The sequence below is a fragment of the Streptomyces sp. NPDC091289 genome (assembly GCF_044757365.1).
Classification (GTDB): domain Bacteria; phylum Actinomycetota; class Actinomycetes; order Streptomycetales; family Streptomycetaceae; genus Streptomyces.
In genome coordinates this window covers 1-53719 of sequence record NZ_JBIVUT010000006.1, presented here as the reverse complement: position 1 = coordinate 53719, position 53719 = coordinate 1, and the positions used below count along the sequence as shown (strand labels likewise).

The 53719-nt window shown below is 73.1% G+C and carries 56 protein-coding genes and 1 tRNA gene (1 of these 57 cut by a window edge); 24 read left to right on the top strand and 33 right to left on the bottom strand.

Translation table 11 applies throughout. The annotated features are described in order from the left end of the window. Nucleotides 1-73, top strand: the 3' portion of a protein-coding gene (locus ACIQPT_RS09230; RefSeq protein ID WP_401154294.1) for a hypothetical protein. Its footprint begins 107 nt before the window's first position; 73 of the gene's 180 nt are visible here — the last part of the coding sequence; its start codon lies beyond the left edge, outside the window; its stop codon occupies nt 71-73. Nucleotides 74-208: 135 nt separating this feature from the next. Here the strand turns inward: ACIQPT_RS09230 and ACIQPT_RS09225 are convergent, their stop codons facing one another. The 3 genes from ACIQPT_RS09225 to ACIQPT_RS09215 all read right to left on the bottom strand — a co-directional run bounded on the left by ACIQPT_RS09225 (nt 209) and on the right by ACIQPT_RS09215 (nt 2515). Beyond that, a complete protein-coding gene (locus ACIQPT_RS09225) occupies nt 209-604 on the bottom strand; it encodes a hypothetical protein (protein WP_401154292.1) in 396 nt (131 codons plus the stop codon). After that, a complete protein-coding gene (locus tag ACIQPT_RS09220; protein WP_401154290.1) occupies nt 604-882 on the bottom strand; it encodes a hypothetical protein in 279 nt (92 codons plus the stop codon). The genes ACIQPT_RS09225 and ACIQPT_RS09220 overlap by 1 nt, the downstream gene beginning before the upstream one ends. Before the next feature lie 76 nt (nt 883-958). Next, on the bottom strand, nt 959-2515 hold the full coding sequence (locus ACIQPT_RS09215; protein WP_401154289.1) for a FadD3 family acyl-CoA ligase: 1557 nt from the start codon (nt 2513-2515) through the stop codon (nt 959-961). A 98-nt stretch (nt 2516-2613) separates the two neighbouring features. Here ACIQPT_RS09215 and ACIQPT_RS09210 point away from each other — a divergent pair, with 98 nt between their 5' ends. The 3 genes from ACIQPT_RS09210 to ACIQPT_RS09200 are packed head-to-tail and all read left to right on the top strand — an operon-like array spanning nt 2614 to nt 5007. Continuing rightward, on the top strand, nt 2614-3762 hold the full coding sequence (locus ACIQPT_RS09210) for a lipid-transfer protein (RefSeq protein WP_401154287.1): 1149 nt from the start codon (nt 2614-2616) through the stop codon (nt 3760-3762). A 12-nt stretch (nt 3763-3774) separates the two neighbouring features. Continuing rightward, nucleotides 3775-4227, top strand: coding sequence for a Zn-ribbon domain-containing OB-fold protein (locus ACIQPT_RS09205; protein ID WP_401154285.1), 453 nt, complete (start codon nt 3775-3777; stop codon nt 4225-4227). A gap of 3 nt (nt 4228-4230) precedes the next feature. After that, a complete protein-coding gene (locus ACIQPT_RS09200; RefSeq protein WP_401154284.1) occupies nt 4231-5007 on the top strand; it encodes an enoyl-CoA hydratase/isomerase family protein in 777 nt (258 codons plus the stop codon). 55 nt (nt 5008-5062) lie between these two features. Here the strand turns inward: ACIQPT_RS09200 and ACIQPT_RS09195 are convergent, their stop codons facing one another. Continuing rightward, nucleotides 5063-5599, bottom strand: coding sequence for a hypothetical protein (locus ACIQPT_RS09195; RefSeq protein WP_401154283.1), 537 nt, complete (start codon nt 5597-5599; stop codon nt 5063-5065). Between the two features lie 213 nt (nt 5600-5812). Between ACIQPT_RS09195 and ACIQPT_RS09190 the strand changes: the two genes are divergently transcribed. Further along, complete coding sequence (locus ACIQPT_RS09190; RefSeq protein WP_401154281.1) at nt 5813-6508, top strand: hypothetical protein; 696 nt, start codon at nt 5813-5815, stop codon at nt 6506-6508. 149 nt (nt 6509-6657) lie between these two features. On the opposite strand, the gene ACIQPT_RS09185 is transcribed toward ACIQPT_RS09190, so the two are convergent. Together ACIQPT_RS09185 and ACIQPT_RS09180 are read right to left on the bottom strand one after the other, a co-directional pair. Further along, the gene (locus tag ACIQPT_RS09185) at nt 6658-9099 is read right to left on the bottom strand and encodes a PQQ-binding-like beta-propeller repeat protein (protein WP_401154280.1); all 2442 of its coding nucleotides are present in this window, start codon (nt 9097-9099) and stop codon (nt 6658-6660) included. Nucleotides 9100-9333: 234 nt separating this feature from the next. Beyond that, a complete protein-coding gene (locus ACIQPT_RS09180) occupies nt 9334-10143 on the bottom strand; it encodes a VOC family protein (protein ID WP_401154278.1) in 810 nt (269 codons plus the stop codon). A gap of 335 nt (nt 10144-10478) precedes the next feature. Between ACIQPT_RS09180 and ACIQPT_RS09175 the strand changes: the two genes are divergently transcribed. Further along, the gene (locus tag ACIQPT_RS09175; protein ID WP_030579228.1) at nt 10479-11126 is read left to right on the top strand and encodes a TetR family transcriptional regulator; all 648 of its coding nucleotides are present in this window, start codon (nt 10479-10481) and stop codon (nt 11124-11126) included. Nucleotides 11127-11332: 206 nt separating this feature from the next. On the opposite strand, the gene ACIQPT_RS09170 is transcribed toward ACIQPT_RS09175, so the two are convergent. Next, a complete protein-coding gene (locus ACIQPT_RS09170) occupies nt 11333-11812 on the bottom strand; it encodes a nitroreductase/quinone reductase family protein (protein WP_401154276.1) in 480 nt (159 codons plus the stop codon). Next, nucleotides 11809-13140, bottom strand: coding sequence for an acyl-CoA dehydrogenase family protein (locus ACIQPT_RS09165; protein WP_401154274.1), 1332 nt, complete (start codon nt 13138-13140; stop codon nt 11809-11811). Before ACIQPT_RS09165 ends, ACIQPT_RS09170 begins: the two co-directional genes overlap by 4 nt. 162 nt (nt 13141-13302) lie before the next feature. Here ACIQPT_RS09165 and ACIQPT_RS09160 point away from each other — a divergent pair, with 162 nt between their 5' ends. Beyond that, on the top strand, nt 13303-14505 hold the full coding sequence (locus tag ACIQPT_RS09160; RefSeq protein WP_401154272.1) for a thiolase C-terminal domain-containing protein: 1203 nt from the start codon (nt 13303-13305) through the stop codon (nt 14503-14505). Nucleotides 14506-14526: 21 nt separating this feature from the next. Here the strand turns inward: ACIQPT_RS09160 and ACIQPT_RS09155 are convergent, their stop codons facing one another. Both ACIQPT_RS09155 and ACIQPT_RS09150 read right to left on the bottom strand, forming a co-directional pair. Next, nucleotides 14527-14931, bottom strand: coding sequence for a type II toxin-antitoxin system VapC family toxin (locus tag ACIQPT_RS09155; protein ID WP_401154270.1), 405 nt, complete (start codon nt 14929-14931; stop codon nt 14527-14529). Next, a complete protein-coding gene (locus ACIQPT_RS09150) occupies nt 14924-15202 on the bottom strand; it encodes a type II toxin-antitoxin system Phd/YefM family antitoxin (protein ID WP_205085975.1) in 279 nt (92 codons plus the stop codon). The genes ACIQPT_RS09155 and ACIQPT_RS09150 overlap by 8 nt, the downstream gene beginning before the upstream one ends. A gap of 66 nt (nt 15203-15268) precedes the next feature. Between ACIQPT_RS09150 and ACIQPT_RS09145 the strand changes: the two genes are divergently transcribed. From ACIQPT_RS09145 to ACIQPT_RS09135, 3 genes are all read left to right on the top strand, one after another. Further along, entirely contained in the window at nt 15269-15949 is a 681-nt protein-coding gene (locus ACIQPT_RS09145) for a pyridoxal 5'-phosphate synthase (protein WP_401154268.1), read from the top strand. A 107-nt stretch (nt 15950-16056) separates the two neighbouring features. Then, nucleotides 16057-16965, top strand: a complete 909-nt coding sequence (gene htpX / locus ACIQPT_RS09140; protein WP_018510731.1) for a zinc metalloprotease HtpX — start codon at nt 16057-16059, stop codon at nt 16963-16965. 12 nt (nt 16966-16977) lie between these two features. After that, nucleotides 16978-17571 carry a hypothetical protein gene (locus ACIQPT_RS09135; protein WP_401154266.1) on the top strand — a complete coding sequence of 198 codons (594 nt, stop codon included), beginning with the start codon at nt 16978-16980 and terminating at the stop codon, nt 17569-17571. A gap of 25 nt (nt 17572-17596) precedes the next feature. On the opposite strand, the gene ACIQPT_RS09130 is transcribed toward ACIQPT_RS09135, so the two are convergent. Further along, nucleotides 17597-18814 (bottom strand): cytochrome P450, encoded by a 1218-nt coding sequence (locus ACIQPT_RS09130; RefSeq protein ID WP_401154265.1) that lies wholly within the window; start codon nt 18812-18814, stop codon nt 17597-17599. A 345-nt stretch (nt 18815-19159) separates the two neighbouring features. Here ACIQPT_RS09130 and ACIQPT_RS09125 point away from each other — a divergent pair, with 345 nt between their 5' ends. Then, entirely contained in the window at nt 19160-20413 is a 1254-nt protein-coding gene (locus ACIQPT_RS09125) for a cytochrome P450 (protein WP_401154263.1), read from the top strand. On the opposite strand, the gene ACIQPT_RS09120 is transcribed toward ACIQPT_RS09125, so the two are convergent. Beyond that, nucleotides 20388-20654, bottom strand: coding sequence for a DUF397 domain-containing protein (locus tag ACIQPT_RS09120; protein ID WP_401154261.1), 267 nt, complete (start codon nt 20652-20654; stop codon nt 20388-20390). The genes ACIQPT_RS09125 and ACIQPT_RS09120 overlap by 26 nt on opposite strands. Beyond that, the gene (locus ACIQPT_RS09115; protein WP_401154259.1) at nt 20651-21472 is read right to left on the bottom strand and encodes a Scr1 family TA system antitoxin-like transcriptional regulator; all 822 of its coding nucleotides are present in this window, start codon (nt 21470-21472) and stop codon (nt 20651-20653) included. The genes ACIQPT_RS09120 and ACIQPT_RS09115 overlap by 4 nt, the downstream gene beginning before the upstream one ends. Nucleotides 21473-21550: 78 nt before the next feature. Here ACIQPT_RS09115 and ACIQPT_RS09110 point away from each other — a divergent pair, with 78 nt between their 5' ends. After that, nucleotides 21551-21964, top strand: a complete 414-nt coding sequence (locus ACIQPT_RS09110; RefSeq protein ID WP_401154257.1) for a hypothetical protein — start codon at nt 21551-21553, stop codon at nt 21962-21964. Nucleotides 21965-22019: 55 nt separating this feature from the next. Here the strand turns inward: ACIQPT_RS09110 and ACIQPT_RS09105 are convergent, their stop codons facing one another. The 7 genes from ACIQPT_RS09105 to fepB form a co-directional block, all read right to left on the bottom strand. After that, nucleotides 22020-22691 carry a hypothetical protein gene (locus ACIQPT_RS09105; protein ID WP_401154255.1) on the bottom strand — a complete coding sequence of 224 codons (672 nt, stop codon included), beginning with the start codon at nt 22689-22691 and terminating at the stop codon, nt 22020-22022. Further along, nucleotides 22688-26185 (bottom strand): CHAT domain-containing protein, encoded by a 3498-nt coding sequence (locus tag ACIQPT_RS09100; RefSeq protein ID WP_401154254.1) that lies wholly within the window; start codon nt 26183-26185, stop codon nt 22688-22690. Before ACIQPT_RS09100 ends, ACIQPT_RS09105 begins: the two co-directional genes overlap by 4 nt. A gap of 126 nt (nt 26186-26311) precedes the next feature. Then, a complete protein-coding gene (locus ACIQPT_RS09095; protein ID WP_401154252.1) occupies nt 26312-26767 on the bottom strand; it encodes a Zn-ribbon domain-containing OB-fold protein in 456 nt (151 codons plus the stop codon). Continuing rightward, a complete protein-coding gene (locus tag ACIQPT_RS09090; RefSeq protein WP_401154250.1) occupies nt 26764-27216 on the bottom strand; it encodes a DoxX family protein in 453 nt (150 codons plus the stop codon). Before ACIQPT_RS09090 ends, ACIQPT_RS09095 begins: the two co-directional genes overlap by 4 nt. Nucleotides 27217-27295: 79 nt before the next feature. After that, nucleotides 27296-28357 (bottom strand): FecCD family ABC transporter permease, encoded by a 1062-nt coding sequence (locus tag ACIQPT_RS09085; RefSeq protein ID WP_401154248.1) that lies wholly within the window; start codon nt 28355-28357, stop codon nt 27296-27298. Beyond that, complete coding sequence (locus ACIQPT_RS09080) at nt 28354-29433, bottom strand: FecCD family ABC transporter permease (protein WP_401154246.1); 1080 nt, start codon at nt 29431-29433, stop codon at nt 28354-28356. Before ACIQPT_RS09080 ends, ACIQPT_RS09085 begins: the two co-directional genes overlap by 4 nt. 2 nt (nt 29434-29435) lie before the next feature. Then, nucleotides 29436-30482: a Fe2+-enterobactin ABC transporter substrate-binding protein gene (fepB, locus tag ACIQPT_RS09075; protein ID WP_401154245.1), complete on the bottom strand. Its 1047-nt coding sequence runs from the start codon at nt 30480-30482 to the stop codon at nt 29436-29438. Nucleotides 30483-30709: 227 nt separating this feature from the next. Here fepB and ACIQPT_RS09070 point away from each other — a divergent pair, with 227 nt between their 5' ends. Next, the gene (locus ACIQPT_RS09070; RefSeq protein ID WP_401154244.1) at nt 30710-31930 is read left to right on the top strand and encodes a flavin-containing monooxygenase; all 1221 of its coding nucleotides are present in this window, start codon (nt 30710-30712) and stop codon (nt 31928-31930) included. A 23-nt stretch (nt 31931-31953) separates the two neighbouring features. On the opposite strand, the gene ACIQPT_RS09065 is transcribed toward ACIQPT_RS09070, so the two are convergent. Then, nucleotides 31954-32547, bottom strand: a complete 594-nt coding sequence (locus ACIQPT_RS09065) for a TetR/AcrR family transcriptional regulator (RefSeq protein ID WP_401154242.1) — start codon at nt 32545-32547, stop codon at nt 31954-31956. Nucleotides 32548-32633: 86 nt separating this feature from the next. Between ACIQPT_RS09065 and ACIQPT_RS09060 the strand changes: the two genes are divergently transcribed. The 4 genes from ACIQPT_RS09060 to ACIQPT_RS09045 all read left to right on the top strand — a co-directional run bounded on the left by ACIQPT_RS09060 (nt 32634) and on the right by ACIQPT_RS09045 (nt 35233). Next, nucleotides 32634-33716 (top strand): DUF2867 domain-containing protein, encoded by a 1083-nt coding sequence (locus tag ACIQPT_RS09060; RefSeq protein WP_401154240.1) that lies wholly within the window; start codon nt 32634-32636, stop codon nt 33714-33716. Nucleotides 33717-33767: 51 nt separating this feature from the next. Continuing rightward, nucleotides 33768-34265: a hypothetical protein gene (locus ACIQPT_RS09055; protein WP_401154238.1), complete on the top strand. Its 498-nt coding sequence runs from the start codon at nt 33768-33770 to the stop codon at nt 34263-34265. Continuing rightward, nucleotides 34265-34612 carry a VOC family protein gene (locus ACIQPT_RS09050; protein ID WP_401154237.1) on the top strand — a complete coding sequence of 116 codons (348 nt, stop codon included), beginning with the start codon at nt 34265-34267 and terminating at the stop codon, nt 34610-34612. The genes ACIQPT_RS09055 and ACIQPT_RS09050 overlap by 1 nt, the downstream gene beginning before the upstream one ends. A gap of 147 nt (nt 34613-34759) precedes the next feature. Next, nucleotides 34760-35233 (top strand): carboxymuconolactone decarboxylase family protein, encoded by a 474-nt coding sequence (locus ACIQPT_RS09045; RefSeq protein ID WP_401154235.1) that lies wholly within the window; start codon nt 34760-34762, stop codon nt 35231-35233. On the opposite strand, the gene ACIQPT_RS09040 is transcribed toward ACIQPT_RS09045, so the two are convergent. Further along, on the bottom strand, nt 35230-36090 hold the full coding sequence (locus tag ACIQPT_RS09040; protein ID WP_401154233.1) for an NAD(P)H-binding protein: 861 nt from the start codon (nt 36088-36090) through the stop codon (nt 35230-35232). The two genes, ACIQPT_RS09045 and ACIQPT_RS09040, sit on opposite strands and share 4 nt — an antisense overlap. A 102-nt stretch (nt 36091-36192) precedes the next feature. Here ACIQPT_RS09040 and ACIQPT_RS09035 point away from each other — a divergent pair, with 102 nt between their 5' ends. After that, nucleotides 36193-37158 (top strand): AraC family transcriptional regulator, encoded by a 966-nt coding sequence (locus ACIQPT_RS09035; protein WP_401154232.1) that lies wholly within the window; start codon nt 36193-36195, stop codon nt 37156-37158. A gap of 182 nt (nt 37159-37340) precedes the next feature. Here the strand turns inward: ACIQPT_RS09035 and ACIQPT_RS09030 are convergent, their stop codons facing one another. Continuing rightward, on the bottom strand, nt 37341-38210 hold the full coding sequence (locus ACIQPT_RS09030; RefSeq protein ID WP_401154230.1) for an NAD(P)H-binding protein: 870 nt from the start codon (nt 38208-38210) through the stop codon (nt 37341-37343). A gap of 144 nt (nt 38211-38354) precedes the next feature. Next, nucleotides 38355-38428 (bottom strand) — tRNA-Met (locus ACIQPT_RS09025). A 258-nt stretch (nt 38429-38686) separates the two neighbouring features. Here ACIQPT_RS09025 and ACIQPT_RS09020 point away from each other — a divergent pair. Together ACIQPT_RS09020 and ACIQPT_RS09015 are read left to right on the top strand one after the other, a co-directional pair. Beyond that, nucleotides 38687-40915 carry an acetate--CoA ligase family protein gene (locus ACIQPT_RS09020; RefSeq protein ID WP_401154228.1) on the top strand — a complete coding sequence of 743 codons (2229 nt, stop codon included), beginning with the start codon at nt 38687-38689 and terminating at the stop codon, nt 40913-40915. Further along, nucleotides 40906-41850: an enoyl-CoA hydratase/isomerase family protein gene (locus ACIQPT_RS09015; protein ID WP_401154226.1), complete on the top strand. Its 945-nt coding sequence runs from the start codon at nt 40906-40908 to the stop codon at nt 41848-41850. Before ACIQPT_RS09020 ends, ACIQPT_RS09015 begins: the two co-directional genes overlap by 10 nt. Nucleotides 41851-41912: 62 nt before the next feature. Here the strand turns inward: ACIQPT_RS09015 and ACIQPT_RS09010 are convergent, their stop codons facing one another. Then, entirely contained in the window at nt 41913-42848 is a 936-nt protein-coding gene (locus tag ACIQPT_RS09010; protein WP_401154225.1) for a pyridoxamine 5'-phosphate oxidase family protein, read from the bottom strand. Nucleotides 42849-42875: 27 nt separating this feature from the next. Next, nucleotides 42876-43331, bottom strand: coding sequence for a VOC family protein (locus ACIQPT_RS09005; protein ID WP_401154223.1), 456 nt, complete (start codon nt 43329-43331; stop codon nt 42876-42878). Nucleotides 43332-43502: 171 nt separating this feature from the next. Here ACIQPT_RS09005 and ACIQPT_RS09000 point away from each other — a divergent pair, with 171 nt between their 5' ends. Then, nucleotides 43503-44102 carry a CGNR zinc finger domain-containing protein gene (locus tag ACIQPT_RS09000; protein ID WP_401154221.1) on the top strand — a complete coding sequence of 200 codons (600 nt, stop codon included), beginning with the start codon at nt 43503-43505 and terminating at the stop codon, nt 44100-44102. Between the two features lie 66 nt (nt 44103-44168). After that, nucleotides 44169-44777: a flavin reductase family protein gene (locus ACIQPT_RS08995; protein WP_401154653.1), complete on the top strand. Its 609-nt coding sequence runs from the start codon at nt 44169-44171 to the stop codon at nt 44775-44777. Nucleotides 44778-44864: 87 nt separating this feature from the next. On the opposite strand, the gene ACIQPT_RS08990 is transcribed toward ACIQPT_RS08995, so the two are convergent. Further along, entirely contained in the window at nt 44865-45692 is an 828-nt protein-coding gene (locus tag ACIQPT_RS08990; RefSeq protein ID WP_401154219.1) for a helix-turn-helix domain-containing protein, read from the bottom strand. A gap of 111 nt (nt 45693-45803) precedes the next feature. Here ACIQPT_RS08990 and ACIQPT_RS08985 point away from each other — a divergent pair, with 111 nt between their 5' ends. Further along, nucleotides 45804-46175 carry a cupin domain-containing protein gene (locus ACIQPT_RS08985; RefSeq protein WP_401154217.1) on the top strand — a complete coding sequence of 124 codons (372 nt, stop codon included), beginning with the start codon at nt 45804-45806 and terminating at the stop codon, nt 46173-46175. Here the strand turns inward: ACIQPT_RS08985 and ACIQPT_RS08980 are convergent. The 3 genes from ACIQPT_RS08980 to ACIQPT_RS08970 form a co-directional block, all read right to left on the bottom strand. After that, complete coding sequence (locus tag ACIQPT_RS08980) at nt 46168-47475, bottom strand: MFS transporter (RefSeq protein ID WP_401154215.1); 1308 nt, start codon at nt 47473-47475, stop codon at nt 46168-46170. The genes ACIQPT_RS08985 and ACIQPT_RS08980 overlap by 8 nt on opposite strands. A gap of 198 nt (nt 47476-47673) precedes the next feature. Continuing rightward, nucleotides 47674-48114, bottom strand: coding sequence for a DUF2809 domain-containing protein (locus tag ACIQPT_RS08975; protein WP_401154213.1), 441 nt, complete (start codon nt 48112-48114; stop codon nt 47674-47676). After that, entirely contained in the window at nt 48111-49433 is a 1323-nt protein-coding gene (locus ACIQPT_RS08970; protein ID WP_401154212.1) for an MFS transporter, read from the bottom strand. Before ACIQPT_RS08970 ends, ACIQPT_RS08975 begins: the two co-directional genes overlap by 4 nt. A gap of 73 nt (nt 49434-49506) precedes the next feature. Here ACIQPT_RS08970 and ACIQPT_RS08965 point away from each other — a divergent pair, with 73 nt between their 5' ends. After that, nucleotides 49507-50502, top strand: coding sequence for a GlxA family transcriptional regulator (locus ACIQPT_RS08965; RefSeq protein ID WP_401154652.1), 996 nt, complete (start codon nt 49507-49509; stop codon nt 50500-50502). A gap of 18 nt (nt 50503-50520) precedes the next feature. Here ACIQPT_RS08965 and ACIQPT_RS08960 read toward each other — a convergent pair whose 3' ends face one another. From ACIQPT_RS08960 to ACIQPT_RS08950, 3 genes are all read right to left on the bottom strand, one after another. Next, entirely contained in the window at nt 50521-51186 is a 666-nt protein-coding gene (locus ACIQPT_RS08960) for a TetR/AcrR family transcriptional regulator (RefSeq protein ID WP_401154210.1), read from the bottom strand. Between the two features lie 143 nt (nt 51187-51329). Then, nucleotides 51330-52379: a Zn-dependent alcohol dehydrogenase gene (locus ACIQPT_RS08955; protein ID WP_401154209.1), complete on the bottom strand. Its 1050-nt coding sequence runs from the start codon at nt 52377-52379 to the stop codon at nt 51330-51332. Further along, nucleotides 52376-53500, bottom strand: coding sequence for an acyl-CoA dehydrogenase family protein (locus ACIQPT_RS08950; protein WP_401154207.1), 1125 nt, complete (start codon nt 53498-53500; stop codon nt 52376-52378). The genes ACIQPT_RS08955 and ACIQPT_RS08950 overlap by 4 nt, the downstream gene beginning before the upstream one ends. Nucleotides 53501-53719 lie beyond the last annotated feature (219 nt).

Below are 53719 nucleotides of genomic sequence, written 5' to 3'. Positions count from 1 at the left end.
GGACAGCCACATGACGGGCGAGCCCACGATCAAGCCCACGGACAGCCACATGACGGGGCCTGACCCGCGCTGAGCGGGGCCCCAAGGGGGAAGCGACCGCGGCGACGCCGAGGGGGAGTCGCCGCGGTCGCGGTACGGGGGAATGTGTGAGGGGCCCGGGACGGGGGAAACGCTCGGGCCCCTTCCGCATGTCCAGGGCCGCCGACGGCTACAGGCCTCGCAGCTGGACCCTCGTCCCGCACAGCCTCCCCATGTCGTCCACGTCGGACGTGAAGAGCGCCGTCCGGCCCGGCTGCCGGTTCGCGATCGCGGCGAGCGCGGCGTCGATGGCGTACTTGTGGCCGTGCAGTCCGGCCTCTCGCAGGAGGCGGATCGCCTCGTCGGCGACGTCCTTGGTGACGGGTTCGACGACCACCCGTGCCATCGCCCAGTTCCATACCGGCATGCGGATCTTGCTGTGATAAGCCTCCACGAGCGTCATGGAGCTGGTCACCACTCGGATGCCGGACTGGTGCGCCTTCGTGAGGACACCCGTCAGCATGCGGTCACGCAGAGCGACCCTGGACAGCGCTTCGCAGTCCAGGACGAAACAGATGTCTTTCATCAGGCCGCAGCCGCCCCGTGGTCGCGCCCGCCGGACTCCCTCTCCTCGAACCAGCGCTCGATGTCACGCAGCTCGGCATCCGCCGCAGTCTGCTCTTCCTCGGTGAGCGGGCCGTCCTTCTCCTGCATCCATGCCACCAGCTCCCCCAGCCGGTCATGCTCACGCTGGCGCTCTATGGCCCGCGTGACATACGCACTGAACGCGCCGGGGCCGACCTCCGCCCGGATCTCCTCCGCCAGCTCCTCCGGCAGGGTGACCGTGTACTTCTTAGTTGCCATACCTACGACCATACCGCCGGAAGCGGGCAAGCCCCACTCCTCTTCACCCCATCCGGTGAACCCGGCCGAAAGCCCGCTACCCCCGCCCCCGCAGCTCCCCCTTCACCACCTTGCCGCTCGCATTGCGCGGGAGCTCCGGGAGGAACTCCACCGCCCTCGGGACCTTGAAGTTCGCCATCTCGCGGCGGGACCAGGCGATCAGGTCGTCCGCGGTGAGCGTCGCGCCCCGGCGGCGGACCGCGTAGGCCTTGCCGACCTCGCCCAGCCTCGGGTCCGGGACGCCGATGACCGCGACGTCGGCCACGTCCGGGTGGAGGCCGAGGAGCTGCTCTATCTCGGCCGGGTAGGCGTTGAAGCCGCCCACGATGAACATGTCCTTGATCCGGTCCGTGATCCGCAGGTTGCCCGCCGCGTCCAGGACGCCCACGTCGCCGGTGCGGAGCCAGCCGTCCTCCGTCATCGTGGCGGCCGTCGTGTCCGGGTCCTCGAAGTAGCCGCTCATCACGTTGAAGCCGCGGACCTGCACTTCGCCCGGAGCGCCCGGTTCGGCCAGGACCCGGATCTCGGTGCCGGGGATCGCCCGGCCGGACGTGGTGGCCACGACCTCCGGAGCGTCGCCCCGGCGGCACATCGTGACGATGCCGCTCGCCTCGGAGAGGCCGTACGCCGTGAGGACCGTCGCGATGTGGAGTTCGCTGCGCAGGCGCTCCACCAGCTGGAGGGGGACCACCGCCGCACCGGTCACCACCAGGCGGAGGGCCGAGAGGTCGTGCGCGTCCCGGGCCGGGTGGTCCAGCAGGGACTGGTGGAGCGTGGGCGGGCCGGGCAGGACCGAGATCCGTTCCGCCGCGATGTTCGCCAGCACCGTGTCCACGTTGAACACCGGCTGCGGCACCATCGTGGCCCCCCGCATCAGGCAGGCGATGATCCCCGCCTTGTAGCCGAAGGTGTGGAAGAACGGGTTCACGATCAGATAGCGGTCACCCTCGCGCAGGCCCGCCAGGTCGCTCCAGATCGCGTACGCGCGCAGCGTCTGGGCGTGGGTGATCACCGCACCCTTGGGAGCACCCGTGGTGCCCGAGGTGTAGATGATGTCGGAGGGGTCCGAGGGGGCGACGGCCGCCGCCCGTTCCCGTACGGCGGACGCCGGGACGCTCTCCCCCGACGCCAGGAAGTCCGGCCAGCTCGTGTAGTCCTCCGGGGCCGTGTCCGCGAGCACCACCACCCGTTCCAGGTCCGGCAGCTTCACCTCCGCCCGCCGCAGCGACGCCACGTACGAGGTGCCCAGGAACGTACCGGTGACGAAGAGCAGTCTGACCCGGCTGCGGCGCAGGATGTACGCCGCCTCCGTGCCCTTGAAGCGGGTGTTCAGCGGGACCAGCACCCCGCCGGCCGTCACCGCCCCGAGCGCGGAGACGATCCAGTCCAGGGTGTTCGGGGCCCAGATCGCGACCCGGTCCCCCGGCTCGACCCCGGAGGCGATGCACGCGGCCGCCGCCCGCTCCACCCGGTCGCCGAGCTCGGCGTACGAGATCCGGGACCGGCCGTCCGCCACCGCCTCGGCGGAGCCGCGGCGCCGCGCCGCCGTCCGCACCAGCTCCGGGATGCTGCACCATTCCTCGTCGCCTCGCATCACGCGCCCTCCTGCCGTGCCGCACTAGCTGACTATCCGTCAGATTAGCGGTAGCCTCTGCCGCTGTCAGCAGGCGCGACGGTGCGGGAGGTCAGCGGATGGCAACGCTCAAGGACGCGACGGCGATAGCCGGGATCGGGCAGACGGCGTTCGCGAAACGGCTCCCGGAGTCCGAGAAGACGCTCGCCTGCCGGGCGATCCTGGCCGCCCTCGACGACGCGGGCATCGCACCCTCGGAAGTCGACGGCTTCGCCTCGTACACCATGGAGGAGACCGACGAGGTCGAGGTCGCCAAGGCGGTCGGGGCCGGGGACGTCACCTTCTTCAGCAAGGTGGGGTACGGGGGCGGAGGCTCCTGCGCCACCCTCGCCCATCTCGCCTCCGCCGTCGCCACCGGGCAGGCGAGCGTCGGCGTCGCCTGGCGGTCCCGCAAACGCGGATCCGGACCCCGGCCGTGGAAGAACACCGCCGTTCAACTCCCCACGCCCGCCCAGTGGACCCGGCCCTACGGACTGCTGCGGCCCGCCGACGAGATCGGCATGCTCGCCCGGCGCTACATGCACGAGTACGGGGCCACCCGCGACCATCTCTTCAACGTGGCGCTCGCCTGCCGCAACCGGGCCAACCAGAACCCGGACGCGATCATGTACGAACGCCCGCTGACCCGCGAGATGTACATGGACTCCCGCTGGATCAGCGAACCCCTCTGCCTCTTCGACAACTGCCTGGAGACGGACGGCGCGTTGGCCTGTGTCATCGTCTCCGCCGAACGCGCCCGCGACTGCCGGCGGAAGCCCGTCTACCTCCACTCCGTCGCCCAGGGCCTGCCCGCCCAGCACCATGGGATGGTCAACTACTGGAACGACGACCCGCTCACCGGACCCGCCTGGACGGCCGCCCGACACCTGTGGAAACAGGCCGACTTCGGACCGGACGACGTCGATGTGGCGCAGATCTACGACGCGTTCACCCCGCTCGTCCCGCTCTCCCTGGAGGGGTACGGCTTCTGCGGGCGCGGCGAGGGCGGCGCGTTCACCGAGGGCGGGGCGCTGGAGAGCGGTGGGCGGCTGCCGATCAACACCGGCGGCGGCGGGCTGAGCGAGGCGTACGTCCATGGCTTCAACCTCATCACCGAGGGTGTGAAGCAACTGCGCGGCACCTCCACCGCCCAGGTGCCCGACGCCGCCACCTGCCTGGTCACCGCCGGCGAGGGCGTACCGACGTCGGCCGTACTGCTGCGGAACTGAGGAGTTGAGGAGATGGCCGTGAACGATTCCCTGCTGCTTCCCGTCGTCGACGAGGACGGCGCGCCCTTCTGGGAGTACGCCGCCCGCGGCGAACTGCGCGTCCAGGCCTGCGCCTCCCCCGCCTGCGGCGAACTGCGCTTCCCGCCCCGGCCCTGCTGCCCGCGCTGCGGGTCCTTCGCGAGCGACTGGCGGGAGATGAGCGGGCGCGGCCGGCTCTGGTCGTACGTCGTCCCGCACCCGCCCCTGCTCCCCGCCTACGCCGAACAGGCTCCGTACAACGCGGTGTTGGTGGAGCTGGCGGAGGCCCCGCAGATCCGGCTGGCCGGGAACGTCGTGGCCTCCCCGGACGCGCCGCTGAACTCGGTGGACCCGGCGCGGCTGCGGATCGGGGCTCCGGTGCGGGTGGCCTTCTGCCCTGTGGGACCTGACGGTTTCCCGCTCGTCCGCTGGCTCCTGGAGCGGTGAGCGATGGCCCTGCGCACCGAGCGGGACACGGAGACCGGGGTCGCGCTCGTCACCCTGGACCGGCCGGCGAAGCTCAACGCGATCGACCTGGAGACGGCCGAGGAACTGGCGTCGCTGTGGCGGGAGTTACGGTTCGACGCGTCGGTGCGGGCCGTCGTCCTCACCGGGGCAGGGACGCGTGCCTTCTGTACGGGGATCGACCGGGGGGTCGAGGTCCCGCAGCCTCCCTCCCCGTACGCCATCGACGACCCCCTCCTGCGGATCGGGCCCAAGGCGAACGACCTGTGGAAGCCGGTGGTCGCGGCCGTGGAGGGGATGGCCTGCGGCGGGGCGTTCTATCTGCTGGGCGAGGCGGAGTTCGTCGTGGCGTCCCGGGAGGCGACGTTCTTCGACCCGCACACGACGTACGGGATGGTCTCGGCGTACGAGGCCATCGCGATGGCCCAGCGCATGCCGTTCGGGGAGGTCGCCCGGATGTCCCTGATGGGCACGGCGGAGCGGGTGAGTGCCGAGCGGGCGTACGCGGTGGGGCTGGTCAGCGAGGTGACGGAGCCGGGCGGCGCGGTGGCGGCGGCGCTGCGGTCGGCGGCGGTGATCGCCGGGTACCCGACGGAGGCGGTGCAGGGCACGGTCCGGGCGGTGTGGTCCGCGAAGGAGGCGGCCAGGACCCAGGCGATGGCCCAGGCCCCGGCGCTGATCGCCCTGGGCAATCTGCCGCCGGAACGGCAGGCGGAGCTGTTCGAGGGGCGGGGTGGGGGCGGGAAGCCCCGGGTGCGGTGAACCGGTACCGGTGCGGTGAACGGGTACCGGTTCTGCGGCCGGTGCGGTGAACCGGTCAGATCGCCTCGGCGGTCACTTCGCAGCGCTTGACCCGGGACACCTTGCCGGGGCTCTCCATCCGCACGGTGAGGGTGCGGGCCTCGCCGCCGTCGAGGTTCACGGTGGTTTCGGCGGTGTCCACGGTGTTGCCCAGGCCGTCGACGAACCGCACGTCGATCTCGTACGCCTGCGAGCCCGGCTCCTTCGCCCGCAGCTCGACCAGCGACGAGGTGACCGCCTTGCGCTTGCCCTTGCGCGGCACGGCACAGCGGATCACCCGGACGGCGGGGGCGTCGGACGCGGTGGGCGTCGGGGTTCCGTAGGAGCCGGACGAGCCGGAGGACGAGGAGTTGTCGCCGTAGTCGTCGTCGTAGTCGTGGTCCCGGTAGCCGTTGTTGCTCTTCTTCGAGCTGGAGCAGCCGCCGCCCGAGCTGCTGCTCTTGCCGCTCTTGCTCTTGCCGCTCTTGCCGCCGCTGGTGGAGGTGGAGAATCCGGTGAGCGCGAGCACCACCACGACCAGGACCGCCGCGAGCTTCATCTGTCGCCGCATCATGGATGCAGCCCCCCTTGAGTTTCGTTGCCGGTACGTCGCGCCGATGGCGTGCGTCGCGTTGTCACTCTCAGCATGCCGTGCGCGACCCCATGTCCAAGTCATGACCCTGTCACGGTCCCGTCATGGTCTGCGTGGCGGGGGTGATCGTCCCGGCGTAGCGTCGGCAGCGGGGGATGCCCGCGTATGCGCCGCACGACGCCCTGGAGGCCGACGATGATCCGCAACCTCCTCGGCTCCCTCGTCGCCCTGGCCGGGGCGGCCTCCGCCGTGCTGAGCCCGTTCCGTGAGTGGTACGACGGGCGGGTCGGGCGCGACTACCGGGTGCGGGACCTCTTCGAGGGGATCACCGCCACGGAGTCGGGGGTGCTGGTCTCGATCCTGCTGCCGTTCCTGGCCGCGACGCTGCTGGTGGTCGTGGGCGTGGTGCTCCGCTCACGGCTCGTGGTCGCCCTCGCGGGTCTGGTGGTGCTGGCCTTCACGATCCTGTGGATGGTCCGCCAGGGGCAGGCGTCGGGCTCGCTGGTGGTGGGCGGGGACGGGGCGGGGCTGCAGGTGGGGGTGGCGAACGCGCTGGCGGGCGGGTTGCTGATCCTGATCGGGGCGTTGCTGATGAGGGGCCGGCGGAGCCGGCGGGAGGAGTGGAAGCGGGGGCGGGGGCGTGAGCGGGAGCCTGTGGAGCCGTATGCCGCGCCGGCGGCGGATCAGGTGGACACGTGGCCGCCTACGCAGGAGCCGGGGATGTCGGTGCAGCAGTCGCCGTGGCCGGAGCCGGAGGTGGACCCGTACACGGGGCCCGACCCCCGTGACCCTCGTACGCGGTCCTATCCGCAGGCCCCGCATCCGGAGGACGACCCCCGGGACCCGGTACATCCGCCGCACCGGCCGCCGCCACCGCCTCCGCAGGGTTGACGGCCACCGCGTCGAGGGTTCCGTCCTCAAGCGCCGGACGGGCTGGGATTCCGCCGGGCGGGCCGGCACATCCAGCCTGCCCGGCGATTGAGGGCATCTTTTGAGACCGTCCGGCGATTGAGGACATCTTTTCGGGCCGGGACCAGGGCTCAGGCCCTCGCCCTGTTCCCCGTGCCCGTGCCCTTCAGCGCGTCCAGGGCGTATACGCAGCGGTCCTTGCTGCAGGCGTACACCACGCCCGCCTGCGCCACCGGCGACCCCGTGATCTCGCCGCCCGTCGCGAGCTTCCAGCGGAGCTGGCCCCCCGCCGCGTCCAGCGTGTAGAGCACATGGTCCGCCGAGCCGAAGTGGACCCGGCCGTCCGCGACGACCGGGGAGCCCACCACGTCGCCGCCCGCCGCGAAGCGCCACTTCGGGGTGCCGGTGACCGCGTCCAGGGTGTACAGCGCACTGCCGCTGCCCACGTGGACGTTGCCCACCGCGACCAGCACCGGTTCGATCGAGGAGCGGGCCTCCGTGGCGATCCGCCAGCGGTCCTTGCCGGTCGTCGCGTCCAGCGCGTACACCGTGCCGAGGTAGTCCGCGAGATACACCCCGCCTCCGGTCACCGCCGGGCCCGGCGCGAACGCGGGCGGGGAGAGGAAGACCGCCGGGGACTCGAAGTGCCAGCGCACCCGGCCGGAGCCGGTCTCCACCGCCAGCACCCTCGTGCCCGCCGCGATGTAGACGTAGCCGTCGGGGGCGGGTGTCACACGGACCGGGACGCCGCCGCAGGAGGCCGCGTCGCCGATGGGGTACGACCAGCGCTCGAGGCCCGTACGGGCGTCCAGTGCGCGCAGCCGGGCGTCCTGCCAGACGTACACCGTGCCGTCGTGGATGACCGGACCGGCCTCCGCCGTCTCGAAGTCGCTCTGCGCACCGGTGATTTCCCACAGCTTCTCGCCGTTGGAGGCCTCCCAGCCCTGGACGCCGCCGCCCCGGGTCGCGGTCAGGACCGTGCCCCGGTCGGCCTTGAGGGCGTACACCCAGGCGTCGGTCGACAGCCGCCACTGCTCGGCGCCGGTCGTGGCGTCCAGCGCGTACAGCGAGGGGCCGTCCGAGGCGTGGATCCTGCCGCCCTCGACGGCCATCGCCCAGGCCACGTCCCGGGTCTTGAACTGGCGCCGCCCGTTGCCCACGTCCAGCGCGTGGACCTCGAAGGACGTCACGTACAGCAGATCGCCGGAGACGACGGGCGTGCCCCACACATCGTTGGACATGCGGAAGCGCCAGGGCCGCCAGCGGTCGGGGGCCGGGGCCGCGCCGTCCGGGGCGGCGGCCGGGGCCGGGACGGGGGCGGTGGGAGCCGTGGCCGCCGGCGAACCGTTCACGCCGGCGGGCGGGCGGACCCAGCCGGTCGCGGCGGCCGGGTGCGCGGCGGCCGCCCCGCGCCCCTCCCCCGCACGCGGTCCGGGACCGATCGGCACCTTGGCGCCGGGGAGATGGACGGGCCCGCTGTCGGGAGCCGCCGAAGGGCCCGCCGAGGGGGCGGGCGAGGGGGCGGGGGCGGAACCGCCGGACATCGGTGAGGGCGAGGCCAGCGGGGAGGGCGAGCGCAGATCCGCCCCGCTGCGCCAGGCGGTGTCCCGCTCCGGGGACCTCGGGGGCTGCCGCGGGGGCGGCGGAGGCACCGCGGGGGCGGGCGGGGCGGTGCGCCCGCCGCCTCTGCGCCGCTCGATCATCGCGGTGGCCGCGGACGGCAGCCAGGCCGAGGCCGTACCGCTGTCGTCGCTGCCGGAGGCGAAAAGGTGCGGGGCGAGCTGCGCCTGGAGGTCGGCGGGGCTGGGCCGCCGGGTGGCGTCCATCTGCATGCAGGACTCGATCAGCGGCCGCAGGTCGTCCGGCAGACCCTCGGTGTCGGGGCCCTCGCGCAGCAGCATGAACACCGTCTCGACCGGGTTGGCCCCGTGGAAGGGGGCATGCCCGGTGGCGGCGAAGACGAGCGTGGAGCCGAGCGAGAAGATGTCGCTGGCCCCGGTGACGCTGCGGGAGTCCCGGGCCTGCTCGGGCGACATGTACGCGGGCGTGCCGACGGCGACGTTCGTCATGGTCAGCCGGGTGTTGGAGACGCCGGACGCGATGCCGAAGTCGATCACCCGGGGGCCGTCCTCGACGACGAGGACGTTGGAGGGTTTCAGGTCGCGGTGGACGAGACCCGCGCCGTGGATGGACTGGAGGGCCTCGGCGATACCGGCGGCCAGCCAGCGCACGGCCTGGGTCGGCATGGGACCGCACTCGTTCACTATCTCTTCGAGCGAGGGCGCCGGTACGTACGCGGTGGCGAGCCAGGGCACGGCGGCGCGCGGGTCGGCGTCGACCACGGCGGCGGTGTAGAACCCGCTGACCGCGCGGGCGGCCTCGACCTCGCGCGTGAAACGGACCCGGAAGAGCTGGTCCTCGGCGAGCTCGGTCCGCACCGTCTTGATCGCCACCCGCCGGCCGGACGCCGAGCGCGCGAGATAGACCAGCCCCATGCCGCCGGCCCCGAGCCGTCCCAGCACCTCGAACGGGCCGATCCGTCTCGGGTCGTGCTGCGTCAGCTGCTCCACCACTTGCCTGCCACCTCCCCGTAAACGGACCTCGGCGACGAAGTCCGCGAATTTCCGCCCGGTCGTATCCAGCTCTGCCGTATCCAGCTCCGCGCAGGGCACCCTGTGCAGGGTCTCACCACTGGGCATCACCTGGCGGTACGCACCCCGATTCTTCCTGGCCCGGGCGTCGGTTGCGAACCCGGGGGCGGATGGGGGTGTCTCACCCCACTTCGGGCGGTATCCGCCCACACCGGGTTACGGAAGCAGCTCGCTGGGCTGCAGTACGGCGAAGGCGGCCCCCTGGTCGTCGTGCAGGACGGCCATCCGGCCGGAGGGGATGTCGAAGGGCGGCTGGGCCACCCGGCCGCCGAGCTGTACGGCGAGTTCGGCGGCGGCGTCGCAGTCGGCGACGGCGAAGTAGACGAGGAAGTAGCTCGGCATCTCGGCGGGGAACGCGTCCGTGATGACGCTGCGGCCGCCGACGGCGGTGTCCGGGCCCGGTTCGGCGCCCTCGGGGGACCACATCCGGAAATCGACGAGCGCCTCGGCATCGCCGGAGACATCGTGGCCCGCCTCCTCCAGGTCGGTGCCGTGGAAGCCGAAGACCTTCTCGTAGAAGGGATCCACCCGGTCCGGCTGCCGGGTGTAGACCTCGGTCCAGCAGAAGGAGGCGGGGTCGTTCTGCTTCTCGAAGCCCGTGCGCTCCTCCGCCTGCCAGAGCCCGAAGACCGCACCCCCGGGGTCGGCCGCCTCGGCCACGATCCCGGCGCGCCCCGCCCGTACCGGGTCGGTGATGATCTGGCCGCCGTGCTCGCGGATCGCGGCGACGGTGGCCCGGATGTCGTCGGTGGCGAAGTAGACGCCCCAGGCCGTGGGCATCCGGCCGTCCTTCTTGGCGGCGAGCGCGGCGACCAGCCGGCCGTCGCTGAGCGCGTCCGCGAAGGGCATGCCGTCGCCCGCCCGGAAGGTCCAGCCGAAGAGCCCGCCGTAGAAGCGCTTGCCCGCTTCGAGGTCGGAGAGCTGCACGTCCGCCCAGCACGGCGCGGAATGCGCGAATGCGGCCATGGGACCGGGTCCTTCCGTAGCAGTGACGCCCGTCACAGTCAACGTAACGTCGCCCCCGGCCCCGCGCGCCCCGAAGCGCGGCAGGTGTGCACCTAAAGAGAACCTTTGACCGATTGATGAAGGGTGCGCCCACCATGTGGACGAAAGTTGTCCACCGAAGTTGTCCACAGGCTGTTGATAACATTTACGCCGGGCGACGCCCCCAGCTCAGAAGGCCTCGCGCACTGCGGCCGAAAACCGCCGCTCCCGGCCCCGCGCACCCCGCAGGTCCTGCGGCGTTCCCCATTTGCAGTCGGCCGAATCGCGCTCCCATCACCCCTCGGTAAGCTGACGGCATGACAGGACAAGTACGCACCGTCGACGGCCGCGTGGCCGGCCGACGCGGTCAGGCGACGCGGCAGAAGCTGCTCGACTGCCTCAGCGAGATGCTCAGCTCCTCGCCGTACCGGGACGTCAAAGTCATCGACGTCGCCCGGAAGGCCGGGACTTCACCCGCGACTTTCTACCAGTACTTCCCCGATGTGGAGGGCGCCGTCCTCGAAATCGCCGAGGAAGTCGCCAAGGAGGGCGCCGGACTGACCGAACTGGTCGCCGGGCGCTCCTGGGTCGGCAAGGCCGGCTGGGCGACCTCCGAGCAACTCGTCGAGGGATTCCTCGACTTCTGGCGGCACAACGACGCGATCCTCCGCGTGATCGACCTCGGCGCGGCCGAGGGGGACAAGCGGTTCTACAAGATCCGCATGAAGATCCTGAACTCGGTCACCAACTCCCTCACGGATTCCGTGAAGGAGCTCCAGAGCAAGGGCAAGGTCGACAAGGACGTCAGCCCTGCGGCGATGGCGGGCTCCCTGGTGGCGATGCTGGCGGCGGTCGCCTCGCACCAGAAGGGCTTCACCACCTGGGGTGTGAAGCAGGCCGAACTGCGGCCCAACCTCGCCCTGTTGGTGCACCTCGGCATCACCGGCAAGAAGCCGACGAAGTAGGCCGACGGGCGCGGGAGGCCCACCGGCCCCGGACGCCCCTCGCCGCCGGGCGGGCACCCGCTCGCCCGGACGCCCCACGTCCTGTCTCACCGACGGCGGACCACCCACGCACCCCTGCGGGTGGTCCGCCGTCGGCGTTCCCGCAGGACCGGCCCCCCACGCACGGGAAGCGGCCCCCGGCGAGCGAGCCAAGCCGAGCCGAGCCGCTACCGGCGTTCCAGCCGGAACAGCCGGATCTGACGCTCGATCCGTCGCTGGTACGCGGCGTACGGCGGCCAGAACGCGAGCGCGGCCTCCCACACCCGGGCCCGCTCCTCGCCCTCCAGCAGGGTCGCGCGCACCGGGATGTCCCGGCCGCGCCAGTTGACGACGGCCTCGTCCGGGCGGGCCAGCAGGTTCGCGGTCCAGGCCGGATGCCCCGTACGGCCGAAGTTGCTGCCGACCAGGATCCAGGCGCTCTCCGCCTCCCCCTCCGGCATACAGGCCAGCGGTGTGGTCCTCGGCCGGCCCGTGCGCGCCCCGGGCACCGTGAGGACGAGCCCCGGCAGCATCCGGGCGCTGAGCAGCACCTTTCCCCGGGTGAGCCGGTGCACGGCCCGGTCCAGGGCCGGGACCACGTGCGGGGCCGTCCGCGCGAAGGCACGGGTCGAGGAGACCTTCTGGACGAGGCGCGCACCCCGCGTCATCGGACGCCCGCCCCGGGCGCTGCGGCGAGCGGCATCCGGTCGGGCCCGAAGAGGCCGGCCCGCCGCGCCGCGTGGTCGCGCAGCCGGTGGACCGGGCCGAAGAGCAGCTCGTCGCCCGCCGCCCGCTTGAGGTAGCGGTGCGCCTCGTGCTCCCAGGTGAAGCCGATGCCGCCGTGCAGCTGGACGGCCTCCCCGGTGGTGATCCGGGCCGCCTCCAGGGCCTGGGCGAGCGCGAGCGGCCCGGCCTCCGGCTCCCGGGCGGCGTGGTACGCGGCGGAGCGGGCCGCCTCGACCCGTACGTACAGGTCGGCTAGGCGGTGCTTGACGGCCTGGAACGAGCCGACGGCCCTGCCGAACTGTTTGCGCTCCTTCACATATTCCACGGTCCGCTCCAGGGCGCTCGCCGCCGTCCCGACCGCCTCGGCGGCGAGGATCGCGGCGGCCGTGCGCCCGGCGGCGGCGAGCGCGTCGGCCGCGTCGACGGTGTCGTCCGCGCCGAGGAGTACGGCCGGGGTGTCGCGCAGTTCGACGCGGGCGAGCGGGCGGGTCTCGTCGAGGGCGGTGAGCCGGGTGCGCACCAGCCCCGCCGCGCCGGAGCCCACGCCGGAGCCCACGCCGGAGCCCACGCCGGAGCCGGAGCCGGTGCCGGAGCCGGTGCCCACGTCGGAGCCCGTGCCTGAACCCACGTCGGAGCCCGTGCCGGCGTCCACCAGGAACAGGAGCGTACGGCTGCGCGGATAGCCCCCGGCGTGGGCGGCGACCAGGAGCAGGCCCGCGCTGTGCCCGTCCAGGACCCGGTCGGCCTCCCCGTAGAGCCGCCGCCCGCCGCCCTCACCGCCTCCGGACCCGGACCCGTGGGCCTGGATGCCGCCGGCCCGGCCGCCGCCCGCCCACGTGCCGTCGCGGTTGTCGCCGGTGAGGCCGAGGGCCGTGGCGAGCGAGCCGCCGGGGACGGCGAGGGCCGCGGTCAGGGTGCCGTCGGCGATCCGAGGCAGCAGGGCGGCCCGCTGGTCCGGGGTGCCGAGGGCGGCGATCAGGGGTGCGGCGAGGGCGGCGGTGGCGAGCAGCGGCGAGGGGAGCAGCGCGCGCCCGGTCTCCTCGCAGGCGAGGGCCAGCTCGGTGGCCGTGCAGCCGGCCCCGCCGTACTCCTCCGCGACCGCGAGGCCCGGCAGCCCGAGGTCCCCGGCGAGTCTGCGCCACAGGACCGGGTCGTAGCCCTCGGCGGTGGACACGGCGGCGGGGATCGCGCCGGGTCCCGCGCTCCGGGCGAGCAGTTCGCGCAGGGTGCGGCGGATCTCGTGCTGTTCCGCGGTGAAGGCGGCGTCCATCTGCGGGCTCCTTCCACCCAGGGACCGGCGGCCCCTGATCTGACGAGCCGTCATATTAGGTGCGGGGTACGGGAATTCCCAGGGTTGCGCACACGTACGGGGGAGGGAAGCCGTTGAGCGCACCCGGTTACGGAGGCCGCCATCTGATGTACCGTCAGATTCATGACGCTCGCTTCGGCCTCCGCCGCCCCTGCCGTCTCGCGCCGTCCGCGCAAGGTCGCCGTCGTCGGCGTATCGCTCGCGGACTGCGGTCGCGTCGACGACGCCACTCCGTACGCGCTGCACGCCCAGGCCGCCCGCCGTGCGCTCGCCGACTCCGGCCTCGACCGCTCGGTCGTCGACGGTTTCGCCTCCGCGGGTCTCGGGACGCTCGCCCCGGTGGAGGTCGCCGAGTATCTGGGGCTGCGGCCCACCTGGGTCGACTCCACGGCGGTGGGCGGCTCCACCTGGGAGGTGATGGCCGCCCACGCGGCCGACGCCATCGCGGCGGGCCGCGCCGAGGCCGTCCTCCTCGTCTACGGGTCGACGGCCCGGGCCGACGTCAAGGCGGGCCGCCGCACGTCGAACCTGTCGTTCGGGGCGCGCGGACCGCTGCAGTTCGAGGTGCCGTACGGGCACTCGCTGATCGCCAAGTACGCGATGGCCGCCCGCCGCCACATGCATGAGTACGGCACGACACTGGAGCAGCTCGCCGAGGTGGCGGTGACGGCGCGGGCGAACGCGGCGGCGAACCCGGAGGCGATGTTCCGGGACCCGATCACGGTCGACGACGTCCTCTCGGGCCCGATGATCGCGGACCCGTTCACCAAGCTGCACTGCTGTATCCGCAGCGACGGGGGGTGCGCGGTGCTGCTGGCCGCCGAGGAGTACGTCCCCGACACGGCGAAGGACCCGGTGTGGATCCTGGGGACCGGGGAGCACGTCTCGCACTCCACGATGTCCGAGTGGGAGGACTTCACGGTCTCCCCCGCCTCCGTCTCCGGCCGCCTGGCCTTCGAACGGGCCGGGGTGCGGCCCGCCGACATCGACCTGGCCGAGATCTACGACGCGTTCACGTACATGACGCTGGTGACGCTGGAGGACCTGGGCTTCTGCGCGAAGGGCGAGGGCGGCGCGTTCGTCGAGAAGGGCCGCACCGGGCTGCGCGGCGAGCTCCCGGTGAACACGGACGGCGGCGGCCTGTCCGCCTGCCACCCCGGGATGCGCGGGCTGTTCCTGCTGGTGGAGGCGGTACGGCAACTGCGCGGCGAGGCCGGCGAGCGCCAGGTGCGCAAGGCCGGGGGCCGCCTCCCGGAGCTGGCGGTGGCGTCGGGGACGGGCGGCTGGTTCTGCTCGTCGGGGACGGTGGTGCTGGGGCGGGGGTGAGAAGGCCACCCCCCTCCTGCCTCACAGCCCGACGACGGTGACCGCACTCTCCAGCCCCTTGAAGTCATCGGCGTTCCGCGTGTAGAGCGGCAGATCCCGGACCGACGCGATGGCCGCGATCATCAGGTCCAGGCGTCGCGGCCGAGGGTCGCGACGCGCCGCGAGAACGAGAGCGACGAGGGTTCCGTAACGTGCGGCGGCATCCGCGTCGAAGGGGAGCGGTTCGAAGTCGGCCACCGCCGCACCCAGCTTCTCCATCCGCGCGGCCCGCACCAGCGGGTCCTTCGCCATGGCCACCCCCTGCTGGAGTTCGGCCAGCGAAAGGGCCGTGAGGGCGGGCAGTACGGGCAGCCGCTCCGGCTCCAGCACATCGAGGTCGATGTACGTACAGGTGTCGAGCACTCCCGCGCGGTGTCGCTCAGCCACCGTTGCGCTCCCAGACATCGTCGTCGCCCACCCGGTCCTCCGCGCCGAAGAACTCGTCCGCCTCGCGGCGCAGCAGCGCGCCGTCCACCCGGGGCAGCCGCCGGTGCCGGGCCACGAGCTCCTCGGCGCCGAGCTGCCTCTTGCGGCTGAGGGGGCGCAGTTCGGCGACCTCTATGCCGTTCCGGGTGATGTGGAAGGTCTCGCCGCCCTCGACCGCGTCCATGACCTCGGCGGACTTGTTACGGAACTCCCGCTGCGTGATGGTCTTCATGGGACCAGCGTAGCTCCGTGTGTCTCACCGCGCTACGGCGGACAGGGGGCAGGCCCATGCGGTCCAATGGCCACCATGAGCGACCACACCACCCGCCCCTTCCCCGACCTCCTGCACGCCCAGCGCGTCTGGGACACCGAGCTGCCGCCCTTCGACCCGGCGACCGCCCCGCCCGCGCCCCTCCCCCTCTTCCACACCTGGTTCGCCGAGGCCGTGGCGGCGGGACAGCCGGAGCCGCACGCGATGTCGCTGGCCACGGCCGGCACCGACGGCGTCCCCGACGTACGCACCCTGCTCCTGCACGACGCGGACGAGCGGGGCTTCCACTTCGCCTCGCACGCCATCAGCGCCAAGGGCCACCAGCTCGCCGCCCACGCGTACGCCGCGCTCGGCTTCTACTGGCCCGCGCAGGGGCGACAGGTACGGGTCCGGGGCCCGGTCGTCCGCTGCACGCCCGCCGAGAGCCACGCCGACCTGCACGCCCGCTCCACGGGGGCCCTGGCCGCAGCCCTGACCGGGACCCAGAGCGAGGTCGTGGACTCGGTGGCGGAGCTGCACCGGGCGGCGGACGCGGCCTGGGAGCGGGCCCGGGCGGAACCGGACACGGAGGCCCCGACCTGGACCCGGTACGTGGTCGAGCCGACCGAGGTCGAGTTCTTCCAGGGCGACGCCCGGCGACGCCACATCCGGCTGCGCTACCGACGCCCCGAGCGCGGCGACTGGACCCGCGAGCTGCTCTGGCCCTGACCGGCGCGGCCCCGGCCCTGACCGGTGCAGACAGCATCTTTATCCGCTTCTCACCGTAAAGGGGCACTATGGGAGTCAGGTGAGAGGTGAGCTGTTGGGAGGCACCGATGCCACGAGCCCGTTCGCGCTACGCCCCGGACCGGGGGCTGACCGGCCGCATGGTCACCACCATGTTCCTGATCGGCCTGCTCTACGTCGTCTTCGTGGGCGTGCTCCTCGCGGCCCTGCGGGGCTCCTGGCCGATCATCCTGATCATCACGGGCGGTCTGTTCATCGCCCAGTTCTGGTTCAGCGACCGCATCGCCGCGTACGGCATGGGGGCCCGCGAGGTCACCCCCGAGCAGGCCCCCGAGCTGCACGGCACCATCGACCGGATCTGCGCGCTGGCGGACATGCCGAAGCCCAAGGTGGCCATCGCCGAGAGCGACGTACCGAACGCGTTCGCCACCGGCCGCAGCGAGAAGACGGCCCTGGTCTGCGCGACGACGGGTCTGCTGCGCAGACTGGAGCCGGAGGAGCTGGAGGGCGTCCTCGCCCACGAGATGTCGCACGTCGCGCACCGGGACGTCGCCGTCATGACGATCGCCTCGTTCCTCGGAGTGCTGGCGGGCATCATCACCCGCATCGCCCTGTGGGGCGGCTTCGCCCGCAGCCGGCCGGGCAACGACCCGGCGGGCATCCTGCTCCTCCTCATCCCGCTGATCAGCGCGGTCGTGTACGCGATCAGTTTCCTCCTCACCCGGCTGCTCTCCCGCTACCGCGAGCTCTCCGCGGACCGGGCCGCCGCCCTGCTCACCGGCCGGCCCTCCGCGCTCGCCTCGGCCCTGACGAAGGTCAGCGGGCAGATGGCCCGCATCCCGACGGAGGACCTGCGGAAGGCGGAGCCGTACAACGCGTTCTACTTCATGCCCGCGTTCTCCGCGAAGGAGAGCCTGGGCCGGCTGTTCTCCTCGCACCCGACGCTGGAACAGCGTCTGGACCAGCTGTCCCGCATCTCCACCGACCTGTCCCGCTAAGGAGCTGTTTCCGTGGGCCTGCTCGACGCCATCCTCGGCCGCAGCAAACCCGTCCGCCCCGACCTCGACCAGCTCTTCGCCGTCCCTTCGGCCGCCCTCACCCTCCAGGCCGCCACCGGCTTCACCCCGACCGGCCGGGGCTCGGTCTGCTTCGCGGGCGTGGAGGGCGGCGGTTTCGCGCGCCTCCAGGAGGACGTACGGGAGCTGCTGGACGCGGACACGGAGCGCGGCGGCATCCCCGTGGAGTTCAGCCGGGACGCGTACGGCTACACCTGGCTGCTGGCCACCCACCCGGCGGACGACACGGCGGGCCTGGTCAACGACCTGCACGCGGTGAACACCCTGCTCCAGGACGGCGGCTTCGGCCCGCACCTGCTCTGCTCGCTGATCGGCTTCCGGGACGGGGAGGGCGCCGACGGCCGGTCCCTGGCGCTCGTCTACCTCTACAAGCGCGGCACGTTCTACCCGTTCGCCCCGCTCCCCGGCGACGCCGAGAAGCGGGACAACCAACTGGAGCTCCAGGTGCGGGGCGCGCTCGGCGACGACCTCCGGGTGGAGAAGGACCTGTCGCGGTGGTTCCCGGTGTGGGGCGCGCCGGGGTTGTGAACCCTCGGAGCGGACGTACGGCACCTCACCAGCGGACCGGAACCTTCCGTTCCCCCTGGGCGAAGAGCCCCGAGAACCGGCCCCCCGGCCTCCCGTCCGGGCCGAGCGTCGGGCAGCGGGCGAGGAGGGTGCGGAAGACGATGCGGCCTTCGAGGCGCGCGAGCGGAGCGCCCAGGCAGTGGTGGACACCGTGGCCGAACGCCAGGTGCCCCCGGTCCCCGGTCGCCGTGCGGCGGATGTCGAAGCGGTCCGGTGCGGCGAAGCGGGCCGGGTCCCGGCCCGCGTCCCCCAGGGCGATCAGGACCACGGCGCCCGCGGGGACGGCCCGGCCGCCGATCTCCACCGGCTCCACGGCCACGCGCGGCGGTGCGGTCTCCACCGGGGCGTCGTAGCGCAGCATCTCCTCCACCGCGCCCTCCACAAGGCCGTCCAGGTCGCTGCGGAGGAGGGCGAACTGGTCGGGGTGGGCGAAGAGCGCGCGGACGCCCTTGCAGAGGAAGTTCACCGTGGACTCGTGCCCGGCCAGGAGCAGCAGGAGCGCCATCGAGAGCAGCTCGTCCTCGCTCATCCGGTCCCCGCCCTCGTCGACCGTATGGATCAGGTCGCTGAGCAGGTCGTCCGCCGGTGCCGCGCGCTTGGCGGCGATCAGCCCGCCGAGGTACGGCACCGCCTCCGCCTGGGCCGCCCGCGCCGCCTCCGCGCCGGTGGGTGCGGTGATCTCGTCGGACCACCGCCGAAAGGCGTCCCGGTCCAGGTCCGGAATGCCGAGCAGTTCGCCGATGACGGTCATCCGCAGCGGGTAGGCCAGCGCGTCCACGAGATCGGCCCGGCGGCCCTCGGCTGCGAGCATGGCGGTCACCAGCCCGTCGGTGACGTCCTGGATGCGCGGGGCGAGAGCGGCGACACGGCGCGGGGTGAACGCGCGGGCGGCCAGCCGCCGCAGTCGGGTGTGGTCCGGCGGGTCGCTCAGCAGCATGTGGGCATTGCCGGGCCCGTCGGTGGCGGGCGGGGCTTCGAGGCCGGTGGCCAGATGGCCGTTACGCGGCCAGTCCCGGCTGAGCCGGGGGTCGGTGAGCGCTTCACGGCAGGCGTCATGGCCGACGACGAGCCAGAATCGGTCCTTCTCGCCCACCCGGATCTCGTGGACGGGCCCCCTGGCCCGCAGCACGGCGTAGGCGGGATACGGATCGGAACCGAAGTCCGGATCGATGCGGAGGAGATCGACCGCGGCCGGGTCCGTCACAACAATTCCCCCTGGTGGGTCCGGGCGGGTCCAGTCGTTTCGCCCAGCCACGTTATCCCGTCAAGTTTCCTTCCGTAACGGCGAATTACTGAAACTTCTCCCGCAACTCCGTTTATCAACAGCCCCCTTGGGCTATGTCTGACTCCGTCACTGTTCCCCATGACGGAGGAGGTGTCCGATGGCCAGGCGCATGCTGTACAAGGCTGCGAGCAAGCTCGGCTTCACGACCAAGGGAGCCGCCGGGGCCTACCCCTGGATCCCGTAACACCGGTAGTACGTCAGCTTGCTGGACGGCCCGGCCCCGCCTGTCGGGGCCGGGCCGTTCTCCGACCCAGGGGTGTCACGTTGACCGAACAGACCCTGCCCCGGCCCCCGGTCCGTACGGGCGCGACCCAGGCCGGGCTGATGGAGCAGTACGAGAAGGACCGACTCGGCCATCTCCTGGCCTCGGTCGAACGGCACGGCCCGGTGGTGGAGCTGACCGAGGGCACCGTCCTGGTGAACGACCCGGCCGCCGTCCACGACGTACTCCGCCGCACCAACACCGACTTCCTCGTCACCGGCAACATCCGGCGCGACGAGGTCAGCGGAGTGCGGGGCGACCCGGCCACCGAGGCGTGGATGCGGGGCAGGCGTGCCACGCAGAAGGGCATGTCGCCCCTGGCACTGGAGGCCCACCGGACCTGGCTGGCGGAGGAGACCGAGCGGCTGTGCGACCGGTGGCGGGCCCGCCCCTCCGTGACCGACCCCGTCGCCGATCTGGAGCAGCTCTCCGCCCGCTCCTTCGCCCGCTTCTGCTTCGGCACCCGCGACGCCGGAGCCGCCGCCCCGCGCACCGGCGACCTGCTGAACGCGCTGACCCCGCTCATCAGCAGCCCGTTCCACTTCCCGCCCGCCGTCCGCCGCTTCCTGCCCCGCTACCGCCGCTCGGTCAGCGCGCAGAAGAACCTGGAGGCGGAGCTGCGGCGGGTACTCGACGGGCCGGGCGAGGGCGGCCTCGTCGACTCACTGGCCGCCGCCGGGCTGGACGGCGAGGCAACCGTGCGCATGCTGGTCTCCAACGGCCTGGCCTCCTACCGGGTCCCGGCCGCCGCCGTCACCTGGGCGCTGGTGGCGCTGGCCCGCGAGCCCGACGTCGCCGAGGAGTGCGCAGCCGCCGTGAAGCCGGGCAGCGGTGCCGACACCCCGGACATCCTGCGCTGGACGATCGCCGAGTCGCTGCGCCTGTGGCCGCCCAACTGGCTGATCCTGCGCACGGCCAACGGTGAGCAGACCTGCGGCGGGTGGAGCGTACCGGCGGGTGCGGCGGTCATGATCTCGCCGTACGTCATGCACCGCACCGCACCGGTGTTCACCGACCCCATGGCGTTCCGCCCACACCGCTGGGCCTCGCTCCAGCCGGCTGCCGGGGAGTACCTCCCGTACGGGATCGGCAGCCGCTGGTGCGTCGGCAAGGCGCTGGCCGACCTGGAGCTGGCGACGGTCCTGTCCACCCTCGTGGCCCGGTTCCGCTTCACCGTGGAGCACATGGACCCGCTCCCGGACGTCCGGACGACGCTGCTCCCGGCCCGCCTCACCCTGGGGTTACGGCCCCGCTGACGGTGGCGTGGTCCAGGAACGCGGTCCAGGCGGCCGGGGCGACGGCGAAGGTGGGGCCGTCGGTGAGCTTGGAGTCGCGGACGTGGACGGTGTGGGGGCAGGTGGCGACCTCCACGCAGGCTTCGCCTTCGTTGTTGCTGTAGCTGGACTTGTGCCAGTCGTAGGCGACCTCGAGGCACTCGCCACCCTCGTTGTTGCTGTAACTGGACTTGAACCAGGTCAGTCCGGGCCCGGTCTTCACAGTTCTGCCACCTTCTTCTCGATGAACTCGGCAGACTCCCAGGGGTTGAGCGCCTGCGCACGCAGGGTGCCGAAGAGGTCGAAAAGGTCACTGACCCGTTCGGGCTTGGAGATCAACGTAGCGCCCCCTTGCCCTTCCTGGTACACGAGGGGACGGCCTTCCTCCGTGGCCATCAGCTTCATCGGGCCGTTCAGGCCGGCGTGCGTGTGGCGGCGGGTCGGCATCACCTGAAGCGTCAGGTGGTTCATCGTGCGCATGCACTCCAGGAGGTGCCGAAGCTGCTCCTTGAGCACCGCCTCGCCGCCGATAGGGCGATCCAGGATCGCCTCCTCGATGACGTACCCCACCCGTGGCGGCGTCTTCCGGGCCAGCACCGCACTGCGTTCCATCCGGGCTTCGACGTGCCGGACGATTTCCTGCTCCGTGTACGCCGGTACGCGCGCCTCGTACAACGCCCGCGCGTACGCCTCGGTCTGGAGCAGGCCCGGAATCACCATCGTTTCGTACGCGCTGATGACGCGCGCAAGCCGTTCCAGCCGAACCCAGTCCAGGATCTTCGCGGGGTACTTCTCCTCGTCCACCAGCTCGCAGCACGCCTCCAGTGCCCCGTCCGCCCCGAACGCCCGCTCGGCGTCCGCCAGTAAGTCGCGCGAGGGAATGCGCTCCGCCCGCTCGACCGCGCCCATCAGGGACTCCGAGATCAGCAGCTGGTCCGCCGCCGCCTTCTGCGTGAGCCCGGCCCGTACCCGGTGGATACGGATCAGCTCTCCCACGAGCCGCCGTCCGTGCGTCAGTTCACCACTCGTCCCCACAGCCATCACCACCCTCCCCACATCACGTCGATGTGGACCGTGTCCTGCTGGTCACGCTACGCAGTCGGCGGAATGCTCGTAGCCATGACGAGCAAGAAACTCCCCGAATGGGTACCCATCGCCGGGCACCAACTCCATCTCACCGGTATCCACTTCGACGCCATCCGGCTCCGGGGCATCCGGGGCGAGGCCGTGCTCCAGCATCTGGCCGCCCTGACGGAGGGCGAGCCCGGTCCGGTGGTGCGGGAGATGGCGGGGGCGCGGTGGACGTACTTCCTGATTCCGCCGGGCGCGAGCGAGGGGTACGACTGGCCGCCGGGCGTGAAGTGCTTCGGGCCGGCCACGCGCGACGAGTGGGTGGGCATCCCCGCCCCGGAGGGCAACACCTACCCGCTGAGCTGGCGGTGCGGGGCGCCGGAGGAGGACGAGTTCGTGGATCCGGAGCTGCTGCACGGGCTGGTGCTGGCGCAGTTGGCCCCTGCCGCGGCGGAGGAGTGAGCACCGGAAGCCGGGAGGGCTCACGGTTCACGGGTCACGGGGCACGGGTCACGGGTCACGGGGTCAGCGTGATGCCTTGGGACGTGGGGCCCAGGCGGGCCCGGTACCGGCGGATGCCCCAGCTGCGGTGCTCCAGCTCGGCCGCGACCATCACATCCGCCGTGTTCACCGCACCGGGGACGAGCTCCACCAGGGCCGCCACCGGGTGATCGCCGGCCAGCGGTACGCGGCGCAGGCGTCGGAACTCCCACTGCGGGTCCGGCTGGGACGCCCCGTGGCCGCGTACGATCCACTCCTCCCGGCCGGGGCCCGCCTCCGGCTGCCGCTCGACGCCCACGTCCACGATGCCGGTGCTGACCGTGAAGCTGAGTCCGGTGCCGGGGCCGGACGCCGCCGGGCGGGTGCGTACACCCGGGTCGATGAGCCGGGCGACCGGCCGTACGGCGGGGTCGGGGGTGGTGAGGGCGACGGCCACGGAGGCGTGCCGGAACGCGCCCGGCGTCTGCGGGGTCTCCGGGCGGAAGGAACACACCAGCAGCAGCTGCCGGTACACGCGCCCGGGGGTGGCCTCGACGTGCGCGAGCCAGTCGGCGGGGGCGCTCGCGTGGCCGGCGGGCAGCAGGTCCCAGCCGAAGCTCAGCCGGCCGCGGAGCAGTCCGTCGTCCGCCGGGGCGCCGAGCGTGCGCTCCGGCACGAGGGCGACGTCGTGCAGCTGGACCTCGGTCATACGGTGGCTCCCTTGCTCCGGCCCAGTAGGTAGACGAACGCTCCCCAGTCACGGTATTGGGGGTACCGGGCCCGGGTGGCGGTCTGTGCTGCGCGGAAGGCCTGCTCGGGGTCGTCGGCGAGGTCGGCCTGCCGGTGCAGGTGCTGGAAGAAGTAGGTGGCCGGTTCGGGGCGGACGGCCCACAGGCAGCCGACGACGGCCTGTACGCCGGCGGTGATCAGGGCGGCCGGGACGCCGCGTACGTTGTCCGCCCGGTCGAACCGGCCCAGCGCCGACTCGCACGCGGCGAGCGTGACCAGGCGTACGCCGCTCAGGTCGAGTTCGAGGAAGTCGTGGGCGAGGACCCGGCCGTCGTCGTCATCGTCGGGCGTGAAGTAGAGGCAGTGCAGCCAGGGTGCGTCCTGGTCCATCGTGCCGTGGACGGCGAGGTGGACCACGTCGGCGGTGGCGAGTTCGGCGAGCAGTCCGGCGCGGGTGGCGGCCGGACCGGTCAGCGCGTGCGCACCGACCGCGGCGGCGACCGTCCGGGCGTGCTCCTCCAGCGCGGGTTCGGCGGGCAGACCGTAGGGGACGCCACCGGACCCGGAGGCGAGGACCGCCGTGCGGCGGGGGCGTACGCGGCCGGCGGCGGGGAGAAGCGCTTCGAGCCCGGCGACCGTGACGACGGTCCAGTCGTCGGCGATCATGCGGCCGCCCGCGGCGCGGAGCGCGACCGGCAGGTAGTGCAGTGCGCCGTGCGGCCAGAGCAGGAGACGGTCCTTGCCCCGGGCGCGCCACGCGGCGAGCTGGTCGCCGTCGGGGAGCGGCAGTTCGTGGCCCGTCAGCAGCCTGCGCCCCTCCGGGGTCACCTCGCCGAAGAGCGGGTCGCGTTCGACCTCCGTCCGGACCGCCTCGACCAGGTCGGCGACGGGATGCCGGTCGGCGTACGCCTCGGCGCCCTCCGGTCCGCCGTCTTCGGGGTCGCCGAGCTGCACGGTGATCGCGCTGCCCTCGCGGGTGACGGCGAGCAGGACGGCCGCGCCGTTCACCGCGGTGGGCAGGAACCAGGTGAGGAGGACCGTACGGTCGTCGAGCAGTTCTCCGGTCCGGGCCCATAGGTGTTCGTCGTCCACGAACGCCGCCGAGCGGCTGCGCAGTTCGTCGTCGATGAACGAGGAGATGCGGCGGCGCAGGTTACGGGCGAACTCCTCGCGGTCGTCGCCGCCGTCGCCGCCTTCGCCATCGCCTTCACCGTCGTCGCCGGGGCGGTGGTCCCCGTCCAGCACGTCGAGCAGGTTCGCCGTCCCACCGCCGACAGCGGTGGGGCTCTCCAGCGCGCGGAGTTTCCCGATGTAGTTCTCGATGTGCGCGGGCCGGGTGATCGCGCCGTCGATCCGGCGCCACGCGCCCGCCTCCGGCCCCTTGCCCGCCTGGTGGAGTCCGAGCATCAGCGCCACCGGCATCGACTCGATCTCGACGGTCAGTTGCCATACGGCGGCGTGGACGAGGTCGCGCAGTACTTCGCCGAGCGCGGGGGCGCCGCTGGTGTCGAAGTTCGGGAGGTCGACGATGAGCGCGTACACGGCGTTCCTGAGGTCCTCGCCGCTGAGCCTCGGTATCTCCTGGAGGACGGGCAGCAGGCATGCCTGGGCCAGATCCTGCTGGTTCAGCGAGGCGTAGGAGAGTGCCGCGTACGTGGAGTGGCCCCACGGGAACGGGACTCTGCCCGCCACCGGCTCGCCCTGCTCCACGGCCAGGCGGTAGAGGTCCGCCGTCAGCAGTCTGATCCCCGCACTGCCTCCCGGTCCCGCCTGCCGCAGGAGGGCGGCGCCCAGCGCGGGCTGCCGCCGGTCGCGGGCGTGGGCGGCCGTGTGCAGCAGAGCGGCGGAGCGCTGCGCCGGGGTCCAGTCGGCCGGAAAGGACTCCGGGAGTGGGCCGGGGCCGGGGCAGTCGGTGGGGTCGTCGGGCAGGGCGTGCAGCCGGGCCTCCGCCCGTTGGCGGCGGTGCGCGGGGCCGCCCTGGGCCAGGGGAGAGCGGTCGGCCCAGTCCAGCGCCGCGCGCAGGAGCGGCCGGTCGGCGCGTTCCCGGGCGAGGTTGATCCCCTGGTCCACGGTCCGGGCGGCGACGGCGGCGCCATATGCGGAGAGGAAGGCGGGCACGTCCGAGCCGAACACGTTCTCGCGCACCACGTCGGCGAAGCCGGCGGGCGCGTCGTCCACCGACCGGAGGAGGAAGAGCAGCAGATCCGGCGGGGCGGCGGCACGTACGGCGAGCAGGGCGTCGAACGCGGCCCGCGCGGTCGCCCGGTCCACGCCACCGTCCTCTTCCGCGACCACCTGCGCCAGCGCGGCCAGGATCCTGGGGCGCAGCGCACTGCCGGGACCGCTCTCGCGTTCGTCCGACTCGGCGGCCCGTGCCAGCAGTCGCCCTGCCTCGTCGCGCAGCTGCTGATCGAACCGCAACGGCCACGCTCCGCCGAACCACGGCCGGTACAGCGGCGACCGGTACAGGTCCGCGGTGAGCTGGGCGGCCCGTACCGTCCCTTCCTCCCCGGCGTAGGCGTCGCCGCCCAGGTCCTCCGGCCCCCGGGCCGCCAGCCGCAGCCGGGCGGCCGCCAGGAGCGCCGCCGCCAGGCCCGGGGCGCCCTCCAGCCGCTCGATCAGGCGGCCGGCCAGCTCGTCGGCGTCCTCGAACACCGGGCGCTCGCACCGCTCCGCGAGGACCGGGGCCGCGCTCTCGACCGTACGCAGCGCCGCATCCCGCCAGACGGGCTCCGCCCCGCACTCCTCGGCGACCTCGGCCACCAACCGCCAGTAGAGGTACAGGAGATCGGCCGCTCCGCCCCGGCTCCGGGCCCCCTCCGCGACCAGCAGGTCCAGCAGCGCCCCGGCGGACAGCTCGTGGGCCTCCTCCAGGCTCCGCCGCACCCGTTCCAGCTCACGCGCCCGCCGCTTGGCCACGTCGAGCGACAGCACCCGGTCCCGTACGTGGAGCACCAGTTCCAGCAGGACGGACACCGGGTCGAGGACGTAGGTGAACGTGGGCGGCCCGGCGGCCTCGTCGCCGGGCGGCCCGAACCGCACCCGGCCGGCGCAGACCATCCCCTGCTGTGTCTCGTACGTCAGCACGGCGGCCATGTCGTCGGAGGACGGCAGCACATGGGACACCACCAGGACCAGCGACCCCGTGCCGGCCACCGACTCCAGCCAGCCGGGCGGCAGATCCAGGTCGAGGTCGTAGGCCAGCTCCAGGCCGCCGGGGCCGAAGACGGAGACGATGCCCTCCGCGTCCCGGTGGACGCACCACCGGGCGTCCACGGGCCCTCCGAACGGCAACGCGTCCAGGGAGGTGAGCGTGGGCAGCCCCCGCACCTGCGCCAGGGTGGCCAGGCTTCCGCCCGCCCCGGCACCGGTGAACGGCCCGAGCCCCGCCTGTCCCACCGCGAGACCGGCGTGCCGGACGCCGTCCGCTTCCGCCAGGAACGCCCAGCCCGTGATCTCCCCCGACCGCCGCACGCCGCCCCCTCGCACCCCTGAATCGTGGCTCCGGCCACCCTTCCACAGGCACCGGCCGCACACAGGCGGCTTCCGGGCACGGCCGGCCGATCACCGAGATCCAGCGGCCGAGGTCCGCCAGGCCGGTCAGGATCCGGGCCGGAAGACCGCCACGGCCTCGCCGCCCTCCCCGCCCCCGCCCTCCTCCGCGCCCCGGAACGTGACCGTCAGCCCCATCCCGATGCGGAGGTCGGCGGGCGCGCACTCCACGATCTCCGTCATCATCCGGGGCCCCTCGGCGAGGTCGACGACGGCGGCGACGTACGGGACGCGCCCGCCGAAAGGCGGCAGGTCGTTGCGGTGGACGACGGACCACGTGTAGAGGGTCGCCTCCCCGCTCGCGCGCTCCCACCCGACGTCCTCGCTCCAGCAGTACGGGCAGAACTCCCGCGGATAGTGATGCGCCCGGCCGCACCCGGCGCAGCGACGGATCAACAGCCGCCCCTCCCCCGCCGCATCCCAGTAGGGGCGGGTGAAGGCATCCGGCTCGGGCAGATCGAAGCGCGGCCCCGCCGCGCGCCCCGGAGGCGTCCCCGGGCTCACAGGAACAGCCCGAACGCCGCGTCCAGCGACCACGTCTGCCAGGCCATGGCGAACAGGGCCACCAGCGAGATCAGCGCCATCATCGCGTTCTGCCCCTGCTCGGCCCAGTCGTGGATCATCAGGACCAGGTAGAGGAGGTTGAGGAGGAGGCCCGCGACGAGGGCGACCGGGGTCAGGAAGCCGGTCACCAGGCCGAGCCCCAGGGCCAGTTCGGCGTAGACGACGACGTACGCCATCACCTTCGGACGGGGTTCGACGATCCGCCGGAAGCCCGTGCGCACCACGCCCCAACGATGCTTGCCCGCGACGTCCGCCGCCCAGGCGATGCCCGTGCCCCGCTCGAACCAGCCCTTCTTGTCCTTGTGCCGCCAGCTCTCCAGCCACCACAGGCCAAGGCCTATGCGCAGGACGGCGAGCCATTCCGCACCGCTGAGCCAGATCGTCTGCATCGGCCCTCCACTCCACATTTCCTGACGGTACGTCAGTTCACCGGATGGAGGCCGACCGCGCAAGAGGTCTGCGCAGTCCTCAGCGCCGCCGCCCGCGTCCCAGCAGCCACGCCAGATAGACGCCACCCAGCGCTCCCGTGACCACACCCACGGGGAGCGGGCCCGCCGTCGGCAGGGAGACGGCGACCAGGTCGGAGGCGGAGAGCAGCAGGGCCCCCATCGCGGCGGCGGGCAGCAGCCCCGTTCCCGTACCGCGACTGAGCCGGCGGGCCAACTGCGGTGCGCAGAGCGCCACGAACACGATCGGGCCGGCCGCCGACACCGCCACCGCGCTGAGCCCGACCGCGATCAGGAGCACGAGGACGCGGGTGCGGCCCGCGTCGACGCCCAGGCCCCCCGCCGCCGCGTCGCCCATCTCCAGCAGGTCCAGGCGGCGGACGACCGGGAGCGCGGCCAGCAGGAGGCCCCCCAGGCAGAGCAGGGCGGGCAGGACCTGGTGGCGTTCGGCGGACCCGAGGCTGCCGATCAGCCAGAGCTGGGCGGACTGCGCGTGGTCGAGGGCGGCCCGGGTGAGCAGGTACGCGTTGACCGAGGCGAGCAGCGAGCCGACCGCGATCCCGGCGAGGATCAGCCGGTTGCCCCGGAACGAGCCGCGCCGGGCGAGGAGTTGGACGACGACCGCCGCGGCCAGTCCGCCGGCCGCCGCGCCGGCCGCCACGTACGCCGGGTCGCCGTGCAGCAGGACCAGCAACGCACCGGTCGCCGCACCGGAGTTGAAGCCCACGATGTCCGGGCTGCCGAGCGGGTTGCGGGAGAGCTGCTGGAACAGCGCCCCGGCCGCGCCCAGTGCCGCGCCGACGACGAGGCCGAGGGCCACCCGGGGCAGCCGCAGCTCCAGGACGACGAACGCGGCCTGCTCCGAGCCCGCGCCGAAGAGTGCGCCCAGCACTTCGGCCGGCGGTACGAGGCCGTCCCGGGTGAGCGCGAGCGCCCCGCTGCCCGCCGCGAGGAGGGTCAGGAGGAGCGTGATGGTCAGGGGGCGGGGGCGGATGCGGAGGGAGAGGCGGCCGGGGGTGAGCCGGAGGGTGCGATGGGCGGGGCCCCGGCCCCGTACGGCCATGGGCTCGGCGGGAGCGCTCATGCCGCCGCCACCGCCTTCCGCGCCTCCCGCGCCTTCCCCGTCTTCCGCGTCTCCCTCGTCTTCCGCGTCGCGGAGCGCCTGTTGCGGCCGATCAGCCAGATCAGTACGGGCGCGCCCACGAACGCCGTCACGATGCCCACCTGGATCTCGGCGGGGCGCGCGATCACCCGGCCCACGATGTCCGCGACGAGCAGCAGTCCGGCCCCGATGAGGACCGCGTACGGCATCAGGCGGCGGTGGTCGGGGCCGGTCAGCAGGCGGGCCACGTGCGGGGCGACCAGGCCGATGAAGCCGACCGGGCCGATCGCGGCGGTCGCCGCGCCGCTCAGCAGCACCGTGGCGAGCGTCCCGAGCAGGCGTACGCGTCCGGGGGCGACGCCCAGCGCGCGGCCCGCCTCGTCGCCGAGGGCGAAGGCGTTGAGCGCGGGCGCGACGGTGAGGGCGAGGACCGCGCCGACCAGGAGGAACGGCGACACCTCCCACAGCACCGGGAGTTCGCGGCCGGAGAGGGTGCCGACGGACCAGATGCGCAGGGTCCCGTACGCGTCCGCGTCCAGCACCCCGAGCCCGCTGACGACCGCGCCGAGCACGGCGGTGACGGCCACTCCCGCGAGCACGAGCCCTTCGGGGGTGCCGCGCCCCGCTCCCCGGCCGCCGAGCAGATACACGACCACCACCGCGGCCGCCGCCCCGAGCAGCGCCCACCAGACGACGGCGTGCAGTGAGCGCGTACCGAGCAGGACGGTCGCGGCGACCACGGCGCAGGCGGCCCCGGTGTTGACGCCGAGGATGCCGGGGTCGGCCAGGGGGTTACGGGTCAGCCCCTGCATCACCGCCCCGGCGAGGCCGAGCGCCGCCCCGGCGGTGACAGCGAGCAGCGTGCGCGGCACCCGGACCTCCCGGACGATCGAGGCGTGCGGGGCGTCGGGGTCGAGCAGTGCGGCGAGCACCTCGGCCGGGGGCACGGGCTGCGCGCCCACGGCGAGGCCGCCGGCCACGGCGAGGGCCAGGAGGAGCAGCCCCGCCGTGAGCCCGGCGGCGTACCGCGCGCGGGCGGCGGATTTCCTGGGGACCACCGTCAGCCGAAGGCCTTCTCGATCTTGTCGATCAGGTTGCCCGCGCTGTAGTAGTCCAGCCGGAAGGTGTCCAGGCCGAGGTCGTACACGCGCTTGTCCTCGACGGCGGCCAGGTCCTTCCAGACCGGGCGCGCGGTGGCGGCGGTGATCTCCTCGGGGGTGTGGCTGACGAAGAGGAGCGAGCTGTCCTTCGCGGTGTCGGCGACCTTCTCCTGGCTGAACTCCGCGAAGTCCGAACGCCCGCCCTGCGTCTGGCCCTTGCCGGCCGGCGGCTCCAGAACGGTGAAGCCGAGCGAGGTGAGCAGCCGGCCCTGGGCGGACTCGGCGGTGAAGACGGTCATCGCGGACTGGTTGTCGCGGACGAGCGCGGCGGACTGCTTCGGCACGGTGATGGCGGCCTTGACCTCGCCGACCCGCTTGTCGTGCGCGGCGACGACCTCGCCCGCGCGCTTCTCCAGGCCGAGGTCCTTGCCGAGGCGGGCCGTCAGGTCCTGCCAGGAGACGTCGTCGTGGCGGTAGAGGAGGGTGGGGGCGACGGCGGAGAGCTTGTCGTAGAACTTCTCGGCGTTCTCCGCGCCGGAGGAGGCGCCCACGATCAGGTCGGGCTTCAGCGCGAGGACCTTCTCCACGTCGGGCTCGAAGCCCTGATAGGCGACCTTGACGCTGTTCTTCGCGGCGGCCTCGGACCACTGGCTGAAGAAGCCCTGCTTGTCGGTGATGACCGAGGGCGGGGTGGCCTGGGAGGCGACGACCGGGGCGTCGAGCGCGAGCAGGTGGCCGGTCATGGTGACGCTGACCGAGACGATCCGCTTCGGCTGGGCGGGCACCTTCTCGGTGGTCCCGGCGTCGTGCTTCACGGTCCTGGTGGCGGCCGCCTTGTCACCGCCCTTGGTGTCCGCGTCGCCCCCGCCCTCGCCCCCGCCGCCGCACGCGGTGAGCGCGAGAAGCCCGGCGGCGAGCACCGCCACGCCCTTGAACCGGGCCCGGAGCCCTCCGGATCCCCATCCCCCGCGACCGGTCGCTGTCCGGGCCAACTGTCTGCCGTTCATGTACGTCCCACCCCTTCGACCATCGGGTGGGCGCGCGGCACGGCACCGCGCGACTGCCCCCGGAGGTCACTCCACCATCAATCCAAGCAAGGTTAGCCTTACCTTAGATGGAGCAAGGTGGCACGAAAGGCGCCCGAGCAGGACATCACGGACCCCGTGATCAATTCGCAATCGTTTTCCCTCTTGACCGAGACCCATCAACAGAGTGGGCGATTACGCTCCGAACCATGCCCAACAGCCCGTCCACCGCAGCCAGTCACCATCACGACGCCGTCGCCCTCACCGACCGTACGGACGACCGTCCCGTCTACGTCATCGGCGGCGGCCCCGGAGGCCTCGCCGCCGCTGCCGCGCTGCGTGCCCGGGGTGTACGGGCGGTGGTCCTGGAGAAGTCGGACCGGGTCGGCGCGTCCTGGCGCGGCCACTACGACCGGCTGCGTCTGCACACGACCCGCCGCTGGTCGGCGCTGCCGGGGCTGAAGATGCCGCGCAGGTTCGGGCGTTGGGTGGGCCGGGACGACGTCGTGCGGTATCTGGAGAAGTACACCGAGCACCACGGGCTCGAAGTGGTGACCGGCGTCGAGGTGACACGGATCGACCCGGCCCCCGACGGCTCCGGCGACTGGCAGCTCACCGCGACGGGCGGGCGGGTCCTGCGGGGCCGCGCGGTCGTCGTCGCCACCGGCTTCAACCACACCCCGCGCGTCCCCCGGTGGCCGGGGAGCGAGACGTTCACGGGCGAGCTGGTGCACGCGGCGGGATACCGCAACCCGGCCCCGTACGCGGACCGGGACGTCCTGGTCGTCGGCATCGGCAACACGGGCGCGGAGATCGCGGCGGACCTGGCGGAGGGCGGGGCCTCCCGGGTACGGATCGCGGTACGCACCGCCCCGCACATCGTGCGCCGCTCGACGGCGGGCGTACCCGCGCAGGCGGCGGGCATCCTGGTCCGCCACGTGCCGGTGTGGCTCGTCGACCGGGCGAGCGGTGTGCTGAGCCGCGTCGCCTCCCCCGACCTCACCGGCCATGGCCTCCCCCGGCCCACGACGGGCCTCTACTCCCGCACGAAGAAGGGCGCGATCCCGGTCCAGGACGTCGGCCTGGTGGCGGCGGTGAAGGCCGGCCGGGTCACCCCGGTGGCGACGGTCGCCTCCTTCGACAAGGACACGGTGGTCCTGGCCGACGGCACCCGCCTCACCCCGGACGCCGTCATCACGGCCACCGGCTACGACCGCGCCCTGGAGCCGCTGCTCGGCCACCTGGACGTCCTGGACGGACAGGGCCGCCCGGTCACCCACGGCGGCCGCTCGCCGAAGGGGGCCCCGGGGCTCTACTTCACCGGCTTCACCAACCCGATCAGCGGGATGCTCCGCGAACTGGCCCTGGACGCCGAGAAGATCGCCAAGAGGGTGGCACGGACCGGCGCCGGCCGCTCGGCGCGCGGCTGAACGGGGCCGCCCGGGCCAGACCCTCAGGGCTGCGCCGCCCCGCCCGGGCCGCCGTCGTCCTGGTCGAGCACGCGCCGCAACACCATGCCCTCGACTTCGTCGTGCGTCCGCCCCCCGTGGTCGAAAGCGATGAAGTGGGCCGCCATCCATACCGACGTCACGATGGTGCAGCGGACTTCCACCTCGTCCTCGTCGTGGCAGAACTCCCGGAACAGCTCCCGCAGATAGTCCATCCTCCGGCGGTCGACGCGCCGCAGCCGATGCGCGACAGCGGGATCGCGCCGCGACCACTCCCGGATCGCCAGCTCCGTGCTCATCTCGGCGGTCACGCCTTCCCGGCTTCCCGCGATGCGGAACAGATGGCGCAGGCGAGCCCGCGCGTCGCCGCCTTCGGCACGGACGCTCTCGATGATGGCGTCGGTGACATCGCGCTCCCAGGCGTCGAGCATCTCCTCCAGCAGCGCGCGGCGGTCGGCGAAATAGCCGTAGAAGCCGCCCTTGGTCACGCCGAGCGACCTTGCCAGCACCTCGATCCGCACGGCGTCCGGCCCCCCGGCCGCGAGCGCGCGCAGTCCGGCGTCGATCCACGCCGCGCGGGGCGTCCTGGCGCTTGCCACCCGAATTCTCCCACCTTCTGTACGGCACCGTATAGAAGCGGCTATCCTACGTGTATACGGTGCCGTACAGAAGGTGGGTACCCCTGATGACCCGACTGCCCGACCACGTCCACACCGAGCGCCCCTGGCGCATCCACGAACTCACCGGCGACTTCCGGGTCGAGGACGTGTGGGCCGTGCGCACGCCCGGTGCCGGGCCGGACGACTTCCCCGCGCTGCTCGCCGCGATGCAGGCGTCCGCCGGACCCGCGAAGGACCCCCTGCCGTCCCGGTTCCTGTTCGCGGTGCGCCGGAGGATCGGCGCCCTCCTGGGGTGGGACAAGCCCCTGACGGGCGCCGGGGATCCCGCCCCGTCGCTGCGCGGCTGCCTGCCGCGCGACCTCCGCGAGGCCCCCGGCCGCTCCGACGCCGGGCTCGCCCCGCTCGCCTCCCTGTACGAGCTCGACGACGAGTGTGCCCTCGAGCGGGCGACCACGTCCGTCCACGCGGTCATCCACCTGGGGTGGGCGCCGGTCGGAAGCGGTGGATACGAGCTGCGCATGGCGGTCCTCGTGAAGCCCAACGGTCTGCGCGGGCGGCTGTACATGGCCGCCATCGCGCCGTTCCGACGCCTCATCGTCTTCCCGGCGCTCGTACGGCAGAGGGAACAGGCGTGGCGGGACCGCGGCCGACCGGGTGGGGAGGGCGGCGGCGCGACTGCCGTCGGCCGGGCCGTGGGGACGCACGAGATCCCCGAGTCCACCCGTGCTCTCAGCTCACTGCCGCGCATCGACTACGCCGACGTGTTCACCCTCTCCACGGACGCAAGCGCGGACACGACAGCCGAGCTGTGGGCGCGCGCCCTGTTCGGCGACGTCCCCAGTCCCGCGGAGCGGCTGATCTGGCGGGGATTCCTCGGACTCCGGCTCAGCCGGGGGCGGTCGCCCGACACCGTGGCCGGATGGCGGATCGCCGAACGCGGCGAGGACTGGATCCGGCTCGAAGCGGCATCGTGGTTCCTGACCGGCAACCTCGTCGTCCGGGCGGCCGACGGGCGCGTGTCGCTGGGCACGTTCCTGCGCTACGACCACCGGTTGGCCCGTGCCGTGTGGACCCCGTTGTCCGCCGTCCACCGCCGTCTGGCCCCCGGGCTGCTCCGCGACGCGGCGGCCACCGTACGGGCGGCCTGACGGGGCGGACTGTCGGAGCTCCTCAGCAGGGTGCGAAATAGGGTGCGCTCCATGAGCGATGTCTACGAACTGACCGTGACGGTCGACCTGCGCGAGGAGCTGTCGGAACAGCAACTGGCCGAGCTGCGCTGGCATCTGGGACTCGGACCGCGGCCCGGACACCTCACCGTCGTGACCGAGTTCCCGTGCGTGGTGGTCGACGACGACGGGGTACCGCGGATCGAGAACGAGCCCCGCCCCCTGCTGGCCGGCGTCGGACCGGCGTGGCGGACGGCGGGCGCGCTCTGCTCGGCGCTGGCCGCCCGTGACGGTCTGGCCGGCGGGGGCTGGGCCCTGACCTCCCGGACCGAGATCCACCCGGACGAGGCGGAGGAGGTCGGCGCTCTGCTCCGCTGGCTCGCCGAGCGCGTCCACGACACCCACCGGCAGGACGACGGCACGGTGTGGCTCGGCCACTACCGTGCGCACGAGGACCGGACGCCGAGCCCCCTCCACGTCGGCGACGGCCGGGTCAGCCTGGTGGAGGACCTTCTCCCGGGGAGTCGATGATGACCGTTCGCCGTGTCGTGCCCAACATCCGTGTCCAGGCGGTGGAGGAGAGCCGGGAGTTCTACGGCCTGCTCGGCTTCGAGGAGGTCATGAACCTCGGCTGGATCACCACCGTCGCCTCGCCGTCCCGCCCCCGGGAGCAGGTCAGCTTCATGACCCACGACCTGACGGCCCCGGTGGTCCCCGACATGAGCGTCGAGGTGGACGACGTGGACGCGGCCTACGCGGCGGTGCGGGAGAGCGGGGCGGAGATCGTCCATCCGCTCCAGGACGAGGAGTGGGGCGTACGGAGGTTCTTCGTCCGCGATCCCAACGGCCGGGTGGTCAACGTCCTGAGCCACCGCTGAAGCGTGCGGGCACCGGCCCCGCCCCCGCCCCGGGGGATGCGACATCCGGGTGCGCGGGTGACGCCCGTCACGCTCCCGGATGTCACATCCTCCGGGGCCGGTTCCGTCCGGTGTGTGTAGCCACTGACGACAGCAGAGGAGCACACCATGAACGCCCGACTCAACGCCTACGCCAACCCGCTCGCGGGCAAGCTCGTCAAGCACCTGGTCGCGGCGAACAAGGTCGTCGAGGAGACCGGTCTGCCCGCGGTGACGCAGGAGCTGGTGAAGATCCGCGCGAGCCAGATCAACGGCTGCGGCTTCTGCCTGGACATGCACACCAAGGAAGCCATCGCGGCCGGTGAGACCTCGCTGCGGCTCAACCTGATCGCCGCCTGGCGGGACGCCACCGTCTTCACCGACGCCGAGCGCGCCGCACTGGAGCTGACGGAGCAGGGCACCCGCATCGCGGACGCGGCGGGCGGGGTCCCGGACGACGTCTGGGCGAACGCCGCCAAGCACTACGACGAGGAGCAGCTCCTCGCCCTGGTCTCCCTGATCGCCATCATCAACACCTTCAACCGGCTGAACGTGATGCTCCAGCAGCCGGCCGGGGGCTACCAGGTGGGCCAGCTCGGCTAGAGGGACTGCGCCCAGACCCCCGTGGCCGCGATGCGGCGCGCCCACGGTTCCAGGTCCGCCGCCTCCCGGCCGAGCACCTGGCGGACGCCGTCGGTCACCTCGGCCGAGTGGCCCGCGCGGTGCAGGGCGAACATCGCGCCCAGGGAGTCGGCGGCGGTCTCCGGCCAGTCCTGGGCGAGGAGTTCGGCGCGGTACGCCTCCGGGGTCAGCTCCTCGTAGCGGATGGGGCGGCCCGCCGCGCGGGCGATGGTCTCCGTGGCCTCGGCGAAGGTGAGGGCGCGGGGGCCGGACAGTTCGTAGGTGCGACCCGCGTGGCCGTCCTCGGTGAGGACGGCCACCGCGACCGCCGCCACGTCGTCGGCGTCGACGAAGGGTTCGGGCATGTCCCCGATCGGCAGGCCGAGGCGGCCCGCGCGGAGCGGGGCCCGCCACAGGTCCTCGTCGAAGTTCTGGAAGAAGTTGTTGGGGCGCAGGAGGGTCCACTCGGCCCCGGACTCCCGGACCGCGTCCTCCGCCGCCGCCATGCCCTGGCCGAAGTCCTCGCCCGCCTTCTCGATGCCGTGGCCGGAGAGGACCACGAAGCGGCGGACCCCGGACGCCTCGGCGCGGGTCACGAACTCCTTGACGGGGGACGGGTCGTCGGGGGCGACCAGGTAGAGGGCGTCGGCCCCGGCGAGGGCGGGCCCCCAGGTGTCGGGGAGGGTCCAGTCGAAGCGGACCTCGCCGGAGCGGGAGGCCGGCCGGACCGCGGCCGTGCCGGCCGCGCGCAGCCGGGACACGACCCGGCGGCCGGTCTTGCCGGTCGCCCCGAGGACGAGGATGCCGGACGGGGTGCGGTGCGTGCTCTTCGTCGTCATGGGCCCAGTCCATCGCGGCGGCCCCTTCCGGCCCATGGGCAACCGTCCGTCGTCCATAGGTGATCGTCCGGCGCGCCCGCGACTCTGCCTAGGCTGGACGGCATGGACGTGTTCGACGAGCTGTTGCGGGGCGTGCGGGGCAGGGGCGCGGTGTTCGGCCATTCGGTGCTGAGGGCGCCGTGGTCGCTGCGGTTCACGGACGGGGCGTATCTGACCCTGTGCCTGCCGTTGCGGGGTGCGGGGTGGCTCGTGCCGGAGGGCGGCGAGCCACTGCGGGTGGAGGTCGGCGAGGCGGCGATCGTGCGGGGTCCGGCCCCGTTCGTCTTCACCGACGACCCGGCCGACGGTACGGGGACGGGGGCGGGGCGGGCCCGCGGCGTACGGGAGGTGCACTGGGGCCAGGTCCGGGACACCGGGACCCCGCCGGAGCGCGGACCCGAACTCGACAACCCCACCGTGCTGTTGGCCGCCACCTATGACGTACAGGCGCAGGTTCCCCAGCGGCTCCTGCGGGCGCTTCCGCCGGCCCTGGTGGTGCCCGACGAGGTGGACTGCGCACCGATGCGCGACTACCTGGAGACGCAGCTCGGCGGCGGGCGGCCGGGCGACCAGATCGTGCTCGACCGGCTGCTGGACTGGATGCTGGTGTGCACGCTGCGGGACTGGTTCGACCGGCCCGAGGCGGATCCGCCGGGGTGGTACGGGGCGCTCGGCGACGAGGTGGCGGGGCCGGCCCTGCGGGCGATGCACGAGGACCCGGCGCACCCCTGGACGACGGCGGAGCTGGCGAGCCGGGCGGGGGTGTCCCGGACGACGCTGGCGAAGCGGTTCACGGAGCTCGTCGGGGACGGCCCGGTGGCCTACCTCACCGAGTGGCGGATGACCCTGGCGGCGGACCTGCTGACCAGCCCGGAGCTGACCGTGGCGGCCGTGGCCCGGCGGGTCGGCTACGCGGACGCGTTCGGTTTCAGCGCGGCGTTCAAGCGGCTGCGCGGGGAGAGCCCGAGCGCGTTCCGGCGGGAGGCGTCGGCACTCGGCGGGGTGGAGGCGGCGGCCCCGGCGGGGTGAGACGCGTCCGGGCCTCGGGAGGGGGCCCCGGGGGGCCGAGGGCCGGGGGGCCGGGGGGCCGAGGACCGGGGGGCCGAGGACCGGGGGCCGAGGACCCGGGAACCCACGGCTGCCCTCTCCCCGTCCAGCCCCGCCCTCTCCCCGTCAGCCCCGTACGCCCCGCTCAGCCCTACACCCCCCGCTCAGCCCCACACGCCCTTCGCCGCCGCGTCCCGGACGAAGTCGGCGAAGTCGCGCGGCTCCCGGCCGAGCGCCCGGCGCACCCCGTCCAGGACGGGCGCCTCCCGGCTCGTGGTGATCGGCTTCAGCGCGTCGGTCCAGAGGCCGGCCTCCTCGTCCGGGAAGCCCTGGGCGACGAGCCCGGCCCGGAACACGGCCGTCTCGACGGGGACGTACGCGGCGCGCTTCCCGGTCTCCTTCGCGATCTCGTCCAGGACATCGGCGATGCCGAGCGCGCGCGGGCCCGAGAGCCCGTACTCCTGGCCCGCGTGGCCGTCCTCGGTGAGCGCGGCGACGGCCACGTCCGCGATGTCGTCGGCGTCGACGAACGCGGCCCGCCCGTCCCCGGTGGGCAGCGCCAGTTCGCCGTCGCGTACGCCGTCGAGGAAGACGCCCTCGCTGAAGTTCTGGGCGAACCAGCCCGGCCGCAGGATCGTCCAGGTCACCCCGGAGGCGCGGACGGCCCGCTCGCCCTCGCCGTGCGGCCCGCCGTCCTCGTAACCGGGTCCGAAGTAGCCGGGCTCGTTCGTGCCCCGGGCCGAGAGCAGCACCAGCCGCCGCACCCCGCTCGCGACGGCCTGTTCGACGAAGGCGGGCGTCGGGGAGGGCGAGGCGTCGAGCGGGGTGATGTAGACGGCGGCGGCCCCGTCCAGGGCGGCCGCCCAGGTGGTGGGGTCCGTCCAGTCGAACGGGGTGTCGCCGGACCGTGAGGCCGCCCGGGTCTCCACCCCCAGCTCATGGAGGCGGGCCACCACCCGGCGGCCGGTCTTTCCGGTGCCGCCGGTCACGAGTACGGGGCCCTGCGCGGAGGAGGTCGTATCTGTCTGCGTCATGGCACCAGCCTCACCCGGCGGGGCGGCCCGCGCCCATGGCTCAGCGTCCGGGAGGGATGTCCGAGCGTCCGGCATCAGCCAGGGGGACGGTGAACGACCGAGGCCCGGATCCTTGCGGATCCGGGCCTCGGTCGTGTTCTTCAGTAGCGGGGACAGGATTTGAACCTGCGACCTCTGGGTTATGAGCCCAGCGAGCTACCGAGCTGCTCCACCCCGCGTCGGTAAACACCACCCTACGCCACGGAATGCCTCTCCGTGACCACGAGAGGTTCCCCCCGCACGACCGCCCGCACCGCCGACCGGTGATCACCCGGCGATCGCCGGGCGGTCCCCTGCGATCGCCGGGCGATCGCGCGAGCCTTTGCCTGCACACCCATTCCTGACGCAGCGTCAGTTCAGTAACCTGACAGGGTGTCAGCTAACCGGCCGGCCCCGCCCGTTCACCGGCGGGCCATCGAGCAGGAGTGGGCGGAACGATGCTTGGATCGACTCACGGCACCCTCACCACCGACTTCCGCGCCCGGGTGGTGGCCTGCGGCGAGGAGCCGCACGCCGCCGTCGTCAGCCTGCCGACGGCCTCGGCCCGGGGCGGCCTCGACGTCAGCGGGCGACCGCTGCACCTGACCGTGCCCGACCTGGACCGCTTCTTCCGGCCCCGATCGGTGGCCGTCGTCGGCGCATCGGACGCCGAGGGCCGCCCGAACACCGGCATCACCCGGCAGCTCATCGCCTGGGCCGAACGGGTCGGGGCCCGGCTCCACCCGGTGCACCCGACCCGGCGGACCGTGTTCGGCCACGCCTGCTTCCCCTCGGTCGCCGAGATCCCCGAGCCGGTCGACCTCGCGGTCCTCCTCGTCGCGGACCCGCTCCCGGTGATCGAGGAGCTGGGCGAGGCCAAGGTGCCCTTCGCCGTCGCCTTCGCCTCCGGGTTCGCCGAGACCGGGGAGGCGGGCGCGGCCGCCCAGGCCCGACTGGCGGCGGCCGTGGAACGCTCCGGACTGCGGCTCCTCGGACCGAACACCAACCTGAACGCCTTCGAGAAGTTCCAGGAGGACCTGGAAGGGCCCGCCATCGCCCTGATCACCCAGTCCGGGCACCAGGGCCGCCCGCTCCACGCCCTCCAGGAGCTGGGCATCCGGCTCTCGCACTGGGCCCCCACGGGCAACGAGGCCGATCTGGAGACCGCCGACTTCCTCGCGTACTTCGCGCAGCTCCCCGAGGTCGGGGCTATCGCCTGTTACGTGGAGGGGCTCAAGGACGGCCGTTCCTTCCTGCTCGCCGCCGACCGGGCCGCCCGCGCCAAGGTCCCCGTCGTCGCCGTGAAGGTGGGCCGCACGGAGGCCGGGGCCCGTACCGCCGCCTCGCACACCGGCAAGCTGACCGGGGCGGACCAGGTGGTGGACGCGGCGATGCGGCAGTTCGGGGTGATCCGGGTGAACGGCCTGGACGAGCTCCAGGACACCGCCGCCCTGCTGGCCCGCGCCCGCCCGCCGCAGGCCGAGGGGGTGGCCGTCTACTCCATCTCCGGCGGCACCGGCGCGCACTTCGCGGACCTGGCGACGGCGGCGGGACTCGCCCTGCCCGCCCTGTCGCCGGAGAAGCAGGCCGAACTGCACACCTGGATACCGGAGTACCTCAACGTCGCCAACCCCATCGACAACGGTGGCCACCCGGTCGGCGACTGGCGCGGCCGGAAGATCATCGACGCGATCCTCGCGGACCCGTCCGTCGGAGTGCTGATCTGCCCGATCACCGGCCCCTTCCCCCCGATGAGCGACCGGCTTGCCCAGGACCTGGCGGACGCGGCGGAAGCCACCGACAAGCTGGTCTGCGTGATCTGGGGCTCCCCCGTCGGCACCGAGGAGGCCTACCGCACCACACTGCTGGGCTCCTCCCGGCTCGCCACCTTCCGTACGTTCGGCAACTGCGTCACCGCCGTGAAGGCCTACCTGGACCACCACCGCTTCACCGACCGCTACCGCTCCCCCTTCGAGGACGCCCCCCGCACCCCGTCGCCCTCCTTCCGCAAGGCGCAGGGCCTGCTGCGGCCGGGGCAGCAGCTCAGCGAGCACGCGGCGAAGCAGCTCCTGCGCGCGTACGGGATCCGGGTGCCGCGCGAGCAGCTGGTGACCAGCGCGGCGGCCGCGGTCCGGGCGGCGGGTCCGGTCGGCTACCCGGTGGTGATGAAGGCGTCCGGCCCCCGGCTCACCCACAAGACGGAGCTGGGCCTGGTGAAGGTCGGCCTCACCTCGGCCAGCCAGGTCCGGGACGCCTACCGCGAGCTGACCGACATCGCCCGGTACGAAGCGGTGGACCTGGACGGCATCCTGGTCTGCCAGATGATCGACCGGGGCGTGGAGATGATGGTCGGGGTCACCCACGACGCCCTCTTCGGCCCGACCGTCACGGTGGGCCTCGGCGGAGTGCTGGTGGAGGTGCTGCACGACGCGGCGGTCCGGGTGCCGCCGTTCGGCGAGCAGCAGGCCCGGGACATGCTCGGCGAGCTGCGCGGCCGGGCCCTGCTGGAGGGGGTGCGCGGCGGGCCGCCCGTCGATGTGGACGCCCTCGTCGAAGTGGTGCTGCGGGTGCAGCGCATGGCCCTGGAGCTGGGCGACGACCTGACCGAGCTGGACATCAACCCGCTGGTGGTGCTGGGCCGGGGGCAGGGTGCGGTGGCCCTGGACGCGCTGGCGGTGTGCCGGTGAGCGGGGAGGCGGCAGGGGCCGCTCCCCAGGACGGGGCGGAGGCCGCTCCTCAGGACCGGGCAGGGGCCGTCCCCCAGGACCGGGCAGGGGCCGCCGCCCAGGAAGCGGCCGTTCCACACGCGACCGTTCCGCACGCGACCGTTCCGCACGCGACCGTTCTGCACGCGCTCGACGGCGGCGTCTCATGGATCACCCTCAACCGGCCCGAGGCCATGAACGCCGTCACCTGGGACCAGCGGGAGCGGATCATCGCCCTGCTGACCGAGGCCTCCGCCGACCCCGGCGTACGGGCCGTCGTGCTCACCGCCACCGGCCGGGGCTTCTGCGCGGGCGCGGATCTGCGCGGCACCCCGGCCCCCACCCGCGAACGGGTCCCCGGGGACGTCGCCCGGACCATCCGGCTCGGCGCGCAACGCCTCATCGCCGCCGTGCTCGACTGCGAGAAGCCGGTGATCGCCGCCGTCAACGGGACGGCGGCCGGCATCGGCGCGCATCTGGCGTTCGCCTGCGATCTGGTCCTGGCGGCCGACACGGCGAAGTTCATCGAGGTCTTCGTACGCCGGGGGCTCGTCCCGGACGGCGGCGGCGCGTATCTGCTGCCCCGGCTGGTGGGCCCGCAGCGCGCCAAGGAGCTGATGTTCTTCGGCGACGCCCTCACGGCGGCGGACGCGGAGCGGCTGGGCCTGGTCAACCGGGCGGTCCCGGCAGGCGAGTTGGAGGCGCTGGCCAAGGAGTGGGCCGGCCGGCTGGCCGACGGACCCACCCGGGCCCTCGCCCTGACCAAGCAGCTGGTGAACGCCTCCCTGGACGGCGACCGGGCCACGGCGTTCGCGGCGGAGGCGGCGGCCCAGGAGATCAACATGACCACGCGCGACGCCAACGAGGGCGTGGCGTCCTTCGTCGGGCGCCGGTCGCCGGAGTACCGGGGCTACTGAGCCGGGGCACCGTGGGTACCGAGCCAGACCTCCCGGGGGGTACTGAGCCGGAGCACCGGGGATCAGCCCGCCACCGGCGGGTTGAAGCGGTGGAATTCGGGTTCCGACCAGCGCAGCGGGGAGGCCGCCACGACCTCCCGTACGGCGGTGACCTCGAACTCCACGAGGCGTTCCGCCCCCGGCACCCGAGCCACCTCCTCCACGTCCCAGACCGTGCGGGCGAAGCCGGTCAGATGGAGGGAGGTCCCGGTGTCCCAGCCGGGGACGAGGAGACCGGCGGCCGGGTTGAGTTCGAGGTTGCCCAGGGTCAGGAACATGCCGTTGCCCGCGTAGTCGGGCCAGCGCAGCAGCCGGGGCGTGAGCACCTGGACGAAGCCCGGGTTGCCGCCCCGGTGCGAGGCGTCGGCGTCGCCCCGGTCGGAGGCGGTGGCGACGAAGAAGGTGTCGGCGGCCCGCAGCGCCTCCTGCTGCGCGGGGCTCAGCGCGTCGCCGTCCGTGACCGTGTGCCGCTGCCCGCCCTCCTCGCCCGGAGCGACCGTGCGGTGTTCGCGCACCTGGATGTACTTGGGGCAGTTGGCGACGGCCTCGTCGAGGTCGACGCGGAGTCCGTCCCCGTTACGGACCGCCCGGCCGTTCATCCGCATCCGGCGACGGGTGGCCGGTTCGATGGCGATCATGCCGATCCGGGCGGGGTCGGCCTCCTCCGTGCCGGCGCCGGACAGCAGACCGGCCAGGGGGTCGTCGGGCGGCGGCAGGGCCCTGACGACCAGGCTGTCCGGCGTGGGGACGCTCAGGAATCCCGGTTCGCCGGTGAGCTGGGTCGCCCAGATCCGCCCCCGCTCGTCCGCGCCGCCGACCACCAGGAAGGGCTGCCGGCCGAGGAAGTCCGCCGCCACCTCGGGGATGTCGGAGCGGATGGCCCGCTGCGCGCTCGCCGCCCGTCGCGCGAGCCCCGCCCGCTCCTGCACGGCGACCTCACCCCGGTGATATCCGCTCATTTCCTGCACCTTGCCCTTCTGCTGGTCCTAGAAGAAGCCGCAGGTGGGAGCACCTGCGGTCGGTGCGTCCGCCGGGTCCGCCCCGGAGGGCGCGTAGACCTCCAGGCGGATGCCGTCGGGGTCGGTGAAGAAGATGCCGCCCGAGGTGCCGCTCTCGCCGTGCGGTACGACGCCCTCGTGGGCGAACTCCGCGCCCAGCCCGCGCAGGACCTCTTCGGTGGCCCGGACCTCCTCGACGGAGTCCACTTGGAACGAGAGGTGGTGGAGACCGGGGAGGGCCGTCGCGAACGCGCCCTCGCTCTGCTGCCACAGGGTCACCACGAGCCGGGAGTCGCGCCCCAGGAAAGCCCAGCGGCGATCGGCGTCCTTCCCTTCGGCCAGCACCTCGAAGTCGAAGACCTCGCGGTAGAAGGCGGCCGAGCGCTCCAGGTCGGTGACGTTGAGGCCGACGTGGCCGGTCTGGAGGTTCTTCGCCTTGCTCATGGTCGATCCCGTTCCTTCGGTCAGGGCCGCGAGGGAAACTCTCGTAACCGTTGTTATCGAGTTTGGGGGTTAGAAGAGGCAGCGTCAACCGGTGATCTTCGTTTGGCTGGTTATGCTCGACAGAACAGCCGCCCCCGCCCGCCTCCCCCGCGTGACGGAAGGAGCCCAGCCGTGCCCCACCCCTCCGGCGCCGACCCCCGGCCGCTGACCGGCGAGCCGCTCGCCATCGACCTGCTCAACACCCGCTGGATCGACGGGGACGGCCCGCACGACCTGCTGGACTCCGTGACCGGCCTGGCCGTCTGGCTGGACAGCCCCCCGGTACGCGAACACCTCGGCCCCGACCCCGCCCCCGCCGCCGTCCCCACCGCCGACCGCGCCACGCTGGACCGGCTACTCCTGGCCCGCACCGCCCTCGACGCCCTGGCCACCACGGCCGTCCTCCGCGATCCGGCCACCCCCGAGCAGGCCGCCCGGCTGAACGAGGTCCTCCGCCACGGGCGCATCCGCCGCGCACTGGGGCCCGACGGGGCGCCGGAGTCCGTGGTGGAGGTGGACGAGCCGTCCTGGCTGCCCGCCTGGTACGCGGCGGAGAACTGGCTGCGCCTGGCCGTGGACCGGCCCGACCGCATCCGCTCCTGCGCGAACGACGCCTGCGTCCTGCACTTCCACGACGTGTCCAAGAACGGCACGCGCCGCTGGTGCTCCATGGCGGGCTGCGGCAACCGCGCGAAGGCGCAACGCCACTACGCCCGGCGCTCCGGCACCTGACCGTCCGCACGGGTTCACATCTGACGAGTCGTCAGTTCTAATGGAAGGGTGATGGGACACGCAGGCATGGCCGCCACCGCCGTCCGGTACCTCAGGTCCGTCGGCGCCGCCACGACCGCCGCACCGGCGGCTCCCTCAGGTCCGCCCGAGGCGCTGCCCCGGCCGGACCTGAGGGCCGTCCGGGACGACGAACGGCCGCCCGTCGCCCCGGGTGAATTTCGGCGCGTGCTGGGGCACTTCGCCAGCGGCGTCACCGTGATCACCGCACGCGACGCGGACGGCCCGACGGGCTTCGCCTGCCAGTCCTTCGCCTCGCTCTCGCTGGACCCGCCGCTGGTGTCCTTCATGGTCGCCCGTACGTCGACGACCTGGCCGCGCATCGCCCGCGCCGGGGTGTTCTGCGTGAACATCCTGGGGGCCGGACAGGGCGCGCTGTGCCGGGGGTTCGCGGTGAGCGGGGCCGACAAGTTCGCGGGCGTGGCCCACGAGGACGCCCCGGCGACCGGGTCACCGCTGCTGGACTCCGTACCCGCCTGGATCGACTGCCGTATCCACGCCGTCCACACCGGCGGCGACCATCTCATCGTGGTCGGCCGGGTGGAGGCCCTGGGGGCGGTGGCGGAGGGCGAACCCCTTCTCTTCCACCGGGGGGCGTTCGGCCGGTTCAGCCACTGACGCAGTGACCGGGACGGTTCGCCGGGTCGGAGATCGCGTCGGGGGCTCCTGGGCCGGCCGACCGGGTCGGGTGCGTCCGGTACGGCCTCAGGGCGCATCTCTCCGGAGTTGGCGAGTTTCCGCGTAGCGTCCGGGCGTGGTGCCCACATGACGCGTGAAGTGCCGATTCAGGTGGGCCTGATCGTGGAATCCGACGGTTGTGGCGACCTGGGCCGGTCGGAGGCCTTGGAGCAGGAGCTTGCGTGCCCGGTCGATGCGTTTGCCGGTGAGGTAGGTGTGCGGTGGCAGGCCGTAGGTCTGCTTGAAGCAGCGGATCAGGTGGGTGGGGTGGGCGTGCAGAGTGGCGGCGGCCTCGTGCAGGGATATACCGGCGGATATCCGGGAGTCCAGTAGTTCGCGCAATCCGGCCGCCAGTCGGTTCGCCTCGCGGCCTGCCGCGAGGGACTGAAGCGCGTCGAGGTGAACGTGGAGGCGTTCACGGATGAAGGAGAGGCGGGACTCGGCTTCGAACTCTTCTCCCGTTCGGCCGAGGGAAACGTGCAGCTGGTGGATCCGGTGGCGCAGCAGTTCATCATCGAGGACCGGGCCGTCCACCGCAGCGCCGGCCAATCGCTGTGGAAGTACGGAGTCATCGAGGTAGAGAACGCGCTTGCGGAAGCCTGCGGCGGTGACCGTCCGGCCGTCGTGGGGGACGCCCGGAGGCAGCAGGAGGACGCCGGCCGCGCCGGTCGCTCCATGGCGGCGGCGGTCGAGCGCGAAGTCGACCGCACCGTCATCGAGGATCATCAGGTCCCACGTGTCGTGGGTGTGGGCCGGATACGCGTGGTCGGTGAAGTGCGCGTGGAAGACCTCCGCGATCCCCGGAACCGACGGCCGCCAGGCGCTGATGGTCGAGCGGGGGCGTTCTGCGGTCATGCCAGGAACGTACAAGACCAGCACAGTCCGAGGACGGCAGGCTCGTACCACCAGCCGGACAGCGGGAGGCAGAAGCTTCCTGAACTACCGGCCCTGAGGAAGGAACGCCGTATGTCCACGTTTCCTGTCGCCGTCAACCTCGCCGACAAGCTTGCGCAGTTCAGCGAGTTGTGGACACAGAAGAAGGTGGCAGACCTCACCCACTACGAGGTCAAGCTGGCGAAGCTGAAGGGGGAGTTCGTCTGGCACAGCCACGAGCACACCGATGAACTGTTCCTGGTCATCAGCGGGCGGCTCACCATCCAGCTCAGGGATGACGATGTGGTACTGGGACCCGGTGAGTTGTTCGTGGTTCCCCGGGGTGTCGAACACTGCCCCGTGGCGGATGAAGAGACAGCCGTCCTGCTGTTCGAACCGGCTGGAACCATCAACACCGGTGACGCTGGAGGGCCGATGACCAAGGCTGCCGAGACCCTCAACTAGCGGCGCGCCGCCGCCGGATCACCAACGACATCAGCGCCGCCACCGCGCACAGCGCCCCCGACGCGTACCAGACCACGTCGTAGCTGCCGAAGACGTCCCGCGCGACCCCGCCGAGGAACGCCACCACGGCCGCGCCCACCTGGTGCGAGGCCAGCACCCAGCCGAAGACGATCGCGCTGTCATCGCCGTACTGCTCCCGGCAGAGCGCCAGCGTCGGCGGGACCGTGGCGACCCAGTCGAGACCGTAGAACACGATGAAGAAGATCATCGGCGGCTGCACCTCGGGCGCCATCAGCATCGGCAGGAACAGCAGGGAGATCCCGCGCAGCGCGTAGTAGACGGCGAGCAGTCGGCGGGCGTCGAAGCGGTCGGTGAGCCAGCCAGAGAAGATCGTGCCGACGACGTCGAAGACCCCGATCACCGCGAGCAGTGAGGCCGCCGCCGTGATCGGCATGCCGTGATCGTGGGCGGAGGGGACGAAGTGGGTGCGGATCAGGCCGTTGGTGGAGGCCCCGCAGATCGCGAAGGTGCCCGCGAGCAGCCAGAACGGGCCGGTGCGGGCCGCGTCGAACAGCACCCGCACCGTCCGGCGCGCGGCACCCCGGGCCGGCGCGGGCTTGGGCACGAAGTCCCCGCCGTACGGGGCGAGCCCCACATCGGCCGGGTGGTCGCGCATCAGCAGCCAGACGAACGGGACGACGACGAGGGCGGCCAGGGCGACGGTGACCGAGGCGGGCCGCCAGCCGTGTGCGTCGACGATCCACGCGCAGAGCGGGAGGAAGACGAGCTGCCCGGAGGCCCCCGCCGCGGTGAGGATGCCGGTGACCAGGCCCCGGCGGGCCACGAACCAGCGGTTGGTGACGGTCGCGGCGAACGCCATCGCCATCGACCCGGTGCCGAGGCCGACCAGCAGGCCCCAATAGATCATCAGCTGCCAGGAGGCGGTCATCCAGACACTGGCGACCGCCCCGGCCGCCACCATGGTGAGCGCGATCGCCACGACCCGCCGGATGCCGAAGCGGTCCATGAGCGCGGCGGCGAACGGCGCGGTCAGCCCGTACAGCGCCATGTCGATGGAGACCGCGAGCCCGATCTCGCCCCGCGACCAGCCGAATTCGGTGTGGAGCGGGTCGATGAGCAGTCCGGGCAGGGAGTTGAACGCCGCGCCGCCGATGATCGTCACGAAGGTGACGGCGGCGACGATCCACGCCCGGTGGATACGCGGGCGTCGACGGCCGGGCGCCTCGCGGGGCGGCCGCCGGTCGTCGTCCCGGGCGGCGCTTTCGATGGTCTCGGTCACGTGGACCAGCTTCTTGGCCTGCGGCTTTCGCTACGAGTGGCCTGAAGGACATGGTTCGCAGAGATCGGGCCACCGCCCGAAGCACGGAAGACCGGCGGCGTTCGGAGGACCGGAGGACCGGAGCCCCGCGCGCAGCTTCGCCGTCGACCGGCGGACCGGGCGGGTCAGGGGACCGGGCGGGTCAGCGGGCCGGTTGGGTCAGCGGCGGGGCCGGGTGGCCCCCACCTGGACGGCCCAGGCCGCCGCCGCGCCCACCGCGTACCAGAGCAGGTCCGGTGCGTTGAAGGTCGAGCCGAGCACCAGCCGGGCCGCCGTGCTGTGCGCCGACAGCTCCGCCGGTACGCCGGTGAGCTGCGCGAACTCCACCGCCCAGCTCACCGCCAGCGCCGTGGCGGCCACCGCGGCCGGCCGCGCGCGGGGCGCGCAGAAGGCGACGAGGGCGCAGAGCAGCACCGTGTAGAGCGCGCTCCCCGCGTACTTGGCGAAGGCGCCGTCCGCCCCGGCGCGCACGGCGAGCCCCGCGGCGACGGTGACGACGGCCGCCCCCGCCGCGACCGCACGCACCGCGAACGCACGGACCGCGTACGGCCGGACCGTGGAATCGCCAACGGGTCCCGCGGGCCGGGCCGGGGTCCTCATACGCTCCCGATCCGCTGGAGCTGCCGGATCGGCCGGGCCACCAACAGCACCGCCACCACCCCTATGTTGATCACGGCCGCCGCCACCAGCAGCTCCGGCGCCCCGACCGCCTCGGCCACCGGGCCCGCCAGGGCGCGGCCCGCCGCGACCATCAGGAGCGAGCCCGCCACATCGTAAGCGTGCAGCCGGTTCAGGGCTTCCGGCGGGACATGCGTCTGGACCGTCGTGGACCACATCACCAGCCAGAACGCGGCCGATCCGCCGGCCAGCAGCTGTCCCGCCGCCAGCACCGGCACCGGCATCCCGAGCGCCAACACCACCAGGCTCACCGCCACCAGCGGCAGCGCCACCGCCCCGGCCGCCAGCGGGTGCGACGGGCGCAGCCGCAGGGCGAGGAGGCCGCCGACGACGCTGCCCGCCCCGTTCACCGCCATCAGCATCCCGTACGCCCCCGAGCCGTGCGCCTCGGTGACCAGGACGGCGGTCAGCGGGAGCATCGGGCCGAGGACGGCGAAGCCGTACACCGTCCAGACCGCGATCACCCCCCACAGCCAGGACCGGGCCCGGAACTCCCGCCACCCGCCGACCAGTTCGGCGGCGAACGTGCCGCGTACCGCGTCGTCGTGCGGGGCCGGGGCCAGCCGCATCAGGAAGAGGCAGGCGCCGGAGACCGCGAAGGTCGCCGCGTTCGCCGCGTAGACGGCCCCGGCGCTGGCGAGGCCGACGAGCGCCCCGGCGAAGGCGGGCCCGGCCATGGTCATCAGCGCCTCGGCGACCCGCAGGACGGCGTTGGCGCGCTGGACGTCGGTGGAGACGCGCGGCACGGTCGAGGCGACCCCGGGCTGGAAGAGCGCCGCGCCGACGCCGGCCACCGAGCTGAGGACGTACACCGCCCACAGCGGCGGGTTGCCGGTCGCGAAGGTCACGGCCAGCACGGAGGCGCCGATCAGCCGCAGCGCGTCGGCGATGATCATCATGCGGCGCGGGGTGAACCGGTCGGCGAGCACCCCGCCGAACAGGACGAACACCGCCAGCGGCCCCATCCAGGCGGCGAGCGCGAAGCCGACCGACGAGGCGGGCCGTCCCGCGCCCAGCAGCCCGGCGGTCAGGGCCACCGGGATCATGCCGTCGCCGAAGAGCGCGACCGTACGGGCCACGAAGAAGTAGCGGAAGTTACGGTTCCAGAGCCCTGCGGGACCGGGGCCGGAGAGACCGGGCGACGGCAGGGGCGGGAGCGGGCCCGGAGGCAGCGGCGGCGGGGACGTTCGGGTGTCACGGTCCGCGTCGGGAATGGACGCGGGCTCTGTCGGCTTCTCCATCACGTCGCTAACCTGTACCAGCTCGTGGTCTATACCACTACAGGAATTTCCTGTGATCTTCGAGGAGGCCGCCGTGCCGCACCGCGTCGTCGTTCTGGCCCTCGACGGGCTGCTCCCCTTCGAACTGGGTATTCCGCAGCGGATCTTCGGCCGCTCCATCGGCACGGACTCGGGCGGCGAGGGCGGCCGAAAGCTCTACGACGTAGTGACCTGCTCCATCCGCCCGCCGGGACCCGTCCGGACCGACGCGGACTTCTCGATCCTCGTGGAGCACGGCCCGGAGGCCCTCGCCACCGCCGACACGGTGGTCGTCCCCGCCTCCTACGAGCTGGGCCCGGTCTTCGAGGAGGGCCGGCTCACCGAGGAGCTGGCCGCCGCGCTCGCCCTCGTCCGGCCCGGCACCCGGATGGTCTCCATCTGCACCGGCAGCTACGTCCTGGCGGCGGCCGGATATCTCGACGGCCGCCCCGCCACCACGCACTGGTCGTCCGCCGACCACTTCCAGCGGACCTTCCCGCAGGTCCGCGTCGACCCGGACGTCCTGTTCATCGACGACGGCGACGTCCTCACCTCCGCCGGGGTCGCCGCCGGGATCGACCTCTGCCTGCACCTCGTGCGGCGCGACCACGGGACGGCCGTGGCCAACGAGATCGCCCGCCGCACGGTCGTGCCCCCGCACCGGGACGGCGGGCAGGCGCAGTACATCCACCGGCCCGTCCCCGAACCGCAGTTCGCGACCACGACCGCCGCCCGGGCCTGGGCACTGGCCCGGCTGGAGCGGCCGATCCTGCTGCGGGACATGGCGGAGCAGGAGGCGATGAGCGTACGGACGTTCACGCGCCGCTTCCGCGAGGAGGTCGGGATCAGCCCCGGCCAGTGGCTCACCCAGCAGCGGGTGGAACGGGCCCGGCAGCTGCTGGAGTCGACGGACCTGTCGATCGACCAGGTGGCCCGGGACGCGGGCTTCGGCACGGCGACCTCGCTGCGCCAGCACCTCCAGGCGGCCCTGGGGGTTCCGCCGACGGTCTACCGGCGTACGTTCCGGTCCTCGGCGGACACCGTTTCCTGAGGCTTCGGGGCTCAGGCCTCAGCCCCGCCGCGCCACCAGGTCGTCCAGTTCGGCCCGGAAGAACAGGGAGGGGTCGAAGGCCATGCCGGTGAAGTGACCGGCCAGCTCCAGGGACAGCACCCCGTGCAGCCGGGTCCAGAACGTGAGGGCCCGGTGGAGGGTCGCGGGCGGAGCCGGGTGGCCGCCGGCCCAGTCGCGGTGGTCCTCCAGGTGGGCGGCGAACGGAGTGGCGGGCGCGTCCGGTTCGAGGGCCGCGCAGGCGGTCAGCAGGTCGGCCATGATCTCCTGCGAGATGCCGGTGATCTCCTCGGGCGCGTGGTAGCCGGGGACGGGGGTGCCGTAGATGAGGAAGTACCGGTGGGGATCCGCCAGGGCCCAGTCGCGCAGGACGTGCGCGAGTCCGGCCAGGTCCGCACCGTCGGCGGCGGCCGCGCGGACGGCGTCGGCGAGGCTGCGGTACGCGTCCCGGATCAGCTCGGTGATCAGCTCGTCACGGCCGGCGAAGTAGCGGTAGAGCGCGGGACCGCTCACGCCCATCTGCTTGGCGATCGCGTTGAGGGAGAGCGCGGAGGCGCCCGCCTCGGCGATCTGCTTCCAGGCGTGTTCCTTGATCTCCGTGCGCACCTGGGCGCGGTAGCGCTCGCGCGGGGTCGTCGCACCGGCCTTCGTGATCTTCTCCGCCATGGTCCGCCGCCTTCCCCGCCGACCTCAAGCTACCTACTCAAAGTTTCGTTAGAAGGTATCACGTCAGCCATTGACCACCCGGCTCGGCGAACTGAGGACTGCCGCCGAGGCCCCGTCGTGCCCCGGCGACCGACCCGGAAGGCTCAGAAGACCAGCACCCCCCGGGCCACCCGCCCGTGGTGCGCGTCGTCGGCCGCCTTGGCGAAGTCCTCCACCGGGTACGTCTCCGTCACCAGCTCGTCCAGCAGGAGCCGGCCCTCCCGGTAGAGGTCCGCGTACAGGGCGATGTCCCGCTGCGGCCGCGAGGACCCGTAGCGGCAGCCGAGGATCGACTTGTCCAGGTACATCGAGGAGACCAGGAACGACGCCTCGGCGCTCGCCGCCGGTACGCCGAGCAGGATCGCCTGGCCGTGCCGGTCGAGCAGGTCGATCGCCTGGCGGATCAGCTCGGTGCGGCCGACGCACTCGAAGGCGTGGTCGGCCCCGTCGGGGAGGATGTCCCGCACCCCTTCGGTGCTCGTCAGGAAGTGCGTGGCGCCGAACTGCCGGGCCACCGCCTCCTTCGCCGGGTTGCTGTCGACGGCGACGACGGTGAGCGCACCGGCCAGCCGGGCCCCCTGGAGCACGTTGAGGCCGATGCCGCCGGTGCCGATGACCACGACGCTGTCGCCCCGGTCGACCTTGGCCCGGTTGAGGACCGCCCCGACGCCGGTGAGCACCCCGCAGCCGATCAGGGCGGCGGAGGTGAGGGGCAGATCGGCCGGGATCTTGACGGCCTGGACGGCGCGCACCACCGTACGTTCCGCGAAAGCGGAGTTGGAGGCGAACTGGAACAGCGGCTTCCCGCCCCGCGAGAACGGCCGGCCCGGACGCCCGATCGCCTTGCGGCACATGGTCGGCCTGCCCCGGTCGCACTGGGCGCAGGCCCCGCAGTTGGCGAGGGTGGACAGCGCGACATGATCACCGGGCCGTACGTGGACGACGCCCGGCCCGACCGCTTCCACCACGCCCGCGCCCTCGTGGCCGAGCACGACGGGGACCGGGAAGGGGATCGTGCCGTCGACCACCGACAGATCGCTGTGGCAGAGTCCGGCGGCGGCGACCGCCACCAGCACCTCCCCGGGGCCCGGGTCGCGTATCTCCAGGTCGTCGACGACCTCGGTCCGTGTGCCGTCGAAGACGACGCCTCTCATCTGGGCTCCCTCGGTAGGCCGAGCACCCGCTCGGCGATGATGTTCCGCTGGATCTCGTCGGAGCCGCCGTAGATGGTGTCGGCCCGGCTGAAGAGGAACAGGTGCTGTGCGGGGTTGAGTTCGTAGGGCCGCTCCGCCGACCAGGGCTCCGGCCCGACGGCCCCGGCCTCCCCTGCCACCTGTACGGCCAGTTCGCCGAGCCGCTGGTGCCAGCCGCCCCACAGCAGCTTCGCCACACTGGGCGCGCCCGGGTCGCCGGTGGAGCCGAGGGTGCGCAGGGCGTGCCGGCGCATGGTGTCCAGCTCGGCCCACTGACGGACGAGCCGGGCCCTGATGTCCGGGTCCTCGGCGGCCCCGCTCGCCACGGCGGCGGCGACCACCCGGTCCAGCTCCTGGGCGAACCCGATCTGCTGGGCGAGGGTGGAGACCCCGCGCTCCAGGGCGAGGAGGCCCATGGCGACCTGCCAGCCGTTGCCCTCGCCGCCGACGACCTCGGTGGCCCGCGCCCCGTCGAGGAACACCTCGTTGAACTCGCTGGTCCCCGTCAGCTGCCGGATCGGCCGGACCTCGATCCTGCCCGGCTGGTCCATCTCCACGAGGAGGAAGGAGAGCCCGTGGTGGCGGGTGGAGCCGGGGTCGGTGCGGGCGAGGACGAAGCACCAGTCGGCGTCCAGGGCCAGCGAGGTCCAGATCTTCTGCCCGGTCACGGTGTACCCGCCGGCCCCGTCCGGTACGGCGGCGGTCCGCACCCCGGCGAGGTCGGAGCCCGCGCCCGGTTCGCTGTACCCCTGGCACCAGAGGGTCTCCCCGCGTGCGACGGGGGGCAGATGGCGGTTCTTCTGCTCCTCGGTGCCGTAGGTGATCAGGGTCGGGGCGAGGAGGTTCTCCCCGATGTGGCCCATCCGGGCGGGTGCTCCGGAGCGGGCGTACTCCTCGGCCCAGACGACCTGTTCGGTGAGGGTGGCGCGGCGGTTGCCGTAGCTCTCGCCGTCCTTGCCGGGCCAGCCGATCCCGATCCAGCCGGCCTTCCCCAACTCGCGTTCCCACGCGCGGGGGTCGGGGGCGGGGGTGTCGGTGAGGTGGCTTCGCAGCCAGGTGCGTGCCCGCGTACGAAAGTCCATGCGTGCCTCCAGAAATCAAGCCTCTCCGGCGATTGAGGAGCGGGGTCCGGGGCCGCGCCCCGGGGGGGGGGGGGGGGGGGGGGGGGGGGGGGGCCCGGGGGGGCCGCGGGCGGGGGGGGGGGGCCCCCCCCGCGGGGGGGGGCCCCCGCCCCGTACGCCGGGGCCGGGGGGCTCAGACGGCCGCCGGCTCCGGCTCGGGAGCGCCCTGGTCCACCGGTT

Excerpts from the sequence above, each read along its gene's own strand:
- htpX (WP_018510731.1), top strand. The coding sequence starts at position 16,057 with ATGCCACGAGCCCGTTCGCGCTACGCCCCGGACCGGGGGCTGACCGGC.
- ACIQPT_RS09055 (WP_401154238.1), top strand. The coding sequence starts at position 33,768 with ATGAGCGATGTCTACGAACTGACCGTGACGGTCGACCTGCGCGAGGAG.
- ACIQPT_RS09035 (WP_401154232.1), top strand. The coding sequence starts at position 36,193 with ATGGACGTGTTCGACGAGCTGTTGCGGGGCGTGCGGGGCAGGGGCGCG.
- ACIQPT_RS09170 (WP_401154276.1), bottom strand. The coding sequence starts at position 11,812 with ATGACGCGGGGTGCGCGCCTCGTCCAGAAGGTCTCCTCGACCCGTGCC.
- ACIQPT_RS09145 (WP_401154268.1), top strand. The coding sequence starts at position 15,269 with ATGGCCACCATGAGCGACCACACCACCCGCCCCTTCCCCGACCTCCTG.
- ACIQPT_RS09195 (WP_401154283.1), bottom strand. The coding sequence starts at position 5,599 with ATGATGCGGCGACAGATGAAGCTCGCGGCGGTCCTGGTCGTGGTGGTG.
- ACIQPT_RS09050 (WP_401154237.1), top strand. The coding sequence starts at position 34,265 with ATGACCGTTCGCCGTGTCGTGCCCAACATCCGTGTCCAGGCGGTGGAG.
- ACIQPT_RS09150 (WP_205085975.1), bottom strand. The coding sequence starts at position 15,202 with ATGAAGACCATCACGCAGCGGGAGTTCCGTAACAAGTCCGCCGAGGTC.
- ACIQPT_RS08950 (WP_401154207.1), bottom strand. The coding sequence starts at position 53,500 with ATGGACTTTCGTACGCGGGCACGCACCTGGCTGCGAAGCCACCTCACC.
- ACIQPT_RS09010 (WP_401154225.1), bottom strand. The coding sequence starts at position 42,848 with ATGAGCGGATATCACCGGGGTGAGGTCGCCGTGCAGGAGCGGGCGGGG.
- ACIQPT_RS09225 (WP_401154292.1), bottom strand. The coding sequence starts at position 604 with ATGAAAGACATCTGTTTCGTCCTGGACTGCGAAGCGCTGTCCAGGGTC.
- ACIQPT_RS09085 (WP_401154248.1), bottom strand. The coding sequence starts at position 28,357 with ATGAGCGCTCCCGCCGAGCCCATGGCCGTACGGGGCCGGGGCCCCGCC.
- ACIQPT_RS09205 (WP_401154285.1), top strand. The coding sequence starts at position 3,775 with ATGGCCGTGAACGATTCCCTGCTGCTTCCCGTCGTCGACGAGGACGGC.
- ACIQPT_RS08955 (WP_401154209.1), bottom strand. The coding sequence starts at position 52,379 with ATGAGAGGCGTCGTCTTCGACGGCACACGGACCGAGGTCGTCGACGAC.
- ACIQPT_RS08985 (WP_401154217.1), top strand. The coding sequence starts at position 45,804 with ATGTCCACGTTTCCTGTCGCCGTCAACCTCGCCGACAAGCTTGCGCAG.
- ACIQPT_RS09115 (WP_401154259.1), bottom strand. The coding sequence starts at position 21,472 with ATGGCTGTGGGGACGAGTGGTGAACTGACGCACGGACGGCGGCTCGTG.
- ACIQPT_RS09180 (WP_401154278.1), bottom strand. The coding sequence starts at position 10,143 with ATGGCCGCATTCGCGCATTCCGCGCCGTGCTGGGCGGACGTGCAGCTC.
- ACIQPT_RS09040 (WP_401154233.1), bottom strand. The coding sequence starts at position 36,090 with ATGACGACGAAGAGCACGCACCGCACCCCGTCCGGCATCCTCGTCCTC.
- ACIQPT_RS09210 (WP_401154287.1), top strand. The coding sequence starts at position 2,614 with ATGGCAACGCTCAAGGACGCGACGGCGATAGCCGGGATCGGGCAGACG.
- ACIQPT_RS08995 (WP_401154653.1), top strand. The coding sequence starts at position 44,169 with ATGGCCGCCACCGCCGTCCGGTACCTCAGGTCCGTCGGCGCCGCCACG.
- ACIQPT_RS09220 (WP_401154290.1), bottom strand. The coding sequence starts at position 882 with ATGGCAACTAAGAAGTACACGGTCACCCTGCCGGAGGAGCTGGCGGAG.
- ACIQPT_RS09110 (WP_401154257.1), top strand. The coding sequence starts at position 21,551 with ATGACGAGCAAGAAACTCCCCGAATGGGTACCCATCGCCGGGCACCAA.
- ACIQPT_RS08970 (WP_401154212.1), bottom strand. The coding sequence starts at position 49,433 with ATGGAGAAGCCGACAGAGCCCGCGTCCATTCCCGACGCGGACCGTGAC.
- ACIQPT_RS09030 (WP_401154230.1), bottom strand. The coding sequence starts at position 38,210 with ATGACGCAGACAGATACGACCTCCTCCGCGCAGGGCCCCGTACTCGTG.
- ACIQPT_RS09070 (WP_401154244.1), top strand. The coding sequence starts at position 30,710 with ATGCCCAACAGCCCGTCCACCGCAGCCAGTCACCATCACGACGCCGTC.
- ACIQPT_RS08975 (WP_401154213.1), bottom strand. The coding sequence starts at position 48,114 with ATGAGGACCCCGGCCCGGCCCGCGGGACCCGTTGGCGATTCCACGGTC.
- ACIQPT_RS09045 (WP_401154235.1), top strand. The coding sequence starts at position 34,760 with ATGAACGCCCGACTCAACGCCTACGCCAACCCGCTCGCGGGCAAGCTC.
- ACIQPT_RS09175 (WP_030579228.1), top strand. The coding sequence starts at position 10,479 with ATGACAGGACAAGTACGCACCGTCGACGGCCGCGTGGCCGGCCGACGC.
- ACIQPT_RS09105 (WP_401154255.1), bottom strand. The coding sequence starts at position 22,691 with ATGACCGAGGTCCAGCTGCACGACGTCGCCCTCGTGCCGGAGCGCACG.
- ACIQPT_RS09160 (WP_401154272.1), top strand. The coding sequence starts at position 13,303 with ATGACGCTCGCTTCGGCCTCCGCCGCCCCTGCCGTCTCGCGCCGTCCG.
- ACIQPT_RS08960 (WP_401154210.1), bottom strand. The coding sequence starts at position 51,186 with ATGGCGGAGAAGATCACGAAGGCCGGTGCGACGACCCCGCGCGAGCGC.
- ACIQPT_RS09090 (WP_401154250.1), bottom strand. The coding sequence starts at position 27,216 with ATGCAGACGATCTGGCTCAGCGGTGCGGAATGGCTCGCCGTCCTGCGC.
- ACIQPT_RS08990 (WP_401154219.1), bottom strand. The coding sequence starts at position 45,692 with ATGACCGCAGAACGCCCCCGCTCGACCATCAGCGCCTGGCGGCCGTCG.
- ACIQPT_RS09200 (WP_401154284.1), top strand. The coding sequence starts at position 4,231 with ATGGCCCTGCGCACCGAGCGGGACACGGAGACCGGGGTCGCGCTCGTC.
- ACIQPT_RS09020 (WP_401154228.1), top strand. The coding sequence starts at position 38,687 with ATGCTTGGATCGACTCACGGCACCCTCACCACCGACTTCCGCGCCCGG.
- ACIQPT_RS09215 (WP_401154289.1), bottom strand. The coding sequence starts at position 2,515 with ATGCGAGGCGACGAGGAATGGTGCAGCATCCCGGAGCTGGTGCGGACG.
- ACIQPT_RS09190 (WP_401154281.1), top strand. The coding sequence starts at position 5,813 with ATGATCCGCAACCTCCTCGGCTCCCTCGTCGCCCTGGCCGGGGCGGCC.
- ACIQPT_RS09060 (WP_401154240.1), top strand. The coding sequence starts at position 32,634 with ATGACCCGACTGCCCGACCACGTCCACACCGAGCGCCCCTGGCGCATC.
- fepB (WP_401154245.1), bottom strand. The coding sequence starts at position 30,482 with ATGAACGGCAGACAGTTGGCCCGGACAGCGACCGGTCGCGGGGGATGG.
- ACIQPT_RS09165 (WP_401154274.1), bottom strand. The coding sequence starts at position 13,140 with ATGGACGCCGCCTTCACCGCGGAACAGCACGAGATCCGCCGCACCCTG.
- ACIQPT_RS09005 (WP_401154223.1), bottom strand. The coding sequence starts at position 43,331 with ATGAGCAAGGCGAAGAACCTCCAGACCGGCCACGTCGGCCTCAACGTC.